Here is a 56908-nt window from a genome sequence, read left to right as displayed (position 1 = left end):
CGCCAGCATCGCGGCGGCGACATCGCGCGGCGTGCCGGGGTCGGTCACGGCAAGGATGATACCGACACGCTCGCGGTAGAGGCCGAAATTCTTGGACCCGCTGGCGGCGACCAGCATCTCGGGCACGCGGGCGGCAAGCGACCGAAGGCCTTGCGCGTCTTCCTCCAACCCCTCACCGAAACCTTGGTAGGCGATATCGACGAAGGGGATGGCGCCGGTCGCCTCGAAAACGCCCGCCAGATCGCCCCAGTCCTGTGCGCTCAGGTCAGCGCCCGTGGGGTTATGGCAGCAGCCGTGGAGAAGGACGATGTCGCCCTTCTGCGCCTGGGCCAGATCGGCGAGCATCCCGTCGCGGTCAATCCCGCCCGCGTCGGCATCGTAGTAGCGGTAATCGACCTGGGTCAGCCCGAGATGCCCGATGATCGCGGCATGGTTGGGCCAGCTGGGGCTGGGGACCCAGATGCGCGCCTCGGGCGTCAGGCGCTGCACCATCTCGAGGATCTGGCGCACGGCACCGGTGCCCCCTGGCGTTGCACAGGCGGCAACCCGTTCCGGCGCGACCGCATCGCCAAGGATCAGGCCGCGCATGACGGCATGGAACCCGGCATCGCCAGCGAGCGCGACATAGCCTTTGCTTTCCTGCGCCTGAAGGATCCGCGCCTCGGCGGCTTTCACGGCCGCCATCACGGGCGTGCGCCCATCCTCGGTGCGATAGACGCCGACGCCGAGATCGACCTTTTCGGGCCGGGTGTCGGCCGCGTAGAGACCCATGATCTGGATGATCTTGTCTTGCGGCGGCGGGGTCAGTGTTTCGAACATGAGGGGCCTCAGGCGGGATGGCGGGACGTGTCCCGCGCGCGGTGAAGGACGCGGGTGCAGTCCTCGGTCCGGATGGGGCGGAAGCCCATCCTCTTGTACAGGTCCAGGGCGCGCGGGTGGTCCAGCGTGCAGGTGTTCACGGTCATCCGCTCAACATCCGGCAAGGACCATCCCATCGCGATCGCGGTCTTCAGCAGCACACCGCCAAGGCCCTTGCCCACAGCCTCGGGCACCATCCCGAAATAGGCGAGGTCGCAGGTGCCGTTCTGCCGCGCATCCAGTTGGAAAAACCCCTGCGGCCAGCCATCGGCCAGCGCGGTCCAGAGCATCACGTTTGGGTCTGCGACGAACGACGCCAGCGCGGCCGGGTTCTGCTCGGCCTGATCGAACCGGTCGCGCCATTCGTAATCGCGGCCCACGGCGTCGTAGAGCGACAGGAAATACCAGACCGGCGGATTGATCGCGCGCTCAAGCCGCACGCCATCGGGCAATGCGGGAACCGCCCAATCGGGCCGGTCGGTCATTTCCAGATAAGTGATCGTATAGGCAACCTCGGTTCCCGCCGGGATGATGCTCATCCAGTTTCGACCTTGAGTTGCTCGAACTGGCCCCATTCCGACCAGGACCCGTCGTAAAGCGCGGTGTCCTCGTTCCCGAGGCGCGCAAGGCCCAGCATCAGGATCGCGGCGGTCACGCCGGAGCCGCAGGTTGTGATGGTTCGCTTCTCGATATCGACGCCGCCAGCCTCGAAGGCGGCGCGCAGGGCGTCGCCCTCTTTCATCGTGCCATCTTCGTTCAGCAAGCTGGCGTAATGCACATTCAGCGAGTTGGGGATCCGACCCGAGCGCAGCCCCGCACGCACCTCTGGCTCGGTCCCGCGAAAGCGGCCTTCGGAGCGGGCATCGACGATCTGCCAGTCGCCCAGCTTGGACGCGGCAGCGACCTGCGTCACGTCCTTCACCATATGCGCCTGGCGCTGCACGGTGATGTGGCGGTCACGGATGATCGGGGCCATGTCCTCGACCGGGCGCCCCTCGGCCTGCCACTTGGGAAACCCGCCATCCAGAACCGCGATATCGGTTTTGCCCATCAGGCGGAAATTCCACCACACCCGCGCGGCCGAGAAGAGGCCAGCCCCGTCATAGACCACCACCTGGTGCCCGTCGCCGACGCCAAGCGCGCGCATCCGGCTCATGAATTTCTCGACGGGCGCGGCCATGTGGGGCAAATCGCTGCGCGCATCGCACACGTCATCGATATCGAAGAACCGCGCGCCGGGGATGTGCGCGGCGTCATACTCCGCCTTCCCGTCGCGGCCCATGTCGGCCAGGTAATAGGAGGCATCGAGGATGCGCAGATCCGGGTCGTTCAGATGCGCGGACAGCCAGTCGGTCGAAACCAGGGTCTTGGGGTCGTCCCCCGTGATCGGCTTGCCCATGTCGGCCCTCGTCTGTGTTGTCTCTCACCGTGGAATAGGCCTACGCGGCACGGCGCGACTCCGCAAGGGGACGCCGCGCCTCAGCCATTCTGCTTGAGCAGGCGCTGTTTCTGCCGCTGCCAGTCACGCTTGGCGCTGGTTTCGCGCTTGTCCGCGGTTTTCTTGCCCTTGGCGATGCCGATCTTCATCTTCGCGATGCCCTTGTGATTGAAATAGAGCACCAGCGGAACCAGCGTCATGCCCTGCCGCTGCGTGGCATTCCAGAGCTTCGACAGTTCCTTTTTCGACGCCAAGAGCTTGCGACGGCGCTTCTCGTCATGGGTGAAGGTCTTGGCCTGGGCATAGGGCGCGACGTAGCTGTTGATCAGCCACAACTCGCCTTCTTCGACGTTTGCGTAGCTTTCGGCGATGTTCGCCCCACCTTCCCGCAGGCTTTTGACCTCGGACCCTTCCAGAACGATCCCGACCTCGAGATCATCCTCGATGGCATAATCGTAGCGCGCGCGCCGGTTCTCGGCGACGACCTTGTAATTCGGGTTGTCAGGTTTCTTGGCCATGGGAGGCGGATATAGGCGCTCAGCCCTCGGGCTGCCAGCCCGGCGGCACGTCGACCGTCGGAATCCACGGTTTGATGTCCAGAACGGGCGTGCCGTCGAAGGCATCGGTCGCGTCGATGCCGATCACCCCGGCCTCCCGATCCATCGACGTGATGACCACGGTGCCAAGCGCGATGGGGTTGGGGCGCACGGGGCTGCGGATCGCGAAAACGCCGCGCGGCCCATCGGTATGGCGCGGGGACTGCACGATCAGGCTGCGTTCACCCCGATCGACCCAGTACATCACTTGGATGGCGCGCCCGACCTCAAGGCCCGTCAGCCCCTCGACATAGTCGGGCAGCAGTTCGATGCGCGCGACCTCGCCCGTTTCGCGGGCCGCGCGAAGGTTTCGGGGCGCGTTGCCCTTGGACCAGTTCGACCGGATATGTCCGATGAAGGTGACGCCCGCCTCGACCCGGTCTGCCGGGTCGAAGGGCAACGCAACCTCGCCCTCGCGGCGCTCGCCCATCCTAGCTGATGATCCCGGCATGGCGCATGGCCGCCTGGATCTTCTGCTTGGTGGTATCGTCGAGGCCGGTGAGCGGCAGGCGCACCTCGTCGGAACACTTGCCAAGAACCGACAGCCCGTATTTCGCGCCGCAGACGCCCGGTTCGGCAAAGATCGCCTCGTGAAGCGGCATCAACTTGTCCTGATACTCCAGCGCAGCGGCGAAATCGCCAGCCAGCGTCGCTTCCTGCATCTCGGCGCAGAGCTTGGGCGCGACATTGGCCGTGACGCTGATGCAGCCACGCCCGCCTTGTGCGTTGTAACCCACCGCTGTCGCGTCCTCACCCGAAAGCTGGATGAAATCGGTGCCGCAGGTGATGCGCTGCTTGGGCACGCGGGCCAGGTCGCCGGTGGCGTCCTTGACGCCCACGATATTGGGCAGCTTGGACAGCTCCCCCATCGTCGCAGGCAGCATGTCGACCACCGAGCGCGGCGGGATGTTGTAGATGATGATCGGGATGCCGATCTCGTTCAGCGCGCTGAAATGGGCGATCAGGCCCTTCTGCGTCGGCTTGTTGTAATAGGGCGTCACGACCAGCGCCGCGTCCGCGCCGACCGCCTTGGCATGTTCGACGAAACGGATGGCCTCGACCGTGTTGTTCGACCCGGCCCCGGCGATCACGGGCACCCGGCCCGCCGAGGCCTGCACGACCGCCTCGATCACCTGCTCGTGCTCGTCATGGCTGAGCGTGGGCGACTCGCCCGTCGTGCCCACCGGAACCAACCCGTGAGAGCCTTCGGCGATCTGCCATTCCACCAGCGATTTGAGCGCCTCGAAATCCACCTTGCCGTCCGTGAACGGGGTGACGAGGGCGGGCATCGAGCCTTTGAACATCGCGCTGGTCCTTTTCCTGATCCGGGGGTGCGGAAGTGCGCCCCGTCGGCGAATTGCCGCGGAACCTACCCGCGCCGCCCGGAATTGCCAAGTTCGTGAGTTGCATGGCAACCATTTGCCTTTATCCTTTTGTCAGCGCTCAAAATTTGCGGAGGGAGACCATGCGCCGCCTGATCCGTGCCACCTGCCTTGCGCTTGGCGCTGCCGTTTCGGCGGCCCCTGCCCTCGCCGATGCCGAGGCGCTTGGCCTCGCTCTCGATGCGCTTGCCCAAGGCGATCTCGCGCTGGTGGATGAAGCAGTGGAGGCCATTGACGACCCCGTCGCGCTGGACGTGGTGGAATGGACGCGGCTGCGCCGTGGCGGGGCGGATTTTGCCGATTACGTCGCTTTCCTGGAGCGTAATCCCGATTGGCCGGGGCTCGAATACCTGCGTGCGCGGGGCGAACCCTCCATCCCGATCGATGGCGATCCGGAGCCAGTGCTGGACTATTTCGAAGATCAGGCGCCCCAGACCGGCGCAGGCGCATTGGCGCTTGCCCGTGCATTGGAAGCGGCGGGCGATACCGAGGCGGCCCATGCCGAGGCGATCCGCGCCTGGACCACGATGACGATGACCGGCACCCAAGCCGGCAACCTGCGCGACGCCTACGGATCGGTCCTGAACGACGAAAGCTTGCATCTGCGCCGCCTCGATCACCTGCTTTGGGAAGGGGCCGAGGACCGCGCCCGCGCGATGTTCCCCCTGGTTCCCGAGGGATGGCGGGCCCTGGCGGAGGCACGGCTTGCCCTGCGCGAACGCCGCCCCGGGGTAGATGACCTGATCGAAGCCGTGCCCTCGGATCTGCGCACGCATCCGGGGCTGGCCTTCGAGCGATTCCTCTGGCGGGTCCGGTCGGGCTTCTGGGACACCGCCGGGGACCTGATGGCCGAACGCTCGACCTCGGCCGAGGCTTTGGGGCGACCGTCCGCATGGGCCGACAGGCGCGCCGACCTGGCCCGCGATGTTGCCCGCGAAGGGGAGTTCGACCTCTGCTACGACTACGCCGCCAACCATTTCCTGAGCCGCGACGTCGATTACCTCGCCTTTGCCGATCTCGAATGGATCGCGGGATACTGCGCCTTGCGGGCCGGCAATCCCGAAACCGCCATCGGCCATTTCCAAGCCTTCCGCGACACCGTCTTTTCGCCCATCTCGGTCGGTCGGGCCGGCTACTGGCTGGGCCGCGCGCATGAGGCGCTTGGCAACGAGTCCGAGGCCGCCGAAGCCTATGCGCTGGGTGCCGACTACCAGTCGAGTTTCTACGGCCAGCTTTCCGCCGAGCGCGGCGGGTTGCCCGTCGATCCCGCCTTTCTTGCCGACGAGGATTACGGCGATTGGCGCAGCGCGGATTTCACCGCCTCCACCGTGTTCCATGCCGCGCTAATCCTTTACGAGGCCGGCCAGCGCGACCTGAGCGAGCGGTTCCTGACGCATCTGACCGAAAGCCTGACGCGGGACGAGGCCGGGATGCTTGGGGATTTCGCCCTTGATCTTGGCGAACCGCATCTCGCGCTCAAGATCGCCAAGCGCGCCGCGCAAGAAGGCTACGAGATCATGCGCGCCTACTACCCCATTGCCGATCTGGCCGAGGTGGATCTGCCGGTGCCCGCCGCCTTCGCCCTGTCCATCGCGCGGCGCGAATCGGAGTTCGACCCGAACGTGGTCAGCTACGCGGGCGCCATCGGGTTGATGCAGGTGATGCCCGGCACCGGATCGGACACGGCGGACTTGCTGGGGATTCCGTTTTCCGAAGCGCGGCTACGGACCGACCCGGATTACAACCTGCTGCTCGGATCGACCTATATCGCCGGCCTGATCGAGCGCTATGGCGGCAACCCCGTTCTGGTCTCGGCGGGGTACAATGCCGGGCCGGGGCGGGCGAACCAGTGGATCGAACGCTTCGGCGATCCGCGCGGGCTGGACGAGGACGCGATCATCGACTGGATCGAGGCGATCCCGTTTTCCGAGACCCGCAACTACATCATGCGCGTGACCGAAAGCCTGCCGATCTACGAGGCGCAACTGACCGGTGCCCTTCCGACTCTCGGCCTGGCCGAGCGTCTGGCGCAGTAAGCGGCGACTGGAAGCTAGCGCCCAAGGCGCGGGCGATCGCCCCAAGGGGGCGTGAGGCCGCGCCTCCCTCCGGCGACGTCGAAGACGGCGCAATCCCTAGTCGCCGAGTTCTTTCTGACGTTGCCGCCACAGCGTGAAGAGGCCTGCTGCAACCACTAGCGTCGCCCCGATCACCACGTTCGCCTCCAGCGTTTCGCCGAAGACCAACAGCCCCAGGGACGCTGCAAATACCAGTTGCAGATAAGCGAAAGGCTGCACGGCGCTGGCCTCGGCCAGTTCATAGGTTTTGATCAGCAGGAAATGCCCACCCGCCCCCGTGACGCATAGCAACGCCATCCACGCCCAGTCGGGCGCACTCATCGGCTCCCAGAACCACAGCCCGATCGCGGTCGTCATCACCGCCCCGGTCGTGCCGGTCCAGAAAAAGCTGGTGGCCGCGGAATCCTTGCGCGCGACATAGCGCGTCAGCAATCCATACAAAGCGAACATGAAGGCCGCGGCCAAGGGCACCAGCGCCTCGATCTCGAACACGCGCATGCCCGGTTGCAGGATGATCAACACCCCGACAAAGCCCACCGCGATTGCCGCCCAACGCCGCCATCCCACCTTTTCCCCCAGCACCGGGCCGGACAGTGCCGCGATCAGCAACGGGTACGAGGTAAAGACCGCGTGGCTTTCGATCAGCCCCAGAAGCACGAAAGCCACGATCATCACGCAGATCTCGGTCGCCAGCAAAAGGCCACGAAACGCCTGCACCAAGGGCTGTTCGGTGGCGGCCGCCGCACGCAACCCTCCAGCCTTGCGCGTGGCCACCGCGATGACGAAGGCCGCGAAGAACCAGTAGCGGATCATCACGACCATCAGCACGTTATATTCCCCGGCAAGGTGGCGGCTGATCCCGTCCTGCATTGCGAAGACGAAGGTCGTCGCCACCATCAGCCAGATGCCCAGACGCGTGTTGTCCGCGCTCATGGCTTTACCCCGATGCTCATGTGCCGTTTGCGCCCGTAGCCCGTCCGACGCTCGACGGTGAACCCGGCGTCGCCCAAGGCGCGCCGCACCGCCCCGGCGGCGGAGTAGGTGGCGAAACTGCCCCCCGCTGCCGTGTGATCGAAGACCGCCTGCATCAGGCCCGGTTCCCACAACTCCGGGTTCTTGGCGGGCGAGAACCCGTCGAGGAACCAGGCATCGGCAACCCCACCCCAGGCTGGCACGGTGTCTCGTGCGTCGCCAACGACCAGCGTGAAATTCAGTGTTGGGGTTTCTATGCGCCCCGAGCCGGACAGCGCCTTTGCGATCAGCGGGGCCAACCCCTCGGCTTCGGGGAAATGAGCCAAGGCACGCAGCGCCTCTGCGGGTGAAACCGGAAATGCCTCGAAACTGGTGACGGTTAGCGGTCCGGGCGTGCCAGAGGCCACCCAGGCCTCGTGCACGGCGACCAGGTTCAACCCCGTTCCGAACCCAAGCTCGGCCACGCGGAACCCCGGCGCGAACCGCGCGGGCAGGTCGTTGCCGGACAGGAACACGTGCCGCGTCTCGGCCAGGCCGTTCTCAAGCGAATAGAACGGATCGTCGAACAGGGTCGAGACCGGCACGCCCTCGCGCCAGTCCAGACTGTGCTCTTCCGTTCTCTGGTTCTCCGCCATCGGCTCGCCTACAACCCGGCCCAACGCGCGGAGACTTAACCGAACGGGGGCCATGCGCAATGAGAGACGTCACCATATTCGGAGCGGGGGCCTTCGGGCTTGCCATCGCCTGGGCCTGCACGGCGCGCGGTGCGTCGGTGCGGGTGATCGACCCGAACGGCGTGGGCAAAGCTGCGTCGAACGGCCTGGTCGGCGCGCTTGCGCCCCATGTGCCCGAAAACTGGAACGACAAGAAAGAGATCCAGTTTCAAAGCCTCGACATGGCCGAGGCGTTCTGGACCGAAGTGGCCGAGATCGCGGGACAGGACCCGGGCTATGCCCGCCTTGGTCGCGTCCAGCCCCTGTTGGACGATCGCGCGGTGGAGCTTGCCCGCGCCCGCGCAGAAACGGCGAAAGAGCTGTGGAAAGGCCGCTACGCGTGGCGCGTGGTCCCGGAGAACGAGGCTGGCATTCCTGTTGTCTCGCCGACCGGGCTTGTGATCCATGACACGTTGACCGCACGGATGCATCCGCGCCGCGCCACCGCCACGCTGGCCGAGGCCCTGCGCCGCAAAGGGGCAGAGATCGCGCCGGAGGGGGACGCCGAAGGCATCGTGATCCACGCCACGGGCGTTGCAGGGCTGGCGGAGCTGAACGGATTGGCCGGGCAGAAGATCATCGGCTCCGCGGTCAAGGGGCAGGCTGCGCTGCTTGATGCCGACCTGCGCGATTGCCCGCAGCTTTTCGCGGATGCCGTCCATATCGTGCCCCACGCGGATGGGACGACGGCCATCGGCTCGACCTCGGAGCGGGAGTTCGACGCGCCCGACACCACCGATGACCAACTGGAGGCCGTGATCGCCAAGGCCCGTGCCGCCTGCCCGGCGCTGGCCGACGCCCCGGTTATCGAACGCTGGGCGGGCCTGCGCCCGCGTGCCCGGTCCCGCGCGCCGATGCTCGGGGCGCACCCGCTGCATGAGGGCCAGTTCATTGCCAATGGCGGGTTCAAGATCGGCTTCGGCATGGCCCCCATCGTGGCCGGGATGATGGCCGATCTTGTCCTCGAAGGCAGGGACACCATCCCCGATCTCTTCAAACCCGAGGCGAGTTTCCGGTGACGGCGCTTCTGCCGGACCTGTCGGCATTTGGCTGGGCGTTTGCCGCGCTGTCCGTCGCCCTCGCCGCCGCCTTGCAGCGGATCACGGGGCAGGGTTTCGGGATGGTCGCCGCCCCGCTTCTGGCGCTGATCGTGCCAAAGCTTTTGCCAACCCTCCTCCTCATCCTCGGGGCTTTTGTCGGGTGGCGCGCCATGCGGGCCGACCGAAGCGCCATTACACTTGCCGAACTGCCGCCAGGCTTCGCGGGCCGGGCGCTTGGCGCGGTTCTGGCGGCATGGCTGGCGGCGGCCCTGATCGGGTCGGAGGGCATAGGGCTTGTCATCGCGGGGATTGTCTATCTCGCCATCGCGCTGTCGCTGATCGGCATACGGATCGCCATATCGCCCCTATCGCTTTTCGGCGCGGGGCTGGCCGCCGGGCTGATGGGGACCCTGACAGCCATCGGCGCACCGCCCATGGCGCTGCTTTACCAGCACGAAGAGCGAACCAGATCGGCGGCGATGCAGAACAGCTTTTTCATGTTCGGCATGATCGTCAGCCTCGCAGCCCTGGCGTGGCAGGGGCTGGTGCGCGCCGAACACGCGATGGCCGCGCTGGCTCTGAGCCCTGCCACCCTTTTCGGGCTTTGGGTGGCCACGCCGCTTTCGCGCCTTCTTCGAAAAACACCCGCACGACCGATTGCCCTTGGCCTTGCCGGAACATCCGCCACGATCCTGCTGATCCGGTCACTGGCAGCAGGTTAGAGCCGCCTTGTTCACGCCCGCGTCGCCTCGGCCTTGAGGCGCATCATCAGTCCCTCAAGCGCCTTGAGGTTGATCTCGTTGATCAGGCGGCCCTCGTCGTCGAACTGGGCATCGGTATTGCCCACCAGCACCTCAGGCCCTTGCAGGATCAGCGGTTGAAACGGAACCAGGGCAAGGCGCAGCGAGAACTGTGTGCGCTCCCCACCCGCACGCCCACCCGCCGCGGACATGATGGCGACCGGCTTGTCCTTCCACGGGTTGCCCTTGGTCCGGCTGACCCAGTCGAGCGCGTTCTTCAGAACACCGGAGAGCGCCTTGTTGTATTCGGGGCCAGCAATCACCACCGCATCGGCCTGCGCGATCTGATCGGCCAGCGCCTGCACCTCGGGCGGGATGCCCTCGGCGTCTTCGAGATCGCCGTCATAGAGCGGCAGGCGAAGGTTGCCGACCACGAACTGCGCCGGGTCGAACAGACGCGCGGCCTCGAGCATCAGCTTTCGATTGTAGGATCCCGCCCGAAGCGAGCCGCAAATTCCCAATAGCCTGCCACTGGACAAGGTCCCATCCTCCGATCACAAACCACCCCGTGAGAGCTATGGCGGGAGAGGGACATGTCCAAGCACCACGGCGGAAAAATCCTGGCGGACCGTTTGGCAAGCCACGGCGTGAAGCGGGTCTTCTCGGTTCCGGGGGAAAGCTTTCTGGCCGCGCTGGATGGCCTTTATGACCATGACATCCAGAATGTCGTCTGCCGACAAGAGGGTGGCGCGGCGATGATGGCCGATGCCTACGGCAAGATGACGGGTGAGCCGGGGGTCCTGTTCGTGACCCGCGGGCCGGGGGCCACCAATGCCAGCGCGGGGCTGCACATCGCCATGCATGACGCCACGCCACTGGTCTGTTTCGTGGGCCAGGTGCCGCTGAAGCACCGCGACCGCGACGTGTTCCAAGAGGTGAACTACCGCGATGTGTTCGGCTCTCTGGTGAAATGGGTGGCAGAAGTCGAGCGCACCGACCGTCTGGCCGAATACGTGGACCGTGCCTTTGCCATCGCACGCTCGGGCCGGCCCGGCCCCGTCGTCATCGCGCTCCCCGAAGATGTGCTGTCGGCCGACGCATCGGCACCCGCCGCGCCCGTCATCGGGGCCAAGCCTGAAAGCAGCCTGTCCGACGCCCATCTTGATCGGATTGCGGAAACGCTGCGCAAGGCCGACCGCCCGATGATCATCGCGGGCGGCTCGCTTTGGAGCGCCGAGGCCGCCGAACAGGCCGCCGCGCTTGCGAAACGGACAGGCGCGCCCATTGCCGTTACCTTCCGCCGACAGGACTATGTCGACAACAATCATCCGAACTACGCGGGCGATCTGGGGGTGGGCATGAACCCCAAGCTCGGCGCGCGTCTGTCGCAGGCCGACGTGATCCTGCTGTTGGGCGCGGAGTTGAACGACATCACCACGAAGGATTTCACCCTGCTCGATCCGGCGACCGCGCCCGAGATCATCCAGATCGCGCCGGACCCGGGAATGCCCAACAAGGTTTATCCGACCGCGCTGTCGCTTGTCTGCGACCCGCGCGACGCCGTGCCCCTGCTGCTGGAGCGTTTGCCCGAGGAACCGGACTCCGACCGTGGCGCCATCGCGGCGCGGGCCGACTACGAGGCGTGGCAGACCCCGCAGGAAACACCGGGCGCGGTGAAGCTGGAGGCGGTGATCTGCTGGCTCCGCGACAACGCCGGGCCGAATACGATCATCACGAACGGGGCCGGGAACTACGCCGCCTTCCTGCACCGCTACCACCGGTTCCGGCAGCACGGCACGCAACTCGCCCCCACCTCGGGGTCGATGGGCTACGGCCTGCCCGCCGCCGTCTCGGCCAAGTTGCAACACCCGGACCGTACGGTCGTCTGCCTCGCCGGGGATGGCTGCCTGCAAATGACGATGCAGGAGCTGTCCACCGCGCGCCAGTACGGGGCAGATATCATCTTGATCGTCGCCAATAACGGGCGCTACGGCACGATCCGCATGCACCAGGAGCGGGAATACCCCGGTCGCGTCTCCGGCACGGAGCTGTTCAACCCCGACTGGGCCGCGCTGGCCGGGGCTTATGGCGGCACAGGGCACACGGTTACCGAAACAGGGCAATTCGCCGAGGCGTTCGAGGCCGCCCGGACAGGCGGGCTCCACATCATCGAATTGCGGCTGGACCCGCAAATGCTGAGCACGACGGCGTCCCTCTGACCTGATCTTTATCCGGGGAAATATGCTGGGGGTTTGGGGGCAAAGCCCCCATCCTCCTTCCAAAGGAAATGCGGCGACAGCCGCGCCGCTGGCTCAGACCCCTGGCGTGGGCTTGTCGCCGAGCATCCGAACCTCGCGCTGCGGGAAGGGGATCGAGATCCCGTTTTCCTGGAACGCATCCCAAAGCGCGAGAAAGACGTTGCCACGAATATTGGTCAGACCCCCGGTCGGGTCGCGGATCCAGAACCGCAGGATGTAATCCACGCTGGAGTCACCAAAGCCGGTGATGTGGCAGACCGGTTTGCGGTCGACCGTCAGCACGCGATCGACCTTCATCGCCGCCTCGATGGCGATCCGGCGCACGAGATGCGGGTCGTCGCCGTAGGACGTGCCGAAATGGATATCGAGGCGGACGAATTCGTCGGTATGGGACCAGTTCACCACCTGGTTGGTGATCAGATCCTCGTTCGGGATCAGGTATTCCTTGCCGTCCCGGGTCACGACACTGGCATAACGGGCGCCAAGCGTCTGGATCCAGCCGAAGGTATCGCCAAGGCTGATCACGTCACCCGGCTTGATCGATTTGTCGAGCAGGATGATGACGCCCGAGACAAGGTTCGACACCACCTTTTGCAGGCCGAAGCCAAGGCCCACGCCGATGGCGCCCGACAGGACAGCCAGACCGGTCAGATCCACGCCCGAGGCCCGCAGGCCGATATAGATCGCCGCGCCGTAAAGCAGGACCTGCATGAACTTGACGACCAGCACCCGCATTGAGGGCGACAGGTCCTCGTTCCGTTCGATCCGCGCGGTGGTGGTCCGGGTCAGGAACCGCGCCGCCATGATCAGCAGCGCGACGATCAGCACGGCCTGCAGCACCCCAAGCAGCGACAGACGTATCCCGCCGAGGTTGAACCCCACCGAATCGAGGATCGCCCCGACCTCTTCCCGAAGGTTCAGGATGGCGATGGTGACGTAGATCCACGCGCCGTATCGCACGAGGCTGCGCAGGACGGGCGAGCGGATCAGCCGCGCGACGACCGCCACGAACAGCCATGCGGTGGCAAGCTCGGCCACGACGGACAGAAGGTAACTGCGCGATGGCCATGTCACTTCGCGCATCACCAGGACCATCGTCCAGACGAGCACAACGAAGAAGATCAGGAACAGCCGCCGATGCACGATCACGAGAATGCGCATCCGCCATGTCGGCCACCCCTCGCGCGAGGCCATCCATGCGCGGATGCGCGGGCCGAAGACACGCGTCAGAAACCACGCGACAAGCACCAGGCCCAGGACGATGGCGACTTGATAGGCATTCCAGGGCCGCAACAGGCCTTCGAGAAACACGCGCCCCTGTGCAAACAAGCCCTCGACCGACGTCGTCAGCTCCTCCATCGGGGTTGCATCGGGCAGGGCGTCCGTCGGCGTCTCTGTCTCGGGCTCCATCGCGGTCCTTTCGGATGTATGCGTTTACCCTAGGGCGCGCTCGGGCCTTCGCCAAGCGTGACCCTTGGCAAGGGGCAAGTGCATGTGTATCTCGACGGCATGATACGGGTTTTCGACATGGACGATCGGGCGCGCCTGCCGTGGCGCTTTTTCGGCGCGCGCCGCAGCGTCCTCGGGCACCTAGGCACGGCCTGACAGCTCAGCCGAACCGACGACCATTTCCCGCCCATCCGGAGACTGACCGATGGCCCCCAAAACACTCTATGACAAGATCTGGGACGCTCACCTCGTGCATGAGGCCGAGGATGGCACCAGCCTGCTTTATATCGACCGCCACCTCGTCCACGAAGTGACCAGCCCGCAGGCCTTTGAAGGGCTGCGCATGACGGGCCGCACGGTGCGCGCACCCGACAAGACGATCGCGGTGCCCGACCATAACGTGCCGACGACCATGGGGCGCGAGGACCCCGAGAAGATGCCCGAGGACAGCCGCATCCAGGTGGCCGCGCTGGACCAGAACGCAAAGGATTTCGGCATCCACTACTACCCGGTGACGGATGTGCGCCAGGGCATCGTGCATATCGTTGGCCCCGAACAGGGCTGGACCCTGCCGGGCATGACCGTGGTCTGCGGTGACAGCCACACCGCGACGCATGGCGCCTTCGGGGCGCTGGCGCACGGCATCGGCACCTCCGAGGTGGAACACGTGCTGGCCACGCAGACGCTGATCCAGAAGAAGTCGAAGAACATGAAGGTCGAGATCACCGGGCAACTGGCGCCGGGCGTCACGGCCAAGGATATCGTCCTGACCATCATCGGCGAGACCGGCACCGCCGGCGGCACCGGCTATGTCATCGAGTATTGCGGCGAGGCGATCCGCTCGCTGTCGATGGAAGGCCGGATGACGATCTGCAACATGGCGATCGAGGGCGGCGCTCGCGCTGGCCTGATCGCACCGGACGAGACGACCTTCGAGTACGTCAAGGGCCGCCCCCATGCGCCGAAGGGCGCCCAGTGGGAAGCCGCGCTGGCGTGGTGGAAGACGCTCTATTCAGACGACAACGCCCATTGGGACAAGGTCGTGACCATCCGTGGCGAGGATATCGCCCCCAGCGTGACCTGGGGCACCTCGCCCGAGGATGTTCTGCCGATCACCGATGTCGTGCCCGCGCCCGAGGACTTCAAAGGCGGCAAGGTCGAGGCGGCCAAGCGCTCGCTCGATTACATGGGGCTGAAGCCCGGCACCCCGCTCAAGGACATCGCCATCGACACGGTGTTCATCGGGTCCTGCACCAATGGCCGGATCGAGGATTTGCGTGCCGCTGCCGCCGTGCTGAAAGGCAAGAAGATCAAGGACGGCATCCGCGCCATGGTCGTGCCCGGCTCGGGCCTTGTCCGTGCCCAGGCCGAGGAAGAGGGTCTGGCCGACATCTTCAAGGAGGCCGGGTTCGAATGGCGGCTTGCGGGCTGTTCCATGTGCCTTGCCATGAACCCCGACCAGCTGGCTCCCGGTGAACGCTGCGCGGCCACCTCGAACCGCAATTTCGAGGGGCGTCAGGGCCGCGGCGGGCGCACCCACCTGATGAGCCCGGCGATGGCGGCGGCCGCCGCCGTGACGGGCCACCTGACGGATGTGCGCGAGTTGATGTGAGACGCGCACGGTCGTGGGATATGCGACCAGCACCCTCTTTCACCGAGTCCAAGAAACGGGGCCGCCCTTGTGCGGCCCCGTTGACGTTTATGGGCGGTGCACATGGCTGATCTTCCCGGCATTGCCAGTTTCTGGATCGGCCCGCGCCTTCGCTGGATCGACAAGCTGTCGCTCGCCAGTTTCGTGGCGCTCGGGCATCCGGTGACGCTGTTTCACACCGGGGAAGCGCCTGCGCCTGGGGTGCCCACCGGCGTCGATCTGGTCCGTGCGGAGGAAATCTGGCCGGAGATCGGCGCATCTATCGCTGGTTTGCCGCCTGCCCCCTTGTCGGATGTCTTCCGTCTGCACCTCATGCAGCGCAGCGAGATGATCTGGGTGGATACCGATGTGATCGCTCTGCGCCCGCTGCGCCCATCCGGGGGCTACTTGATCGGGCGACAGGAAGGGGACTGGGTGAACGGCGCGGTCATGCGGCTTCCGCCCACCTCGCCGGCGCTCAGGATGTTGCTCGCCGCGTTTGACGATCCTGCGGCGGTCTTTCCCTGGCTGGAGCCCGCGCAGCAGGAGGAGATCCGCCGGATTTCACCAGAGCGACGGCAAGCCGAAACCGCGCGCCTTGTCGGGAACGCCTTCGGCCCCATCGCGCAGACATATGCGCTGCAAGCGACCGGAGAGATTGACCACGCCCTTCCGCAAGAGTCGCTGAACCCGATCCCGTGGTGGCTGGGCGATCTGTATTTCGACCCGCGCGGTACACTCGACCATTGGGTGACCAAGAACACGCTTTGCCTGCATCTTTATTCATCTCGCCTCCGCCCGTTCTTCAAACGGCGGCGGCCGCCGAAAGGCTCCCCTCTCGCGCGGATGGCCCGGCGCATCGGCTTCGACGATTTTCGTTAGCCGGGCCGCCCCTCGCGGCGATAGCGCAAAAGCACCGGAACCATCGCCACGGACAGCCCGAGGCACCACAGGCCCATCGCGACGCCCTGCTCCGGAAAGGTCACACCGCGGTCGATCAGCACGCCGGTGATCCCGGGGCCGATGGCGGTCGAGAGGACCATCACCGCCGTGACCGTCGCCCGCACCGCTCCCAGATTGTCGGTGCCGTAGGCGGCGGGCAGAAAAGCGCCCCACAGCGCGCCGGACATGCCTTGGGTGATGCCGAGGATGCCAAGGGCCACAACCCAAAAAGCCGGGGTGGTGGCCGGTCCGATCAGGAACATCGCCAACCCCATCGGGATCAAGAGGATCGGCAGTAACCGCTCCGGTCCGAACCTGTCCGCCGTCCAACCCGCGACCAGTGACATCACCACCGTCGCGCCGGCATAGGCCGGGTAGGCCGGGGCCATGGAAATCAGGCTCCAACCCTTCACCTCGGCGACGTGGGCCTGGTGGAAGAAAACGACCGTGCCAATAAACCCCGGCGTCAGGATCATCGGGATCAGCGCCCAGAACAGCCAGTGGCGCAGCACCTCGGCACGCCGCCAGTGACGCGCGCCCAAGCCGGGGCTGCCGGTGAAGCTGACCTGACCGGTCGGCGCGCGATCCCGCGCGAGCAACCACAGAAGCAGCGGCAGCATGATCGCCATGATGACAAGGGCCGTAACGCCCCAGGTCGCGCGCCAGCCGATCCATCCGATGCACAGGACGACGCCAAGCGGCAGCGCGACCTCCCCCAGCGGATGGCCCAGATTGGCGATGGACACGGCCTTGCCCCGTGTACTGACGAACCATCGGCCCATGGCCGTGATGCCCATATGGGTGAACATCCCCTGCCCACAGAACCGCAGCAAGAAGACGGACACGCCCAACACCCAGACAGACTGGCCCAGGGCCATACCAAGGCAGGCAAGGGCGAAAAGGCCAGAAATCAGCGTGACGAGGCGCGAGAGCGGCATGGTATCGGCAAGCCCGCCCCGGCTGAGCAGCAGGGCCGCCGAGGAAAGGGTCGCGAGGGTGTAGATCCCGCCCCAGTCCCCGTCACTCAGGCCGTAGGCGTCGCGGATGCCACCTGCGAAAAGCGAGATGAACCAGGTCTGTCCGAAAGAGGATCCAAAGGTCAGCAACACGCCGGTGGCAAGCCAGCGTCGGTTTTCAAACAGGAACGCGCGCATGTGTTTCGCCATACGCCTGTCGCGTGGCGGGCGAAACCCCCGTCAGAAGAAGCTCAGAGGATCGTGCGCTCGACCACCCAATAGGCCCCGATGGAGGCGATTATCAGCGAGACCGGGATCGCGATGGCCTTGCGATACCATGCGCGCGACATGAACCAACCCACCAACGAGAACGCGATGAGGATCACCATCAACTGCCCGATCTCGACCCCGATGTTGAAACCGACCAGCGCATAAAGGAACCGGCCCGAGGCGATACCGTAATCCCCCAGCACCGATGCAAACCCCAGCCCGTGCAGCAGGCCGAACACGAAGACCAGCGCCGTGCGCCCCTTGATCGTGCCAAAGCCAAGCGTGTTCTCGATACCGACGAAAACGATGGTCGCCGCGATCAGGGGCTCGACGATACTGGCCGGGACCGTCACCACACCCGTGGCCGCCAGGGCCAGCGTGATGGTATGGGCCACGGTGAAGGCCGTCACCTGCCACAGAAGCGGGCCAAGCTGCGTCGCGAAAAAGAACAAGCCCAACACGAACAGGATATGGTCCAGCCCCAGCGGGACGATGTGTTCGACGCCCGCACCGATATAGCGGAGGAAAACGGCCCCCGCGGTTTCTGTCAGGACGGCGGCGCGGGGCAGTTCGGGCGTCATTTCGCCCACCCCGAGGAACCCCTCGTAGGCGTCCTCGCCTCCGCCGACCTGCCGGGGGATGAACGTCCCGAATTGCGGGGCAAGGCCAACCCGCACGCCCGCCTCACCCGGTGGCAATTCCGCCCCGACCGTCAGGATCGAGTCGCGTGGCAGGTCGAGGTTGCCGACCGCAGGGATCTCGACCGAAACGATGTCGGGCCTGACAAGCTCTCCCTCGACCTCGATCAGAAAGCCGCGCTGGATCCGGGGCCACGCGTCCCGCAGGGCGGCTTCCAGCCGCTCCGGGCCAAGGGTTCGCAAGCGGTCGTAGATCGCGGCCTCGGGCGCATTGTTCGTGTTGTCGATCTCGGCCAGGTCGATCCCTGCGATCAGGCTTTCCAGGGTCACGATCAGGCGCAGCGTGACACGCTCGGCCCCCACTTCGACATCAGCTATGGTGGGGCGGATCTCGTGTGCTGCGGCTGGCAAAACCGTGAGAAGCAATGCCATTGACACAAGCGCGTGGCGAACGACCTTCATAGCCGACATGAAAAAGGATTTCCCGATGATGCGATCTGTTTTCGCCCTGACACTTGCCGCGATTTCCCTCGGCGGCAAGGTCGCGGCGCATGAATTGTGGATCGACCCGGCCGCCTATCGTGTCGATCCCGGCAGCACGGTCGAGGCGCAATTGCGCGTCGGGACGGAGTTTCAGGGCGTGCCGCAGGCCTATATTCCCCGCCGCGCGGTCCGGCTGGATGTTGTCACAGGCGATGAGGTCCGGCCCGTCGATGCGCGGATCGGCGACATGCCGGCCTTCTCGATGGCGGAGATGCCCGAGGGGTTGGCGGTTCTCGTCTATGAGACCACCGCTTTCGATCTGACTTGGGAAACGTGGGAGCAGTTCGTCAGCTTCGTCGAACACAAGGACCTTGGCGATGCCGTGACGATGCAGGCCGAGCGTGGGCTCGACCAGCTCGATGTCCAGGAACACTACTTCCGATTTGCGAAATCCCTGGTCGCCGTGGGCGACGGCGCAGGTGAAGACCGGGTGATGGGATTGCGCACCGAGCTTGTCGCCTTGGCCAACCCCTACACCGACGATCTGTCGAACGGGATGCCCGTGCAACTTTGGCTCGACGGCGCGATCAGGGCCAATACCCAGATCGAATTGTTCAGCGAAGGCCCGGATGGCGAGGTCGAGATCACGCTGCATCGGACCGACGCCGAGGGCATTGCCGTTCTGCCGGTCGAACCCGGGCACGAATACCTGGTCGATGCCGTTGCGATCGAAGCGATGGACCCGGCCGAAGGCGCGGAATGGCGCACCCTATGGGCCAGCCTGACCTTCGAGGTGCCCTAAGACGCTGCCGATCCCTTGCCGATCCCCCGCGCGCACGCTATCGAAGCGCCGGACCGAGAGGAGTGCCAGATGGAAAAGTTCACCAAGCTGACCGGAATCGCCGCGCCGCTGCCGCTGATCAATGTCGACACCGACATGATCATCCCCAAGCAGTTCCTGAAGACGATCAAGCGCTCGGGCCTTGGTGTAAACCTCTTCGACGAAATGCGTTATGACGACAACGGCGAGGAAATCCCCGATTTCGTGCTGAACAAGCCGGCTTATCGCAACGCCCAGATCCTGGTCGCCGGTGACAATTTCGGCTGCGGGTCCTCGCGGGAACACGCGCCCTGGGCGCTTCTGGATTTCGGCATCCGCTGCGTGATCGCGCCCAGCTTTGCGGACATCTTCTTCAACAACTGCTTCAAGAACGGCATTCTGCCGATCGTTCTGCCGCAGGAAGAGGTCGACAAACTGATGGACGATGCCGAACGCGGCGCGAACGCGATCATCAGTGTCGATCTCGAGAACCAGACGATCACCGGCCCTGATGGCGGCTCGATCAGTTTCGACGTAGATCCCTTCCGCAAGCATTGCCTGTTGAACGGCCTCGACGATATCGGGCTGACCCTTGAAAAAGCGCCGTCCATCGACGCGTTCGAAGCGAAATCAGCGCAGGAACGCCCCTGGGTGTAACGCCCCCTGCACATCTAACCTGATGCAATTCGGTGACACTCGCCCCGCCAAAGCGCGGGGCGTTTGCGTCTGAATCCAAGGGTTTGCTTGCCAAAAAAAGGCAGATCTGGGCAACTTTGTGGCAAAAATCGGGCAGGGTGAGCTGCTTTGTGGCCAATTTTCGCAAAATTGGACCCTGCAGGACATTTGCTTGACCAAATTGTTAGCGAGAAGTCGGGGTAACCGGCTCTTGATGTTGAGGTAGAGGTAGTGATTTCTCAGCTTGCAGGTGCTGTGCTGAGGGCGTTCATCACGTTGATCGTGATCGCGACCCCCGCGCTTATGATCCCCGGGACAACGCCCGAGGGTGCCCAGATGGTCATGCTGGTCGGCCTGACCTTGGCGGTTTTCATCGGTGTCGAATACGCCGCGGTTTTTCCGGGCCTCGTCGAATTTCGCGATGCCCCGCCCTTCAACCGGGTGCGCATCCTGTCGCTGTTTCTGTCCCTTTTCCTGCTCAGCATCGTGGTCACGGCGGAACAGGGGCAATCCAGCCTCGCGCTGATCGTCAACGCGTTTGGCCTGATGATTTCGCGCGCCCTCGACTTTCCGTTCAGTCCGATGAACCTCATCCTTGAACAGTTGCCGGAGGGGATCGACCCGTTCCTGCTGGACAAGATCCGCGGAATGGCCGGCATCTCTTTGCTGGTGGCCGTGGTCTCCATGATCGTGTTCGCGCTGCTGGTGCGGTTGCATCAATGGCCGGCACGGGGGTTCGCCTTCAACGTCTGGGTAAATTTACCAACCTTCGATCCGACGACTGGCGGCGACATCATCAAGCGCCTGCGCCGGGACAGCCGCGTTAACCTTATCTTAGGCTTTTGCACCCCTTTCCTTCTGCCGGTGGTGGCGGTCCTTGCGGCCAACCATATCGACGCGGCCGTGCTCTCGTCGCCGCACACCTTGGTCTGGGGTCTGACGCTGTGGACATTCATACCGCTCAGCATGTTGATGCGCGGCCTCGCCATGGGTCGGATCGCGGACATGATCGCGCAGCGCCGCGCCCGGCTGACGGCAGCCATCGGCGCCGACGCGCCCAAATCGGTCGCTATGCCTGGCTAACGGTTGCACTCCTGCTGACCGCGGGCCCGACGACAGCCGAAGATCTGAGACTCGCGCAATACCATACGGACCTGTCGCGCCGCGGCCCAGGCCTGCTGCTGCGCGATATCCTGTCCGGCGATGACCCTCAGGTTCTGGCAACGCTCTCGGTGATCGCCGCTGCCCAAGCCGATATACTCCTGCTCCAGGGCATCGACAGCGACGCTGGCGGCGCAACTGCAGGCGCGCTGGCCGGGGTGCTGGCCGAGCGTGGCCTCGCCTATCCGCATCACCTGTCCTTGCCGGTGAATTCAGGCGTGCCGACGGGCCACGACATTGACGGGGATGGGATATCGACCGGGCCACGCGATGCCCATGGATATGGCTGGTTCACCGGGCAGGGCGGCATGATGCTCTTGTCCCGGTTCCCGGTCGAAGCCGTCCGCGACTTCAGCAGCTTTCTTTGGGCGGACCTTCCGGACAGTTCAGCCGCATTGGTCACACCAGACGAGGCACTGGATGTCTTACGACTGCATTCTGTCGCGGCTTGGGATGTGGCCGTTCTGGTCAACGGCAGGCCATTCCACATTCTCGCAAGCCACGCCTCGACGCCTGTCTTTGACGGGCCGGAGGATCGCAACGGCCTGCGCAACGCGGATGAACTGCGATTCTGGTCGCTTTATTTGGATGGATGGACCCCCAATGGCGCCGCCTTTGACGCGCCGGACTTCGCCTTGATGGGAACGCTCAATGTCGACCCCGAGCGCGGAGAGGGGCAGCGTGAGGCCTTGCGCAATCTGCTGGCGCATCGCGCGCTGCAAGACCCACGGCCGACGCGGGCCGATGGCGGCACCGCAACCGCTGATTGGACCGACCCGGTACCCGGCGACTTGCGTGTCGATTACATCCTGCCGTCTGCAATTCTTGCAGTTGGCGCCGCGCGTGTCCTCTGGCCGGATGGCACGGAACCGGACGATCTGGGCGAGGCCGTTGAAACGGCGTCTGACCACCGGCTTGTCTTCGTCGATATCGATTTCTGACCTCTCGTTTCGGCACGCCCTTGGCCCGTGCGTTTCTTGACCCTTCCGACGCGGCAGGCTAGGCGACAGCAACGCTTCTTGAACAAGGAACATCGCGCCATGACGAACCGCTCTCTCCTGATCCTTCCCGGCGATGGGATCGGCCCCGAAGTGATGGCCGAGGTGCGCAAGATCATCGACTGGTTCGGGACGCAGGGCATTGCGTTCGACGTCAGCGAGGACCTCGTCGGAGGCGCGGCCTATGACGCGCATGGCACACCGCTGCATGACGACACGATGGCAAAGGCGCAGGAGGTCGACGCCGTCCTGCTAGGCGCCGTGGGTGGACCGAAATACGATGTGCTGGATTTCAGCGTGAAGCCCGAGCGCGGCCTGCTGCGCCTGCGCAAGGAGATGGACCTTTACGCAAACCTGCGCCCGGCCCAGTGTTTCGATGCGCTGGCGGATTTCTCGTCGCTGAAGAAGGACGTCGTGGCCGGGCTCGACATCATGATCGTGCGCGAGCTGACCTCGGGCGTCTATTTCGGCGAGCCGCGTGGCATCCACAAGGAAGGCAACGAGCGCGTCGGCATCAACACGCAGCGCTACACCGAAAGCGAGATCGCGCGCGTGGCCCGCTCGGCCTTCGAACTGGCGCGCAAGCGCGGCAACAAGGTCTGCTCGATGGAGAAGGCCAACGTGATGGAATCGGGCATCCTGTGGCGCGACGTGGTGCAGGAGGTGCACGATGCCGAATACCCCGATGTCGAGCTGTCGCACATGTACGCCGACGCCGGCGCCATGCAGCTGACCCGCTGGCCCAAGCAGTTCGACGTGATTGTGACCGACAACCTGTTCGGCGACCTCCTCTCGGACCTTGCCGCGATGCTGACCGGCAGCCTTGGCATGCTGCCTTCGGCCAGCCTTGGCGCGCCGATGGCCAATGGCCGGCCCAAGGCGCTGTACGAGCCGGTGCACGGCTCGGCCCCCGACATCGCCGGTCAGGGCAAGGCGAACCCGATTGCCTGCATCCTGAGCTTTGCGATGGCGCTGCGCTACTCTTTCGACCTCGGCGACGAGGCCGACAAGGTGGAGAAGGCCGTCGAGGCCGTTCTGGCCGATGGTCTGCGCACTGCCGATCTTTTGGGCGAAGAGGGCACCACCCCGGTCAGCACTGCCGAAATGGGCGACGCCATCGTCGCGAAACTGGCCGCAAGCTGATGTTTCCGGCGGGCGGGGGTTTACGCGCCTGCCCACCTGCGAAAGGCTCGGGCCACGATGTCCGACAACAGTCATCTCAAAGGCGTTCTGCTGGCGCTGGTCGCCTTCGGGGTTTTCTCGACCCATGACGTGGTCGTCAAATATCTTGGCGGGTCGTACTCGCCCTTTCAGATCGTGTTCTTCAGCGTGCTGTTCGGGTTCCCGCTGGTCACGATCATGCTTCTCAGGGACCGGGCCGAGGCGAACCTGATCCCCAGGCATCCCGTCTGGGCCGCAGCGCGCACCTTGGCAGCAGTCGTCACCGGTGCCTGCGCCTTCTACGCCTTTTCGGTGCTGCCGCTTGCGCAGGTCTACGCCATTCTCTTCGCCTCGCCCCTGCTGATCACGGTGATGGCGATTCCGCTGCTGGGGGAACGCGTCGGCATTCGCCGTGGTCTAGCCGTGGCCGTTGGGCTTGCCGGGGTCATCGTGGTTCTGCAACCGGGTCAAACCGAATTGACCGCCGGGCATGGCGCGGCCCTGCTGGCGGCATGCACGGGTGCCTTCGCCTCGATCGTCGTGAGGAAGATCGGGCGCGATGAACGGCCCGTCGTTCTGATCCTCTACCCGATGATGGCGAACTTCATCCTGATGGGGGCGGCCCTGCCCTTCGTCTATCAGCCCATGGCAGGGCAGGACGTGGCCGGGCTTGCCGTGATCGCGGCCTTTGCCCTGATCGGGTCCAGTTGCCTGATTTTCGCCTACCGCCACGCACCGGCGATCATGGTCGCGCCGATGCAATATTCGCAGATTCTCTGGGCCACGCTGTACGGGGTGCTCTTGTTCGACGAGGCGCTAGATCGGGCCACGCTGATCGGGGTTTTGATCATCATCGCATCCGGACTCTACATCGTCTTGCGCGAGGAACGGCGCGGCGCGTCTTCCTCCACGCCGGTTCTGCGCACACGCCAGCGGCCGGGCATCCCCGGCGCGCCCCGAATTTCACCGTTTCTGCGGGATAAGCGGCGCGACGACGACCGCGACGCCTAGTCGTGCGAACCCCCTTGCAAAGGCCTGCGCACGGCGCTATCCCGCGCGGCACGGTCGGAGTGTAGCTCAGCCTGGTAGAGCACTGTCTTCGGGAGGCAGGGGTCGGAGGTTCGAATCCTCTCACTCCGACCAGATTTCAAAAGAAATGACGACGCTGCACATTGGGGGTCTTCGGTTCCCTGATCCTCAGGCCATTTCGTCATGGCTGCGTCACCTCTTTCAGTACTCCAATGCACCAGCTGCTTTTCCAAGATGGTGACGGCCGGAGACCTCTGCGATTCCAGCCAAGCGTCCGGGCCGCGTCGAATGACGGCTCGCACCCTCACCCCATGGCATCGACCACGGGCGTTGCCTCGGGCCCCAGCCCGTTCAGATGCGCCACGTTGCAAAACGCCTGCCGCAGGCGCGCAAGAACCTCCGAACGGGACGATACCTGGCGCTGGACCAGTCCGACGCGCCGCGTGATGGCGCCATCGCAGAAGGGGCGCGTGTGCAGCGTATCGGCGCCTGCGGTCAGAAGTGCGATCTTCGGGACGATCGCCACCCCCAACCCCGCCTGAACGAAGCCGATCACGGACGGCATCGTGTTGGTTGCCACGATTTCCCTGGGCGACACCGGTAGCGCCGCAAGTTCCGTATCAATCTGGCGCGACAACGGCACCTCGGTCACGTAGCGCACGAATGGGAGGTCGGTGAGCAACGACAGGTCGCTCCGCCACGCCTCGTCCGGTGGCGCGATCAGGACAAGCGGCTCGGTCAGGACCGGGCTCCAGGACAGGCTGGCAGGAACACCGACATTCTCAGCCACCAGCGCCGCGTCCAAGCGTCCGGCCGCGACGTCCGACATGAGCCGCTCGGACATGCCGACCGTGAGTTCGAAGGACAAATCGCGATAGACGTCCCGCATCTCGGCGAAGGCCTGGGGCACAAGATGCATCGAAACCGTGCGGATCGCCCCAAAATTAAGCATGCCCGCGGTGCGACCACCGGAAATCGCCAGGCGGGCCTCGGTGATTGTCTGCACCACCTGGCGGGCTGCACGCACCAGTTCCTCGCCTTTGGCGTTCAGTTGTCGGGGACGCTTCTTCCGGTCGAAAATCTGAACACCGAACTCCCCCTCAAGTGCTTGAATTTGCTGACCTACAGCCGATGGAGTCAGATTGACCACAGCGGCGGCAGCCGAGAAGCTCCCGGTGTCTGCGACGGCGACAAGGGTTTGAAGTTGGCGAACATCCATACCCAATACTGAAGATATGCTTCATAAAAATGCAAAAAGAAATCGTTTCCTGAAGAACTTCTTGTGCAGTTACCGATGGTGCGAGCCCGAGTCTTGGGCACCTGCCCAGGAAATGACGCCAAGCCAAAGGAGACCAACATGACCATTTTTTCGCGCAGTGTCGCAGCCGCGGGACTTGCCGTTGCAAGTCTGACGGCCCCTGTCATGGCACAGGAATATCCGAGCCAGCCGGTGGAATTCATCGTGCCATGGTCGCCTGGCGGCGGCAGCGACACGCTGATGCGGATCGTCGCCAACAACGTGACACCGTATCTCGGCGTTGAAATGCCGGTGATCAACATGCCCGGCGTCGGCGGCACTGTCGGCCTGACCGAGGCATCGCGCCGCGATGCGGACGGCTACACGATCAGCCAGGTGCACGAAGGACTTCTGGCCGCGACCGCGACCGGCCTGACCGATCTTGCCTGGGACGATTTCGACCACATCGCCCTGCTGACGGCGTCGCCCCAGTACCTCGTTGCGGCTGCGGATCAGCCCTTCGACACGATGGAAGGGCTGGTGGAATACGCTCAGGCCAACCCGGGTGAGTTGACCATCGGGGTAACGCTGGGCGGCGTTCCGCACCTGCACGCGGCCATGATCGCCGAGGCCTTTGACATCGAATGGCGCTACGTCGGTTACGAGGGCACAGGCGAGCGTATCCGCGCACTTGTCGGCGGCAACCTTGATCTCGCCATCGGCGATGTCGCGTCTTCGCTCCAGTTTGCCGAGAACGGCGACCTGGTGTTCCTCGCCACCGGCGCGACCGAGCGGATGGAACAGACGCCGGACGTTCCGACATTCATGGAACTGGGCACCGATCTCGACCTGTCGATCACCCGCGGCATTGTGATGCCGGCCGGTTCCCCCGAAGAGGCGCAGGCCACGCTTGAGGCCGCGCTGATGGAACTGTCGCAGGACGAGGCATTCATCGAGCAGATCAACAACGCCGGGGCCGACGTGGCCTTCCGCGGTCGCGAAGCCTACTCGGCCTATCTCGCCAACCTGGCGGCCACGGTCGATCGCCTTGCAGAAGTGATCGCGCCTTGAGCCAGGACGTCCCCAGGACACCGTCGCAGGAGGCGGGCGAGATCGCCCGGCTCCTGTCCTACGTCGCCTTGCTGGCCGTTTCGGCGGGTCTGTTCCTCGAGGCACGCGCGATGCCGACCTCGCGCTTTGAAGTCCTTGGCGCGGGTGCCTTCCCAATGCTGGTTCACGGCTGCCTCAGCCTTTTGCTCGTTGCATCCATCATCGCGTCACTGCGCAAAATACCGGTCGGGGCCTACGCTGCTTTCGCCTCTGCCACCGCGCAATGGGTTCGTGAAAAGCGGCTTGTCGTGTTCCTTTTCGTTTGCCTCGCGGTCTACGTCACATCCATGCCGGTCATCGGCTACCCGGTTGCGACCCTGCTGTTCCTGCTTGTTCTTCAGATCACGCTTGCGCCCAAGACCCGCATGGCAATCGCTACAGCACTCATCTTGTCGCTGGTGTTTTCCTTCGGCCTGAACTGGCTCTTTGCCGAGGTTTTCAACGTTTTCCTGCCGAGGGGGCGCTAAGGCATGGACGCGTTTTTGCTTGGGGCCTCCGAGGTTCTGTCGCTGACGACGCTGGCCATGATGCTGGCGGGTGCAATTGCGGGGATCATCGCCGCCGCAATCCCCGGTTTCACCGTGACCATGGCGATCGTGCTGACGCTTCCGTTGACCTTCACCATGGACCCTTTGCAGGGCATCTCGGTGATGCTGTCGGTCTATGTTGGCGGATACACCGGCGGTCTGATTTCCGCGGCGCTGCTTGGCATTCCGGGCACACCGTCCTCCGTCGCCACGACGTTCGACGCCTTCCCGATGGCGCGCAAGGGCGAGCCTGGCCGCGCCTTGTCGCTGGGGGTCTGGGCCTCGTTCTTCGGCACGATCATCTCGACCATCGTGCTGATCATCGCGGCGCCACCGCTTGCAATATTCGCCGTGCGACTGGGCCCGTGGGAGTATTTCTCTCTGATCGTTTTTGCCCTGACCATCGTGGCGAGCCTTGTTGGAAACTCTCTGCAACGCGGGCTGATCGCGGCCCTCATTGGCCTTGCGATTTCGACAGTGGGCGCCGATCCGATCATGGGGCGGCCGCGCTTCGACATGGGGTGGGAACTTCTGGCCGCCGGGCTGCCCTTCCTCGTCGTTCTGATCGGGATTTTCGCGATCTCCCAATTGGCTTCCGAGGTCGAGGACGCCGAGGCCATCAAACGCGGCGAACGCCTCGTCGATGGCGAGATCGAGTTCAAGACATGGGCCGTGATGCGCGAGGTTCTGATGCGCCCGGTCAACCTGGTGCGGTCGTCTATCGTGGGGGTGGCCATCGGTGCGCTGCCGGGCGCGGGTGGGTCGATCGCCAATCTCGTCGCCTATGACCAGGCCAAGCGGGCCTCCAAGACGCCGGAGGAGTTCGGCAAGGGAACACCGGACGGTGTTGTCGCCTCCGAGGCCGGCAACTCGGCCACGGCAGGTGGCGGCCTCATTCCCCTGATTTCGCTTGGCATTCCAGGGTCTGCCGTTGACGCGATCCTCATGGCTTCGCTCATGGTGCATGGCATTTCGGTTGGGCCGCGGCTGATCATGGACAATGCCGACCTTGTCTATGGCATGTTCCTCGCCATGGCCGTGTCCAGCCTGATGATGCTGGTGGTCTGTGTGCTGTCGATGCGCGCCTTTCTTCGGGTGGCGGAGGTGCCAAAATGGGTCGTGGTACCGGTGGTGCTCGTGTGCTGCGTCGTGGGCTCTTTCGCGCTCAACAACCGCGTGACGGATCTCTACCTGCTGGCTGCGGTGGGCCTCTTGGGGTATGCACTCAAGGCGCTTGAGTATCCGCTGGCCCCGCTGGTCCTGGGCGTCATCCTCGGGCCGATCGCCGAGACCAACCTGCGCCGCGCGCTCATGACAGAACCCGACTGGACCCTGTTTGTGACGCGCCCCGTCAGCCTGGTCTTCCTGATCGCGGCGGTCCTTTCGGTGGCTTGGGCCATTCGGGGCATCCTGAAATCCAGAAACGAAGCAAGAACCGGGAAGGATCCCATCTGATGCCATTTCGTCACGATGCTCTTTATGCGTCTCGGCGCTCGCCTGTCCTTGCGGACAACCTCGTGTCCACCTCGCATCCGCTGGCCGCACAGGCAGGCCTGTCGATGCTGGCCCGTGGGGGCAACGCGGTGGACGCAGCTCTTGCCGCTGCCGCGACCCTTACGGTGGTCGAGCCGACCGGCAACGGGCTGGGCTCGGATGCCTTTTGCATCCTTTGGGACGGCAAGGAGTTGCACGGCCTGAACGCCTCGGGCGGAGCGCCTGCAGGCTGGACGCCCGAGCGCTTCAAAGGACAGGACTCCATGCCTTTCCGCGGTTGGGAAAGCGTCACCGTTCCCGGTGCCGTCGCCGCCTGGGCCGCGCTGAGTGATCGTTTCGGCAAGCTTGATCTTGCAACTGTATTGGCCCCCGCAATCAGTTACGCCGAGGACGGGTTTCTTGTCTCGCCGGTGATCGGCGCGCTTTGGGCGCGAGGCGCCGAAATCCTTTCGGACCAACCGGGCTTCGCGCAGTCCTTCATGCCGGGTGGACGGGCGCCGGTCGCGGGCGAGCGCTTTCGCCATCCGGATCAAGCCCAAAGCCTGAGGATGATCGCCGACACAAAGGGCCGGTCTTTCTATGAAGGCCCGCTCGCGGAAAAGATCGCGGGCTTCGCACGCGAACACGGTGCAGCGCTGTCCGAGGCCGATCTCGCAGCCTACCAGCCCGAGTGGTGTGGCACGATCTCGACCGATTTCGATGCGAATACGCTCCACGAGATCCCGCCAAATGGCCAAGGGATCGCCGCATTGATGGCGCTGGGCATGTTGCGGCACACCGGCCTGCGCGATCTCGACGTCGATGACCCGCGCGCGCTGCATCTGCAGATCGAAGCGATCAAGCTGGCATTTGCGGACCTCCACGCCTACGTCGCCGACCGCCGTTACATGACCACCTGCACGCCCGAAGACCTGATCGACACCGGCTACCTCGCGGAGCGCGCCAAACTGATCGACATTGACCGGGCGCAGGATTACGGGCCCGGGGCGCCTCGTCATGGCGGAACGGTCTACCTGACGACGGCAGACGCGTCGGGAATGATGGTGTCCTTCATCCAGTCGAACTATTCCGGTTTCGGCTCGGGCGTCGTTGTTCCGGACACGGGGATAAGCCTTCAGAACCGGGGCGCCGGCTTCTCCCTTATCCCGGGACATCCCAACGAGGTCGCGCCGGGCAAGCGGCCGTTCCATACCATCATACCCGGCTTCCTGATGCAGAACGGCGCCCCCAAGATGAGCTTCGGCGTGATGGGTGGCCCGATGCAGGCGCAGGGTCATGTGCAGATGGTGCTTCGCACCCAGCTTTGGGATCAAGACGTGCAAACCGCCGTCGATGCACCGCGCTGGCGCTTTGTCAGTGGACGCGAGGTGGCCTGCGAAGAGGCGCTGCCGCGTGCGACCCGTGAGGAACTTGAACAGCTCGGCCACGAGATCTCGGTCGAAGCGCCCGACAGCGCCTTCGGCTTTGGCGGAGCCCAGTTGATCGAGCGGCTGGAGGGCGGAGGCTACGCCGCCGGGTCGGACCCGAGAAAGGACGGCGCCGCGCAGGGTTTCTGACGTTTCGTCTCTGCCGTTCGCGGGAACCGGATTTCTTCCGGGTGATCGTGCTCTTGCGGTCCAAAGCGGCGCGTGCCATCCGCCAGCTTCTCCTTGCGCGACGGGAACCGGAGTGGGTTACAGAACCGATATGTCCACGGATGTCGTCATCATAGGCGGCGGCCTTGCAGGCCTGGCGCTCGCTTCCCGCATGGTGAAGGCCGGGCTCTCATTCCAGCTGTTCGAGGCACGGCCGCACTTCGGTGGTCGTATCGCGGCTCTTGAAGGGCCAAGCGGTCGTGTCGACCTCGGACCATCCTGGTTCTGGCCCGGTCAACCTCGCATCGCCCAACTGATCGCCGAACTGGGCCTTCAGGCCTTTCCTCAGCATGCCGCCGGCGAGATCCTGTTCGAGGACACCACGGGCAAGGTGCATCGCGGTGTCGGGTTCGCGTCGATGGAGGGCTCGTTTCGTGTCGATGGCGGGATGATCGGCCTTATCGAGGGGTTGGTCGCAACCCTGCCAAAAGACCGACTGCACCTGTCCTGCGCCGCCGAGATGATTGGGAATGGCATGGTCCAGCTGTCAGAAGGGCGCCACTGTTCGGCTCGCCACGTGGCGCTGGCTATCCCACCTCGCCTCGCCGCCGGGCTGCGATATGACCCGCCGCTTCCCGAGGCAGCCCAAGTGGCGCTGGCCACGATCCCGACCTGGATGGCCGGCCATGCCAAGTTTGTCGCGACCTACGATCACCCGTTCTGGCGCGACAAGGGCCTTTCAGGCGACGCGATGAGCCGAAACGGGCCACTTGCCGAGATCCACGATGCCAGCGGCGTCGAGGGCAGCCCTGCCGCGCTGTTCGGGTTCGTCGGTGTGCCCGCCACCGCTCGCAAGGAACATGCCGCCAAGATCAAGGAAATGGCCCTGCAACAACTCGCGCGGTTCTTCGGGCCCGACGCCGCGCAGCCGAAGCAAGTGAGATTGCAGGACTGGGCCTGTGAGCCGTGGACCGCGACACCCGCGGATCATACGCCCCCTCAAGGGCACCCGGACTACGGACTGCTACCATCGCTTGTCGGGGTTGCAGATGGTCGCCTCCACTTCGCCGCGACCGAAACCGCCCCGGAAATGGGAGGTCTGATGGAAGGGGCGCTGGCCTCTGCAGAGCGCGTGGCGCGAATAATCATCGAAGACATGGGTGCAGCAGCAACGCCAGGCTGAACCGCCCGAGCGGATGACGCCAGTCTTGCTTACTAATGACATCCATCATCCGTGACCGCCCGCGTCCGGTGCGCGGATCACGCGAAGAAACCTTGGGCCTCGGCTGGGCTACCATCTTTCTTCCTTTTTCGGCTGCCCACCACCACCCAAGGCCGGCGCGATCCCCTGCTCCGACGCGGCAAAGGTGGCGCCGAACCCGGTTGCAGGGTTGACCCCGGCGCGGATACGGGGACGATCAGCACCGGGAAGAGCAACACGACAACAGGGACGGATCAGATGACCATGAAAGCTACTCTACTCCTGGCCTCGATGATTGCGCTTGGAAGCGCGGCGTCCGCCGAGACACGCATCGGGATGATCACGACGCTTTCGGGAGGGGGCGCATCGCTCGGCATCGACGTGCGCGACGGTTTCCTGCTCGCGCTGGAGCAATCGGGCCGCGACGATATCGAAATGATCATCGAAGACGACGAGCGAGCGCCTGACGTCGCCGTTCAACTCGCCGATCGGATGATCCAGGCCGAGGACGTGGATATCATGACCGGCATCATCTGGTCGAACCTGGCCATGGCCGTCGTGCCCTCCGTGACGGCGCAGGATGTGTTCTACCTGTCACCCAACGCAGGCCCCTCGCAACTGGCGGGGCGCGGCTGCCATCCGAACTATTTCAACGTGGCCTGGCAGAACGACAATCTGCACGAGGCCGCGGGCGCCTATGCCAATACGGCGGGCTACACGAACAGCTTCATCCTGGCACCGAACTACCCCGCCGGTCAGGACGCCCTGTCGGGGTATCAGCGGTTCTACGAAGGTGAGCTGGCCGGGGAGCTATACACGCAGTTGGGCCAGACGGACTACGCCGCCGAGATCGCCCAGATCCGGGCCTCGGGTGCGGACAGCGTGTTCTTCTTCCTGCCGGGTGGCATGGGCATCTCGTTCCTGCGGCAGTATGCGGATAGTGGGCTTGATATCCCCGTAATCGGACCGGCCTTCTCGTTCGATCAGGGCATTTTGCAGGCAGTCGGCGCGGATGCCCTTGGCGTCGTCAACACCTCGCAATGGTCGCCCGATCTTGAGAACGAAGCGAACGTGGCCTTCGTTTCCGCCTTCGAAGAGGCCTATGGCCGTATCCCGTCGCTTTATGCCAGCCAGGGCTTCGACACCGCGAACCTGATCCTCTCGGCCCTTGAGGTCGCGGACCCCAACGACGATCCGGACGCCTTCCGCGAGGCGCTGCGCGCGGCCGATTTCGCCTCGACCCGTGGTGAATTCACCTTTGGACCGAACCACCACCCCATCCAGGATATCTACGTCCGCGAGGTGGTGCAGGACGGTGAGATCTTCACCAACCGTCTCATCGGCGTGGCCCTGGAAGATCGCGGCGACGCCTATGCAGACGACTGTTCGATGTGATCCACGGTTAGAGTGAAACACTGGGGCCGGTCCGCAGGGGCCGGCCCCAACGCTTGAGGTAAGGTCAATATGTCCGCGATCCTGATCGTCGAACAGGTGCTGAACGGGCTTCAGTTCGGGGTCATGCTGTTCCTGATGGCTGCGGGCCTGACGCTGATCTTCGGCGTGATGGGGCTGATCAACCTCGCCCATGGGTCGCTCTACATGATTGGCGCATTCATTGCTGCGACGGTTGCGGGGCTGACGGGCTCGTTTCTGCTGGCCGTCGTCGCGGCGATGGCAGCCGGGGCCATGGCGGGCGCACTCATTGAGATGACCGTGATCAGGCGGCTCTACCATACCGACCACCTCGACCAGGTGCTTGCGACCTTCGCCTTGATCCTCATCTTCTCCGAGGGGACGCGGGCGCTGTTTGGGTCTTTCCCCCTCTACCTCGACACGCCTGCTTTGCTGTCAGGGCCGGTAACCCTGCCGGGCGGCATCGAATACCCGCGCTACCGGCTGGCGCTGATCGCGGCGGGGCTGGCCGTGGCGCTTGGCCTCTGGCTGCTGATTGCGAAGACCCGCATCGGCATCCAGATCCGCGCGGGTGAGAACGACCGCGAGATGATCGCCGCGCTCGGCGTGGATATCCGCACGCTTTACACCTTCGTATTCGCCTTGGGGGCCGCCCTCGCGGGTTTGGCCGGGGCGTTGGTCGGTGCAATTCAGTCGGTGCAGGTCGGCATGGGGGAACCCGTGCTGATCCTTGCCTTCGTGGTTATCGTGATTGGCGGCATCGGCTCGATCAAGGGGGCCTTCGTCGGGGCCCTGATCGTGGGCCTGACGGACACGTTGGGCGGTGTCTTCCTGCCAGAGCTCTTCAAGCTGTTCATGGAGCCGGCGTCGGCCACGCAGATCGGCGCCTCGCTGTCGTCGATGGCCATTTACCTGCTGATGGCGGCCGTGCTGATCTGGCGTCCGACCGGCCTGTTCGGGGTGCGCACATGACCCGCGAAGGTTACGTCAACTCTGCCCTTGTCGCGGCGCTGATCGGTGTGCCGCTCTGGGCGCATGTCGCGGGCGAGCCCTTCACGATCACGCTGGCCACACGTGCGGTGATCTTTGCGCTTGCAGCCGTCGGCTTGAACCTTGCCCTCGGGCTGGGCGGGCTGGTCTCGCTGGGTCATGCGGTATTTTTCGGGATCGGCGGCTATGCCATGGGCATCCTCGCCTATCACGCCCAGATCTATTCACCGATGTTCCCCGACACGCTGGCGATCGAGGGGACGAAATCCATGCCGGTGATCTGGCTGGTGGCCATCCTCTGCTCGGCGCTCGCGGCGTTCGTGATCGGGCTTTTGTCCCTGCGCACCACGGGGGTCTATTTCATCATGATCACCTTGGCCTTCGGTCAGATGTTCTACTACTTCACCATCTCCTGGAGCGCGTATGGCGGCGAGGACGGGCTGTCGATCTACATTCGCAACAGCTTTCCCGGTCTGAACACGCTCGTCCCGATCCAGTTCTACGCCCTCTGTTTCGCGCTGCTCGGTGGGGCGCTCTGGCTCTCGGCCCGCATCGCGCGATCGCCCTTCGGGTTGATGCTGAACGCGTCGCGCCAGGTGCCGCACCGGGTCGAAACCGTGGGCCTGAACGGGCAAAGGGCGAAACTGCTGGCTTTCGTCATCTCGGGCGCGATCACCGGCCTGGCCGGCGCGCTCTTTGCCGATCTCAACCGCTTCGTCAGCCCCACCATGTTCAGCTGGCACATGTCGGGCGAGATCATGATCTTCGTGATCCTGGGTGGTGTCGCCCGCCTGTTCGGGCCGGTGGCGGGTGCCGTTCTGTTCGTCGCGATGGAGCATGTCCTGGGCGACCTGAGCGACTACTGGCACATCTACCTCGGGGCCGTGCTGCTCGGCATCGTGCTGTTTGCCCGCGGGGGTGTGATCGGGCTTCTGGCAGGGCAGGCAAAAGGCCATGACTGAACCGGTTCTCGATATTCGCGGCCTGACGAAGCATTTCGGCGCACTCGTGGTGTCGGACGAGATCGACCTCAGCCTGAGGCCCGGCGAGATTCATGCCGTGATCGGCCCGAACGGCGCTGGCAAAAGCACGCTGATCGCGCAGATTTGCGGCACGCTTGCGCCCGACGCCGGAGTGATCCGCCTGAACGGGCAAGACGTGACACGCCTGCCGACGCGGGCCCGCGCCCGGATGGGCCTTGCGCGGACCTTCCAGATCTCGGCGCTGGCGATGGAGGATACCGTCCTGCAAAACGCGATGCTGGGGGCCTTGGGGGCGGCGGGCAACCCGTGGCGTCTGTTCAGCCGGGCGATCTCGGACAAGGCCTTGCGCGCATCGGCAGAGGCGGCGCTCGACCGGGTCGGTTTGCTGGACAAGGCCGCGATGCGCACGTCCGACCTCAGCCACGGGGAACGGCGGCAGCTGGAAGTTGCAGTCGCGCTGACATTGAAACCGGCGGCATTCGTGATGGACGAACCCATGGCCGGCCTTGGCGCCGAAGGCGGGCAGCGGATGACCGCCCTGCTTGACCAACTCCGGCACGAAGCGCCGATCCTGCTGGTCGAACATGACATGGACGCCGTCTTTGCCTTGGCCGACCGGATCAGTGTGCTGGTCTACGGCCGCATCATCGCCAGCGGTCCGCCGGACGCGATCCGCACCGATGCCGCCGTGCGCGACGCCTACCTGGGAGAAGACGCGTGACGCTCCTGACCCTTGAAAACGTCACGGCCAGTTACGGCACCAGCCAGGCCCTGTTTGGCATGACCCTCAGCATCGATCAGGGCGAGGCGGTCGCCATGATGGGGCGAAACGGCATGGGCAAGACCACGACGGTGAAAACGGTCTGCCGGATGCTGCCAGCCGAGGGGCAAATCGGTTTCGACGGGCGCGACCTTACCCGGCTGTCCAGCCATCAGGCCGCACGGCTGGGGATCGGGCTGGTGCCAGAAGGACGGCGCTGTTTCCGCGACCTCACCGTGGAGGAAAACCTGCTTGTCGCCGCACGGCCCGGACACTGGGACCTTGCGCGCGTCTTCGCGCTTTTCCCGCGCTTGGGTGAGCGGAAGAAGCAACGCGCCTCGACGCTGTCGGGCGGCGAACAGCAGATGCTCGCAATCGGTCGCGCGCTGATGACGAACCCACGTCTGCTGATCCTCGATGAAGCGACCGAGGGGCTCGCCCCGCTCATCCGCGCCGAAATTTGGGAAGCTGTCGCGCGGCTCAAGGCCGAGACAGGTCTCGCGCTGCTAGTCATCGACAAAACGCTGAAGGAGCTACGGCAAGTTGCCGACCGGGCTATCCTGATCACCCGCGGCAAGGTGGCCTGGGAGGGCGCCATGGCTGATTTGGATGCCGAAACGAGTGAGCGTTACATCGGTGTGTGAGGGGTTACAGCTTGCCGTGCGGCACAGCTGAGATCGCCCATTTGCTTGACATTGCCAATCTTATATCCCACGTGACTTTGACAGCGATCAATGCGTCGTTGGGTCAGGATCCGGCCTGATTGCCTGAAACGGTGCAATTCGGCTTGATCGTCGTATGCTGGTTCGGACTGGCCGCGCGCGCGACGTCGAATGGCCGCTGTTTCGGTGCAAGGAAACATGACATGACATTTGAAAAGATCCGGTCGAGGTCTCTCCGCTCCCTGATCGTTGCCCTGTTCACGGCTGCCTTGCCTTGGACCGGCATGGCAAGCGCGCAGTCGCAATTGGAACTGCAGCCGCAGGACGTCACCGAATGGAAATCGGTCTACGGCCAGATCCAGCCGCGGCGGATGCTGCCAGCCCGGGCGCGGCTTGGCGGGACACTGGAAACGCTCGACGTGATTGAAGGCGATCGAGTCGAGGCGGGTCAGGTCATCGGCCGGGTTGTCGACGTGGCGTTGCAATTCCGCCTGGCGGCCAACGATGCCCAACTCGAAGCGCTCCGCTCGCAGCTTGCGAATGCCGAGACCGAACTCGCGCGTGGCGAGGAACTGCTCGCCCGCGGCGTCACCACCGTGCAACGGCTGGACGGGTTGCGCACGCAGGTCGAGGTCTTGCGCAACCAGATCGCGGCGGCTGAGGCCGAGGGACGTGTGATCGGGCAGCAGTTGTCCGAAGGGGATATCCTTGCCCCTATCGCGGGACGTGTCCTCACCGTGCCGGTGGCGGCCGGCGCCATCGTGATGCCGGGCGAATCCGTGGCGACAATCGGCGGGGGCGGCGTGTTTCTGCGGCTTGCGGTGCCCGAACGCCATGCCACCCTGATGAGCGAGGGCGACACCATCCAGATCAGCCCGGGCGCAGAGGACGACGCAATCGAGGGCAGGTTGGCGCGCGTCTATCCGCAGATCGAGAATGGCCGCGTGCTGGCCGATGTCGAGGTCGAAGGCGTTGACGACCGCCTGGTCGATGCGCGCGTTCTGGTGCGTCTGCCGATCGGGTCGCGAGAGGCCTTCCTGGTGCCCGAAGCGGCGCTCGATCACCGTTTCGGTCTCGACTATCTGAGCCTCGGGGGCGACGATCCGCGCGAGCATGTCGTGCAGGTCGGCGACACCCATGTGGTCGATGGCGAGACGATGGTGGAAATCCTCGCCGGCGTGTCGGCGGGTGACATCGTGGTGCTGCCATGAGTACGCCCGAGGCCGAGGACGGATACGAACCCGCAAAGCTGGGTATCGCCGGCGCGCTGACCCGTGCGTTCATCCAGTCGCCCCTGACGCCACTTCTGATGCTGGCGTCGCTTGCAATGGGTCTGATCGCGCTCCTGTCCGTTCCGCGCGAGGAGGAGCCGCAGATCTCGGTCCCCATGGTCAACGTGATCGTACAGGCGCCGGGGCTGGTGGCCGATGATGTCGTGAACCTCGTCACCGAACCGCTGGAAGGCATTCTGCGGGCAATCCCGGATGTCGAGCATGTCTACTCGCAGACGCATGACTACCAGACGATGCTGACGGCGCGTTTCGTTGTCGGGACCTCGTCCGATGCGGCGATCTTGCGGGTTCATGAACGCGTGCGCGCCAACATGGATCGCATCCCGGTGGGCATTCCGGAACCCCTGATCATCGGGCGCGGCATCGACGATGTGGCCATCGTGACCCTGACGCTCAGCGCCGCGGACGGCAGCGAGGTCGGCGCGAACGCCCTGTCGGATATCGCGCGAGAATTGCGCGGGGAAATCCAGCGTATCGAGAATGTCGGCCTCAGCTATATCGTCGGCGAAGCGTCCGAGGCGATCCGCGTGACACCCGACCCGGAGCGGCTGGCGCTGTTCGGCGTGACCCTGCAACAACTGGCGCAGAAGGTCGCCGGTGCGAACAGCATGATGAATGCCGGCACCCTCTATAGCGAGGGGGACGAGATCACCCTTCTGGCCGGCCAAAGCCTTGTCTCGCCGACCGAGATCGCGGGGCTGTTGCTGACCACGCGGGACGAGCGGCCTGTCTATGTCGGGGACGTGGCCGATATCTCCTTCGTCGAGGATATGTCGGACCATCGCGTGACCCAGATCAACCGGGGCGAAGACGGCGAGCTTGAACGTCGCCCCGCCGTCACGCTGGCCTTCGCCAAGCGGGCGGGGGCGAATGCCGTGACCGTGGCCGAGGAAATCCTGCACCGGGTCGAGGCGCTGGAGGGCTCATTGATCCCCGATAGCGTGCAGGTCGAGGTGACCCGCGATTACGGTGAGACCGCCGCGCACAAGGCCGACAAGCTGCTGCTGAAGCTGTTCCTCGCCACGCTCTCCATCGTTGTTCTGACGCTGCTGACCATCGGCTGGCGGGAAAGCATCGTGGTGGCCATCGTCATCCCGGTGACAATCCTTCTGGCGCTCTTCGCAGCCTGGGCGATGGGCTACACACTGAACCGAGTGTCGCTGTTTGCGCTGATTTTCTCCATCGGGATCCTGGTCGATGACGCCATCGTGGTGATCGAGAACATCGCGCGGCACTGGGCGATGGGGGATGGGCGCAGCCGCATCCGCGCCGCCATCGACGGCGTGGCCGAGGTGGGTAATCCGACCATCGTCGCGACCCTGACGGTCGTGGCCGCCCTTCTGCCGATGCTGTTCGTGTCTGGCCTGATGGGCCCCTACATGAGCCCGATCCCCGCCGTCGCCTCCGCCGCGATGATCCTGTCCTTCTTCATCGCGGTCATGGTCACGCCATGGCTGATGATCAAGATTTCGGGCAAGGCGCCGGTGCATGGCCATGACGGGGCCCATGGCGGCACGCTAGGGCGCATCTTCCGCGCCGTCGCGCGCCCGGTCCTCAAGTCACGGCCCGGCGCGGCGCTGTTTCTCTTGCTGACGATCGTGCTGTCCTTCGGATCGCTCGGCCTGCTCTACACCCAGCATGTGACGGTCAAGCTTCTACCCTATGACAACAAGGATGAGCTGGCCGTCGTCTTCGACCTGCCCGAGGGCAGCGCGCTGGAAGACACCGATACCGTCGCGCTGGCCGCCGCCGAGATCGCGATGGGCCTGCCCGAGGTGCGTTCGGTCGAGACCTATGCCGGCACCGCCGCGCCCTTCAACTTCAACGGCCTCGTGCGCCACTACTTCATGCGGCAATCGCCCCATATGGGCGATATCCAGATCAACCTTGGTGAACGCGAACGGTCCAGCCACGACATTGCGCTGGACCTGCGGGAACGGCTGGCCGCACTGAACTTGCCCGAGGGCACGCGCATCCGCACCGTCGAGCCGCCCCCCGGTCCACCGGTGATGGCGACGCTTCTGGCCGAGGTCTACGGCCCCGACACGGAGACACGCCGCGCCGTTGCGCGCGAGGTGCGCGGCGCCTTCGAAAGCGTCGATTTCATCGTCGATATCGACGACACCTTCGCCACGCCCGCCCGGCGCATGCGCCTGCTGCTGTCCCCGGACGACCTGGAATTCTACGGCGTGACCGAAGCGGATGTGCTGAACACCATCGCGACGCTGAACGGCGCGCAGGTGGTGGGGTATTCTCATCGTGGCCTCGACCGTGACCCGCTCCCCATCGTGATCGGCCCGGACCGGGGCGACCGGGTGCTTGACGAGTCCTTCCTGTCAACGCCCGTGCCCGCCAACCTTCTGCCGGGGGCGCGCGGCGTGGTCGAACTGGGCGACGTGGTCGAGGTGATCGAGGAAAGCGCCTCGCCGATGATCTACCGCCGCAACGGCCGCCCGGCCGAGATGGTGATGGGCGAGTTGGCAGGCCGGTTCGAAGCGCCGCTTTACGGCATCATCGCTGTTGGCGAGGCGCTGGACAGCCGCGACTGGGGCGACCTGCCCCAACCCGAGATCCTGCTGAACGGCCAGCCCGAGGATGAAAGCCATCCGTCCGTCCTTTGGGACGGCGAGTGGGAGGTCACCTGGGTGACCTTCCGCGACATGGGCGCCGCGTTCGGCGTGGCACTTTTGGCCATCTACGTGCTGGTGGTGGCCCAGTTCGGATCGTTCCGCCTGCCGCTTGTCGTGTTGACGCCAGTGCCCCTGACCTTCCTGGGGATCATGGGGGGGCACTGGTTGTGGGGCGCACCGTTCAGCGCGACCTCGATGATCGGGTTCATCGCGCTGGCCGGGATCATCGTGCGCAACTCGATCCTGTTGGTGGATTTCATCCGGAACGCCGATACCGAGGGCAAGACGCAGCTCGATATCCTGCTGGAGGCCGGGGCGATCCGGTTCAAGCCGATCCTGTTGACGGCCCTGGCCGCGATGTTCGGGGCCATCGTGATCCTGAGCGACCCGATCTTCCAGGGGCTCGCGCTGTCGCTGCTGTTCGGTTTGTTGACCTCGACGCTGCTGACCGTGCTAGTGATCCCGGCGATCTACCGCGTGCTCAAGACCTGAAGGGGGCAGCGCTAGCGCAGCGCTGCCATGACGCCCCGAAGCTCGGCCAACCCGCGCAAGCGCCCGATCAACGGGTAGCCGGGTTGGCCCTGTCGGCCGAGGTCATCCAGCAGGTCATGCCCATGGTCGGGGCGCATGGGGATCTCATGGTCGTCCCGCCCCGCCTCGCGCCGCCGCTCTTCCTCGGCCATCAAGGCGCGGATCGTGGCAACCATGTCGGTGTCCCCATCAAGATGCGCCGCTTCGGAAAAACTTACCCGCATTGCGCCACTGTCCCGCTCGCGGCGGGTGTTGCGCAGGTGGACGAAGTGGATGCGGTCCCCCAGGGCCTCGACAAAGGCGACCGGGTCGAAATCGGCCCTGACACCGAGCGACCCGGTGCAGAGAGTGGCCCCATTCGCGGGGCTGTCCACGGCCTGAAGAACCGCTTGGTAGTCGGCAAGATCCGACATGACGCGCGGCAACCCCAGCAGGGGAAATGGCGGATCGTCGGGGTGGCAGCAAAGCCGCAGGCCGAGGCCCTCGGCAACCGGCGCGACCTCTTCGAGAAAAGCGATCAGGTTGGCCCGCAGGGTTTCGGCATCAATGCCGTCATAGGTCGCAAGAAGCGCGCGCACCTCGTCCAGCGTCCAACTGTCATTCGCCCCGGGTAGTCCCGCGGTGATATTCGCCGCCAGCGCCTCGCGCCCGGTCTGATCCATCCCCTTGGCGCGGGCCTTGGCGTGGGTGCGCGTGGTGACGTCATAATCTGCGGCCGCCCCCTCTCGCCCAAGAATATGGATGTCGAACACCGCGAAATCGATCAGGTCGAACCGCATCGCCGTGCCGCCCCCCGGAACCGGGGCGCGCAGATCGGTCCGGGTCCAGTCGAGGATGGGCATGAAATTGTAACAGATCACCCTTGGGCCACCCGCCTGCGCAAGGTTGGCAAGGCTGTCTTTCCACGCGGCGATATGCTCGGCCGACCCAGCCCCGCGCGTCTTGATGGCTTCGGAAACGGGCAGGCTTTCGACCACGTCCCATGTCAGCCCCTCGGCCTCGACCATCGCCTTGCGCGCGGCGATCTCATCCACGGGCCAAACCATGCCGGGCGGCAAGTGGTGCAGGGCGCTGACGATTCCCACGGCGCCGGTTTGGCGCACCTGCGGCAGGGTGATCGGATCGGGCGGGCCGAACCAACGCCAGGTCTGTCTCATGCCACCACCTCCGGCTGCCACCCGGCGCGGATCGGGTCTTGCGCATGCAGGGGAAGGGAAACCGTGTTGCCGGACCGGGCCGCTGCGTAGATCGCGCTGACCAACTCTATGGAGCGGCGCCCATCCTCGAAGCTGACACAGCGCGACGGATCGCCTGCAATCGCGGCGGCCAGGGCCTCGAAATACCCGGCGAAACCGACATGACCCTTGGCATTGGCCACGATGGCATCAACCTCGCCCTGCCGGGACGGATCGCGCGCCTTGAAACGCCATGTGTCCGCCGCAGGCGCATAGGGGCTGGTTCCGCTGGTGGCGGTAAGGTCGCGAAAGACGAAGCGCAGGCGGGTTTCATCACCCGCCGCCCCCAATGTGATGGACGAGGTCGCAAGCGCCCCGTTCTCGAACCCGAAGGCCAGCGCCGCGCAGTCTTCGGTCTCGATCTCGTTCACGCGGGTTGCGCAATGCGCCTGCACGCGGGCCACCGGGCCGAAGTATCGACAAAGCAGGTCATGCGCGTGGATCGCATGCCCCAGAACCGCACCGCCGGACTCTCCCGCCCATGTGCCGCGCCACGGCACAGCGTAATAGGCGGCGTCGCGATCCCAATGAGTCTCGACGCTCGCCATGACCGGCGGGCCTGCAAGCCCCGCCGCGACCAGGGCATCCAGTGCGGCGGTCGCCGGGCCAAAGCGGTATTGGAAGACGGGCGAAAACACCTTGCCCGACGCCTCGATCGCGCGGGCGAGGCCATCGGCCTCGGCAAGGTTGCGAGTCATCGGTTTTTCGCACACCACGTGCTTGCCTGCGGCCAGCGCGGCGATGGACACCTCGGCATGGAGATGCGGCGGCAGGCAGACATCGACGAGGTCGATCTCGGGGTCGGCAAGAACGGCGTCGAGGTCTGGCGTTGTGTTGATACCCGGATCGTTCCCTGCGACTGCATCGGCCCGGCCAAGATCACGGTCGCACAGCGTGGCAACGCGAAACAGGTCAGGCAGGGCGCGATAACCCTGCAAATGCTCGGCCCCAATCCCCGCCCCGATGATCGCAACGCGGATCATGCCCGCCCCTCGGCCATGGCCTGTGCCTGCAAGGCAAGCTCCATCACCGTGAAGCAATGGGTCTGCGCCATCGCGGTTTCAGTCCTGTCCTGCACATCCGCGATCAGCCGCGGGAAGTAGGGCAAACCGGCCTCGCGCGCGTCGATCACTTCGCAGCGGTCGCCGTTGGCGAGAATGAGGGAGTCCGTGCCCTCGCGCCCGCCAACATCGACGTATTTTCGCAGCTCGATATAGCCGTCGGCGCCAAGGATCGTCAGCCGCCCGTCCCCCCAGTTCGGAAGGGCATCGGGGGTATACCAATCCACCCGGATATACCCACGCCCCTGGTTCGAGCGCAAAACGATCTCGCCGAAATCCTGAAGCCCGGGGTCCGAGGTGTTCGCGTAATTCTCGACCGCGGCATGCGTGATCTCGGCGCTATCGGAGCCGGTGAAGAACAGGAACTGGTCGATCTGGTGACTGGCGATGTCGGTCAGGATGCCGCCATAGGCGTCGCGGTCGAAGAACCAATCGGGCCGTGTCGCGCGGTTGAGCCTGTGCGGACCCAGCCCCACGGTTTGCACAACCCGACCAATTGCGCCCTCGGCCACCAGATCGGCGGCAGCGGTGACGGACGGCACCTCGAACCGTTCCGAGAAATCGACCGACCAGATGCGGCCCGTGCGCGCTTGCACCTCGCGGATGCGGGCAAGTTGGTCGAGTGTCGTACAGCCGGGCTTGTCGACCATCACGTCCTTGCCCGCCTCCATCGCCGCGATGGCGTACTCGGCACGGTCACGCGGGATGCAGGAGATCAGGATCAGGTCGATGGCCGGATCGTCGAGCAGCCGACGCCAATCTTCGACCCGGGGCACATCGGGAAACCGCTTCACGAACCCGTCCAAGGTACCCGGATGCCCCTCGGTCCACCACCCCGCGAACTCCGCTCCCTCAGCCATGAGGTTCGCGGCCATGCCAAAGATGTGGCGGTGATCGATGCCGATACCGGCGAAACGAATACTCATGATCCCTCGATGGAAATGACCCGCCCCTCGGCGGACGACCGGGTGATGGCGTCGATCAGGCGATGTGCGGCGAGCGCGTCCCGCCCTGTGATGGCAGGGGGCCGTCCTTCGCGTAGCGCTGCTGCGAAATCTTCGAGGACCGATTGATGCCAGTCATGGGTGAAGGCCATCGGGTCGGCCCCGCCGCCTGTCCCTGCCACAGCGCCATGCGTCTCGGACCTGCCGTCGCGCCAATTGACCGACAGGGTACCATCGGCAAGGCGAAGGCTTGCATCTTCGAAGTGAAGCGTGATCGACTCGGACCCGCCGGGGAAGGACGCGGTGGATGCGGTCAGCCAGCCGACCCCGCCCCCGGCGAAGCGCAACCCGGCCATGGCCACGTCTTCGGCATCCATCGCGTGGAACCGCGAGGTCGCGCACATGGCCGTGACATCGGTCACCGGACCGGTCAGCGACAGCGCCAGGTCGATGGTATGGATCGCCTGGCTGATCAGGACACCGCCGCCGTCGCGGGCATAGGTGCCGCGCCCGGGCTCGTCATAGTAGGACTGATCCCGCCACCACGGCACAGAGATTTCGGCAAGGCCAAGCGCCCCGAGTTCACCGGTGGCAATCAGGGCTGCGGCTTTGCGTGAGGCGGCGCGCATGCGGTGCTGAAAGACAATCCCGAGCGGCACATCCGCTGCCTCGCACAGTTCAACGACCTCAATGGCCTCGGCCAGGGTGCGCGCGACCGGCTTCTCAAGAAGAATTGGCTTTCGCGCGGCAACCAACGGTTCAATCAACTCGATCCGGGCGTTGGGCGGTGTCAGGATCAGGGCGAAATCGGTATCCGGGTCAGTGGCAAGCTCGGCAATATCGGCATAAACCTTTGGCCGCTGACCGAGTTCGGTTTCGGCCATATCCGCAAAGCGCTCTGCGCTTTTGGAATGACGGGCCAGCAGGCCGGACAGGGAGAGTGCAGGGGTGGCATCACGGATCGCAAGAAGGTGGGTACGCGCCACCATCCCGGTTCCGATCATCCCCACGCCAAGCGGGGCATCCTTGCTGGCCATCGCGGCGCGTCCTCCTGCCTTGCCTGCGGGACACTGACTGTGCGTCAGAGCGTTGTCAACGATCCCGCACACCAGTATACCGGATTTGAATCTACAATGTGTAAAGGGCCTGCCCATGACCGCCACCTCCGAGCCCGTGCCCCTGTCGCAGATCGACCTCCCGCCGCTCGATCTGACCCAGCCCACGGCTGAACAGATCCATTCTGCCCTGCGCAAAGCGATCCTGTCCCTGTCGCTGCCCCCGGGAACCCGCATATCCGAGGCCGAGGCCGGTCAACGCTTTGGCGCCAGTCGAACCCCCGTCCGCGAAGCCATGACTTGGCTCAGGGATGAAGGGCTGATCGTGACCTTTCCCTCGCGCGGAAATTTCGTCACGCGCTTTTCCGAGCCGGCCATTCGAAGCGCCCAGTTCATTCGCGAAGCGCTTGAAATGGCAGCCGTGACCCTGATCTGCGAAAGCGGCCTTTCGCCCGAACACGATCAGCGCCTGACAGAGGCCTTGGCGGCGCAGGCCAAGGCAATCGAAAACAGCGATGCCGAGGCGTTCCACGCCGCCGATGACGCCTTTCATGCGACCATCGCCTCCGCCACGAACATGCCAAGGATCGAAACACTGGTCTCGCGCGAGAAAACCGCGCTCGACCGTCTGCGCGCCCTGCGCCTGAACGACACCGAACATTTGCGCCAGCTGGCCGACGAACATGGCCGCATCGCCAACGCGCTGCGAAAGGCCAACCTGGGACGCGCGCAAAGGATCCTGACGCCCCATCTGCGCGGCGTTCTTGGTGTTCTGGAGTCCCTGAAATCCGAGCATCGGGACTATTTCGAATGAACGCCCCGCAGCCGCGCCTGCCTGTGCTGCCATCCCGGGCGGCTGCGATTTTCGAGGCCATTGCCGACCTGCCGATCATCTCGCCCCATGGGCATTGCGACCCGTCCTGGTGGGCGAAAGCCAGCGCCTTTCCCGATCCTGCCGCACTGCTTGTCACCCCGGATCATTACCTGTTCCGGATGCTCTATTCTCTCGGGGAGCGTTTGGAAGACCTGGGCATCGGTACACCACCGGGGAGTGTCGACAGCCGTGCCGTGTTTCGGCGCTTTGCCCGGCATTGGGATGCATTCCTTGGCACGCCGACGCGCGGATGGCTGGAACATACCCTCTACACGGTCATCGGGGTGCCTGTGGATCTGTCGCCCGAAACGGCGGATGCCGTGCACGATCACATCGCGGGATGGCTTGAGGATCCGGCCAATCGGCCTCGGGCCCTGTTCGACAGCTTCGGGATCGAATGCCTGGCGACGACCGACTCGGCCCTGTCCGACCTTGGCGATCACGATGCGATTGCCGCCTCCGGGTGGACCGGTCGGATCATACCGACCTTCCGCCCGGACGATTTGCTGAACCCGGCGAGGCCCGGGCACGCCGCCAACCTGATTAAACTGGGCGAGATGACCGGGATCGACACCACCAGTTTCACCGGCTTCCTGAACGCACTCGCAGCCCGGCGCGAGGCGTTTCGTGCGCGTGGAGCGACCGCCACGGATCATGACGTGCCGGTCCTGATGACCCGGTGGCTGTCGGAGGAGGACGTCGAGGGGCTTTACGCGAAGGCGCCGCGTGGCACCCTTACCCCGACCGAGGCCGCGCGGTTCTACGGCCACATGCTGACCGAGATGGCGCAAATGTCGGCCGAAGACGGCATGGTGATGCAGCTTCATGTCGGCTCCACCCGTTCAACCAATACCCTGCTTCTGAAGCGCTTCGGCCCGGACATGGGGGCGGACATCCCCTCGCCCGTCGATTGGGTCACGGGCCTCGATGCGCTGTTGACCCGTGTCGGAAACGATCCGCGCCTCCGCCTGATCCTTTTCACGTTGGACGAGGCCAGCTATGCGCGCCAACTCGCGCCAATGGTGGGGCATTGGCCGTCCTTGCGCCTTGGTCCGCCGTGGTGGTTCCACGACAGCCTGAACGGCATCCGCCGCTATTTCGACCAGGTGGTGGAAACGGCAGGTTATCTGAACCTTGCCGGGTTCAACGATGACACCCGCGCTTTCCTGTCGATCCCGGCGCGTCACGACCTGTGGCGGCGGGGCGTTGCCCTGCACCTTGCCGACCAAGAGGAGCGCGGCCTTCTGCGCCCCGCCGATTCCGCGCACATCGCGCGTCTTCTGGCCCGCGACCTTGCCATCGACGCCTACCGGTTGGAGGGCTGATGCCGCGCATCCTTCACCTGGGATTCGGGAATTTCCACCGGGCCCACCAAGCCTGGTATACTGCGCACGCCCCGGGCGACTGGAAAATCACCGGCGTGTCCATGCGCACCTCCGCCCTTCGAGATGCCCTGTCGCCAGCCGGTTTTGCCTATGACCTTGGCATCCTGTCACCCGAGGGCCTGCAGGTCGAACGGATCGCCGTGCATGATCGCCTGCTGGTCGCCGCCGAAGACCCGGCCGCCGTGATCGAAGAGATAGCAGACCCTGATGTTCAGGTCGTGACCCTGACCGTGACAGAGAAAGGCTATCACCTTGGCCCCGATGGAAGGCTTGCTCTGGACGATACCGCCATTCAGCGGGATCTCGGGTCAGAGGCGCCTGTCACGGCCATTGGATTGCTGGCGGGCGGCCTCCGGCAGCGCGCCTCGAACCGATCCGGGCCACTGACCATTCTGTCCTGCGACAACCTCTCGGGCAATGGGCGCAAGCTACAGGCGGCTGTTGGGTCCTACCTCGCGGCGGCCGGACAGGACCCCAAGATCCTGTCCTTGTACAGCTTCCCCGACTCGATGGTCGATCGCATCACCCCTGCCACCACGGAGGACACCCGAAACCGCATTGCAGCGGTAACCGGGCGCAAGGACGCCGCCCCGGTCCTGACAGAGGCCTTCACCGATTGGATCATCGCCGACCGTTTCGCAGCAGACCGACCGGCTTGGGACACATGCGGGGCACGCTTCGTGCCAGATGTCGCGCCATACGAGGCGCGCAAACTTCTGATGTTGAACGGCGCGCATTCGACCTTGGCCTATGCGGGCCTGCTTGCCGGGCACACCTACGTGCATGAGGCGATCGCCGACGTCGGCTTGGCGGCCCTGATCCGCGCCTTTTGGCGAGAGGCCGCACCGCTCTTGCCTCAGTTCGACCAAGGCGCCCTCGACCAGCATGGTCGCGATCTGGTCGATCGCTTCTCGGTTCCCGGGGTGCGCCATCGCCTCGACCAGATCGCGATGGATGGTTCGCTCAAACTGCCCTTGCGGGTTTTGCCCGTCCTGCGTCACCACGGGTTCGCGGCACCCGCCGCGACACGCGCGATTGCGGCTTGGATTGCTCTGGTGTCCAGGCGCGTCGAGACCCGCATCAGCCTGGATGACCCGGCCGAGGATGCGCTGCGCGACGCCTTCGCGCCCTCTCGTCCCCCCGTGGAGCGGGTCAATCGCGCCTTGGCCTGCCTCGGGATCGCCGAGGGCGACGCCCCTCGGGCGTGGACTGAGAACCTGGCGGCCACTGTCTTCGGAACGTGATCTGCGCCGACCCGTCACCTCATTGCAATTTGGCGCAATCCCCGACAAAAACGCTCGACAAGGTTTACCCCCAACGGCAGGACAGCCGGAATGATCCGAAAGACGGCATTCACCTCGCCCGGCTTGCTGGGCACGCTGGCATGGATTGCCGCGGGCATCTGCCTGTTGCCGATGGCGGCGGTCGTTCTGGCGGCGGTCACAGGCGGGTTCGACACGGTCTCGCGCCTCGCCGACACGGTGCTGTGGCGCTACACGGGCACGACGGCCTTGCTGATCCTGCTGGTCGGGGTTGGCACAGGCGTGATCGGGACCGCAACGGCATGGCTGGTCACCGCGACCCGATTTCCCGGCCATAGGGTGATCGAAGTCGCGCTTGCGCTGCCGCTGGCCTTTCCGGCCTATGTTCTGGCCTATGCCTATACGGATTTCCTCGACCACCCGGGCCTTGTGCAGACCACATTGCGGGACCTGACCGGCTGGGGACCGCGCGATTACTGGTTCCCGGAGATCCGCTCGCTCGGCGGGGCGGCGGCGATGCTGACCCTCGTGCTGTACCCGTATGTCTACCTGCTGGTTCGCGCCGCTTTCATGCAGCAATCGGCGACCGCCTACATCGCGGCACGCACCCTTGGCCAAGGGCCGTGGGGGGCGTTCCTACGCGTTTCCTTGCCGATCGCGCGCCCGTCCATCGCAGGTGGCGTCCTGCTCGCCCTGATGGAGACCCTCGCCGATTATGGCACCGTGTCCTATTTCGGCGTGCAGACCTTCGCGACGGGGATTTACCAAAGCTGGTTCTCTTTCTTCGACCGGGGTGCTGCGGCGCAGCTGGCGCTTTGCCTGCTTGTTGTCGCGCTAACGCTCGCCGTGCTGGAACGGGCGCAGCGCAAGAACCAGCGCCACCACGGCGCGGGCCGGCGGTTCGAGGCGATGCAGCCGGTGCACCTGTCGGGCGGACGGGCATGGGCCGCATGGGCGGTCTGCATGGTCCCGGTGTTTTTCGGATTCCTTCTGCCGGTCGTCCTGTTGGTGAGCATGGCGTGGGATTCGGGCCAATTGCTCTTCACCGAGCGCTACCTTGGTTTCCTGCGCAATTCGCTCACGCTGGCTACTATCGCCGCGCTGCTGACGGTCGGCGCCGCGATCGTCCTGGGGTTCAACGCCCGGCTGCGCCCGACGCCCGCTTCTCGGCTGGCCGTGCGCCTGGGCGGGCTGGGATATGCCGTTCCGGGTGGCGTGATCGCGGTCGGCCTGCTTGTGCCCTTCGCTGCCTTCGACAATGCGCTCGATGCCTTCATGGAGGCACGCTTCGGCATCGACACCGGGCTTTTGATCACCGGGTCGATCTGGCTTTTGGTAGCGGCCTACATGGTGCGCTTCATGGCAGCGGCGCTGTCGGCCTATGACGCGGGACTGGCCACCATCAATCCCAATATCGACGCCGTGGCCCGTACATTGGGGCGCACGCCCCGATCCATGCTGCGTGGCGTTCACCTGCCGATCCTGCGCCCGTCCATCCTGACCGCGCTGCTGATCGTCTTCGTCGACGTGATGAAGGAACTGCCCGCGACGCTGATCATGCGGCCGTTCAACTTCGACACGCTGGCAGTACAGGCGCACCGGCTGGCCGCCGATGAACGGCTGGCCCAAGCCGCAGTGCCCAGCCTTGTGATCGCTGCTGTCGGCCTCTTGCCGGTCGCCGTGCTGTGCTGGGGCCTGGGGCGGGAATCCAGAACCGGCCGGCGGTTCATCCCGGCCCCGGACGCGCAAGCCGCCGAATGATCCCCTGCAAACCGAAACGGGCGCCCCGGATGGGACGCCCGTTGAAAGCCGGAAGCGGGGAAGAGGTCACTCCCAGCCGACCTCGTTGAAGATCTGCTGCGCGAGGCCAAGGTTCTGGGCTACGGCAGAGAGGTTCACGTCATCTGCTTCGAATTCACCGAGCGCTGCGACCGACTCGGCCAGCTCGACACCTTCGACGGCCGGGAATTCGTCATTGCCGGCGCTGAAATACTGCTGTGCCTGGTCGCTGGCGAGGTATTCGAGGAAGGCCACCGCCGCCTCGGGGTGCGGCGCGTGGGCCGCGACACCGCCACCGGACAGGTTCATGTGGGCGCCGTTCCCGCCTTGATCAGGCCAGACCCAGTCGATCATCTCGATGCTGCCGGAGACACCTTCGACCTCGGTGCGAATCGCGCGCGCGAAATAGTAGCTGTTGGACACGGCGATCTCGCATTCACCGGACACGATCCCGCGCAGCTGGTCGGTGTCGCCGCCCTGCGGGTCGCGCGCCATGTTCGCCACGATACCTGCGGCCCATTCGCGTGCGGCGTCTTCGCCGTGGTTCTCGATGATCGAGGCCAGGAGAGTCTGGTTGTAGGTGTTGGTCGAAGACCGGATGCAAATCATGCCTTCGTAGGCGGGATCGGCGAGTTCCAGATACGTCTGCGGCGGATTCTCGAGACCGGCCGCATGGAAGATGATCCGCGCGCGCTGCGAGAAGCCGAACCACGTGTTGTCCTCGGCCTGGATGTTGGCGGGGATACGCTCTTCGAGGATCTCGGACTCGACCGGTTGAAGCAGGCCCATTTCCTGCGCGCGGGCAAGGCGCGATGTGTCGACCGTCAGGAACACGTCGGCGGGGCTGTTCTCCCCCTCGGCCGCAAGGCGCGCGATCAGCTCATCGGCATTGCCCTCGATCCGGTTGATCGTGATGCCGGTCAGTTCCTCGAAATCGGAGTACAGGCGTTCGTCGGTGTCGTAGTGGCGCGACGAATACAGGTTGAGTTCCTGCGCCTGTGCAGCAGTCAGGGTAGAGGCAGCGATGGTCGTCCCCAGAAGGGCGGCAATCGTTCTGGTCATGATATTTCCTCGCGGGTCCTGTTCAATTTCCCGACCATTTTTGTCGGATGTGGCGCCTTCAAAACCGAGAATCGGCGCGCCGTCAATAAAGACTGATAAATTTTGTCAGAGATAGGGCTTTCCTATCGGCACCATGCCTTTCGCGTTGTGATCGATGCACTGGGCAGGCACAACCGGACGAGAAGAGGGAGGGAGAGGCAGACATGCGCGCCGGGATCGCGTTCTTGATCGTCGCCTACATGCTGAGCCAGTTTTACCGCGCGTTCCTTGCGGTTCTGGCCCCGGTCCTGGCACAGGATATCGGGACGACCACGGGCGACTTGGCGCGCGCTTCGGGTCTGTGGTTCGCTGCGTTCGCGTTGATGCAATTGCCGGTCGGGTGGGCCCTCGACCATATCGGGCCGCGCCGCACGGCCTCGATCCTGTTTGCCCTTGGGGGCGCCGGGGGTGCCACCCTTTTCGCCATGGCACAGGGGCCCGGCGCGATCACGCTTGCCATGATCCTGATCGGGATCGGCTGCGCCCCGGTGCTCATGTCAACCTATTACATCTTCGCGCGCGAGTTTTCTGCCGCGATCTTCGGCACTTTGGCCGGCGTGACCGTGGGGGTCAGTTCACTGGGCAACATCTTGTCCACGGCGCCCCTGGCTTGGGCTATCGAGAGTTTCGGGTGGCGCGAGACGGTGGGCGGTTTCGCCGTTTTCACCCTGCTGATCGCGTTGGCCATTGCCCTGCTCGTCCGCGATCCGAAAAAGCCCGAGGGCGAGGCGAAAGGATCGCTGCTCGACCTGCTGCGCATGCCGGCGATGTGGCCCATCCTGATCATGATGTTCGTCTGCTACGCCCCGGCGGCAGGCCTGCGCGGTCTGTGGATCAGCCCCTATATCGCGGATATCCATGGGGCGGCGCTCGACCAGATCGGCACCGCGACCCTTGTCATGGGTCTGGCCATGGTTCTGGGAAATTTCCTCTATGGACCTGCCGACAGGATCTTTCACAGTCGAAAATGGCCGATCCTGATCGGCAATCTCGGCGTGGCGTTACTATGCCTGTCGTTCTGGATTCTGCCGCCATCGGGGCTGTGGGGCGCCGTCGCCGTGTTTGCCGTGATCGGCCTGCTGGGCGCATCCTACCCCATCGTCATCAGCCATGGCCGGAGCTTTTGCCCGCCGCATCTGACAGGGCGCGGCGTGACGCTGTTGAACCTGTTCGGCATGGGAGGGGCCGGAGTGATGCAGTTCGCATCGGGGCCGGTCTATGCGGGGCTTGTCAGCCATAGCGGGGCCAACGCGGCCTATGGGCACCTCTTTGCCCTGTTCGGCCTCGTCATCCTGCTGGGTCTGAGCGTCTACCTCTTTTCCCGCGACAGCACTGGATAAGAAAAGGGGCGCTGACAGCGCCCCTTTGGGTTCGGTTCAGGCGGCCCGGCGACGCCGTTGACGGCGGGGTTTGCCGGTTCCCTGTGCGGGCTTGTCAAAGCGCTGCCCGTTGCCTTTTCCCTGGCCTGGGCCCTTGCGATTGCGGCCACCACCGCCACCGCCACCGCGACGACGCGGCTTGTCGGACTTGACCGGTTCGGGGCGGTCGCCCGAGGCCACCGGGATCTCGATCTTCATCAGCTTTTCGATCTGGTGCAGGAGATCCACCTCTTCCGCCGCGCAGAAGGCGATCGCCTCCCCTTCGCGACCGGCACGGGCCGTGCGGCCGATCCGGTGCACGTAGTTGTCCGGCACCTCGGGCAGGTCATAGTTCACGACATAGGCGACGCCGGGAATGTCGATGCCGCGCGCGGCGACGTCGGTGGCGACCAGGGTCGTGATCTCACCTGCGCGGAATGCCTTGATGGCGCGGTCGCGCTGCCCCTGGCTCTTGTTGCCGTGGATCGAGGCGGCGTTGAACCCGTCGGCCACCAACCCCTTCATCAGCTTTTCCGCGCCATGCTTGGTGCGGGCGAAGACCAGCGTCAGGGCATCCTCGTCGCGCGACAGGATCTCACGCAGCTTGCCCGGTTTGCCCGGCTTATCCACGAAATGGATCGACTGCGTGATCTTGTCGGCGGCCTTGCCCGGCGGGGCGACCTGCACCCGGCGCGGATTGTCGAGATAGGCTCCCGACAGCTCTTCCATCTGCTTGGGCATGGTGGCCGAGAACAGCATGGTCTGGCGCGGCGTGCCCAGTTGCGGCGCGATCTTGCGCAGCGCGTGGATGAAGCCAAGGTCCAGCATCTGGTCCGCCTCGTCCAGCACGAGGTGCTGCACGGTGCGCAGGCTGACCGCGCCCCGATCCATCAGGTCGATGAGGCGGCCGGGCGTGGCGACAAGAATGTCGGTGCCGCGCGACAGGACGCTGATCTGGCGGCCGATGGACTGGCCGCCGACCACGGTCGTGACCTTGAGCGGTGTATCATGGGTCAACAGGCGCAGGCTGTCGGCGATCTGGTTCACCAGTTCCCGCGTCGGCGCAAGGATCAGCGCCTTGGCGGTCTTGGGGGCGGGTTTTCCCGGCTGATCCAGCAGGTGTTCCACCAGCGGCAGGCCAAAGGCCATCGTCTTGCCGGTGCCCGTCTGGGCAAGGCCAAGAATGTCGTGCCCTTCCATCGCCAGCGGGATCGCCTGGTTCTGGATCGGGGTGGGGGTGTCGAAGCCCTGTTTCTTGAGGGCCGAGAGAAGCACGGGCTTCAGCCCGAGCATATCGAAATCGAACAAGTGTTTACCTTTCAGGCAGCCCGACAGGGGCGCCATGGGTCATGGGCCGCACGAAGACCGTGCAGCGGGGCGAGGGTGCGACCGGGCCGCTCATCGGCGCGATCGTCAGAACCCTGCGTGATGGGGACCTGTGAGAATATGCCTGTCGCTGTCAGGTCGGGGCTTGGCCCGGCGACCGACTGCTCACGCGGCAGTGCAGCGACATGCAGGTCACATGATCGTTCGCGACGCTCCTGTCAAGCATGGCACCCCTTTTCCTTGCGCGGCGCTTCCTCTATGTGCCGCCCATCCATCATCCGAAAGGGTCAAGGACCATGGGTTACAAAGTCGTCGTCGCCGGCGCCACGGGCAATGTGGGTCGCGAAATGCTGAACATCCTGGCCGAGCGCCAGTTCCCCGTTGACGAGATCGCGGCACTTGCCTCGCGTCGCTCGCTCGGCACTGAATGCAGCTTTGGCGACAAGACACTCACCACCCAGGATCTCGATACGTTCGATTTCAAGGGCTGGGATATCGCGCTTTTCGCGATCGGGTCCGAGGCGACCGAGAAATACGCGCCCAAGGCCGCCAAGGCCGGCTGCGTCGTGATCGATAACTCGTCGCTCTACCGCTACGATCCCGACGTGCCGCTGGTCGTGCCCGAGGTGAACCCCGAGGCGGTCGATGGCTACGCCAAGAAGAACATCATCGCGAACCCCAACTGCTCGACCGCGCAGATGGTCGTGGCGCTGAAGCCGCTGCATGACCGCGCGCGGATCAAGCGCGTCGTGGTGTCGACCTACCAATCGGTTTCGGGCAGCGGCAAGGAAGCCATGGACGAGCTGTGGGACCAGACCAAGGGCATGTATGTCCCCGGTCAGGAGAAAGAGCCGAACGTCTACCCCAAGCAGATCGCCTTCAACGTCATTCCCCATATCGACAAGTTCATGGAAGACGGGTCGACCAAGGAAGAATGGAAGATGGTCGCCGAGACGAAAAAGATCGTCGACCCGAAGATCAAGGTCACAGCCACCTGCGTCCGCGTGCCTGTCTTCGTTGGCCATTCCGAGGCGATCAACATCGAGTTCGAGGATTTCCTCGATGAGGACGAGGCGCGCGACATCCTGCGGGAAGCACCGGGTATCCTCGTCGTCGACAAGCGCGAAGATGGCGGATACGTCACGCCGGTCGAATGCGTTGGCGATTACGCCACCTTCATCAGCCGCATCCGTCAGGACTCGACCATCGAGAACGGCATCAACCTGTGGTGCGTCTCCGACAACCTGCGCAAGGGCGCGGCCCTGAATGCGGTGCAGATCGCCGAGACGCTGGGCAATCGCGTGCTGAAGAAGGCCTGAGCGCCTGATATCTCACCCTGAAGGGCCGCGTGTACGTCACGCGGCCTTTTGCATTTCCAGCCATCGGCAAGGCATCGCCCTTTCCTCTCGGTGGGGTTTCCCCATCTTGGCAGATCGCGCCGCAAGGCCGATGGTCTCCTCATCGAAGAGATGAGGACACTTCCCATGATCCGTTTGTTGCTGACCACCGCCCTCGTTGCCGGTGTGCCTTGCGCGGCCTTGGCCGACGATATCCTGCTGCGTGCCGATATCGCCCGCGCGACGGTCTACGCGTCCGGTGCCGCCGTCGAAAGGACCGCAACCGTCACCATCCCCGCCGGGCAGCACCGCCTTCTGATCGCGATGCCCGATCAGGCTTCGGCCGACCTGGTGCAGGTCACGGGGCCGGACGGGCTTGCCATCGGGCAACCGCAGATCGCGCAGGCCATGCCCCTGGCCGAGGGCGCGCTGGACAGTGACGCCGAGGCCGAGGCGCGCGCCGCCGTCGAGGCCGCACGCGATGCCCTAACGGAGGCGCAGGATGCGCTGGCCGCTGCAGACGGCGAGATGCGCGCGATCGAGGCGCAAATGGCCTATCTCAACGCGCTGACCCGTCCCGGCGACGGCGGCGCTGCCATGCCGGATGACCCCGCGCTGGTGCCACAGATCCTTGCCACGCTTGGCGCGGAGTCCGCCCGCGTCGCCGCCGAGTTGCAGTCGGCACAGATCGCACGCCGCGATCTGGCCGAGGCGGTGGCCGATGCACAAACGGACCTGCACACGGCAACGGACGCATTCCAACGTCTGCGCCCCTTTGGCACAAGCAGCGATATGCTCGAGGTCGCCGTCACCGCCGCCGAGGATACCGAGGCCGAGATCACGCTCAGCTACCTGACGCCCGAGGCGCAGTGGTCGCCCAGCTATGAAATCGACCTCGACACCGAAAGCGGCGAGATGGAGATCGAGCGTTTCGTGTCGCTGGCCACCTACGGGCAAGCCCGCTGGCGCGATGTAGCGGTGACGTTCTCCACCGCGACGCCGGACCGGGCGCAGACCCCCTCGGGCCTGTCGCCCGATCCGGTGCGGGTGATGGAACCCATCCAGATCGAGCCGCGCGGCAGTGGACGCTTCGAAGATGCCGAAGCAATGCCTGCGCCAGCCCCGGTGATTGCCGGCGTGATGGTGGACGAGATGCGCCCGAGGGCGCAAATGCAGGTCGACGGCCTGTCGATCAGCTATGCCTATGGTGAGCCGGTAACGGTCGGCGCGTCGGGCGAGGTCACCCTGCCCTTCGATGCACTGGTGATCGACATGGAAACCGAAAACCGCGCCGTGCCCCGCTACGACGACACCGCCTTTCTGATGGCCCTTGGAGAGAACGACACCGGAGAGCCGATCCTGCCGGGCGAAGCGCGCTTCTATCGCGATGGCGCCCTGGTCGGCGAAGACTGGCTGCCGATGGTCGCCATGGGCGCCGAGATGGAGATGGGCTTCGGTCCGCTCGATCACCTGCAACTGGTCTGGATCGACAGGTCGCTGGCC

Annotated in this window: 51 protein-coding genes, 1 tRNA gene and 1 pseudogene (2 of these 53 cut by a window edge); 33 read left to right on the top strand and 20 right to left on the bottom strand. The window is 64.9% G+C overall.

What is annotated here, in order from left to right; translation table 11 throughout:
* The 6 genes from KUV65_RS10340 to dapA form a co-directional block, all read right to left on the bottom strand.
* On the bottom strand, nucleotides 1-819 hold the 5' portion of the coding sequence (locus tag KUV65_RS10340; RefSeq protein ID WP_222190263.1) for an amino acid aminotransferase. The gene continues 366 nt to the left of window position 1, outside the view; the window shows 819 of its 1185 coding nt (coding positions 1-819); the start codon lies at nucleotides 817-819; its stop codon lies beyond the left edge, outside the window.
* A gap of 8 nt (nucleotides 820-827) precedes the next feature.
* Entirely contained in the window at nucleotides 828-1397 is a 570-nt protein-coding gene (locus KUV65_RS10335) for a GNAT family N-acetyltransferase (protein ID WP_222190260.1), read from the bottom strand.
* Nucleotides 1394-2257, bottom strand: a complete 864-nt coding sequence (gene sseA, locus KUV65_RS10330) for a 3-mercaptopyruvate sulfurtransferase (RefSeq protein ID WP_222190253.1) — start codon at nucleotides 2255-2257, stop codon at nucleotides 1394-1396. Before sseA ends, KUV65_RS10335 begins: the two co-directional genes overlap by 4 nt.
* An 80-nt stretch (nucleotides 2258-2337) precedes the next feature.
* Entirely contained in the window at nucleotides 2338-2814 is a 477-nt protein-coding gene (gene smpB, locus KUV65_RS10325) for an SsrA-binding protein SmpB (protein WP_222190251.1), read from the bottom strand.
* Nucleotides 2815-2833: 19 nt separating this feature from the next.
* Nucleotides 2834-3322: a tRNA (N6-threonylcarbamoyladenosine(37)-N6)-methyltransferase TrmO gene (tsaA, locus tag KUV65_RS10320; protein WP_222190249.1), complete on the bottom strand. Its 489-nt coding sequence runs from the start codon at nucleotides 3320-3322 to the stop codon at nucleotides 2834-2836.
* Nucleotide 3323: 1 nt separating this feature from the next.
* On the bottom strand, nucleotides 3324-4196 hold the full coding sequence (dapA, locus tag KUV65_RS10315) for a 4-hydroxy-tetrahydrodipicolinate synthase (protein ID WP_222190247.1): 873 nt from the start codon (nucleotides 4194-4196) through the stop codon (nucleotides 3324-3326).
* A gap of 161 nt (nucleotides 4197-4357) precedes the next feature.
* Here dapA and KUV65_RS10310 point away from each other — a divergent pair, with 161 nt between their 5' ends.
* Nucleotides 4358-6310 carry a lytic transglycosylase domain-containing protein gene (locus KUV65_RS10310; RefSeq protein ID WP_222190245.1) on the top strand — a complete coding sequence of 651 codons (1953 nt, stop codon included), beginning with the start codon at nucleotides 4358-4360 and terminating at the stop codon, nucleotides 6308-6310.
* 96 nt (nucleotides 6311-6406) lie between these two features.
* On the opposite strand, the gene KUV65_RS10305 is transcribed toward KUV65_RS10310, so the two are convergent.
* A complete protein-coding gene (locus tag KUV65_RS10305) occupies nucleotides 6407-7282 on the bottom strand; it encodes a DMT family transporter (RefSeq protein ID WP_222190244.1) in 876 nt (291 codons plus the stop codon).
* Nucleotides 7279-7956, bottom strand: coding sequence for a tRNA (5-methylaminomethyl-2-thiouridine)(34)-methyltransferase MnmD (mnmD, locus tag KUV65_RS10300; protein WP_222190242.1), 678 nt, complete (start codon nucleotides 7954-7956; stop codon nucleotides 7279-7281). Before mnmD ends, KUV65_RS10305 begins: the two co-directional genes overlap by 4 nt.
* Nucleotides 7957-8015: 59 nt before the next feature.
* Between mnmD and KUV65_RS10295 the strand changes: the two genes are divergently transcribed.
* Nucleotides 8016-9053: an NAD(P)/FAD-dependent oxidoreductase gene (locus tag KUV65_RS10295; RefSeq protein WP_222190240.1), complete on the top strand. Its 1038-nt coding sequence runs from the start codon at nucleotides 8016-8018 to the stop codon at nucleotides 9051-9053.
* Entirely contained in the window at nucleotides 9050-9796 is a 747-nt protein-coding gene (locus tag KUV65_RS10290) for a TSUP family transporter (RefSeq protein ID WP_222190238.1), read from the top strand. The genes KUV65_RS10295 and KUV65_RS10290 overlap by 4 nt, the downstream gene beginning before the upstream one ends.
* A gap of 11 nt (nucleotides 9797-9807) precedes the next feature.
* Here the strand turns inward: KUV65_RS10290 and KUV65_RS10285 are convergent, their stop codons facing one another.
* Entirely contained in the window at nucleotides 9808-10335 is a 528-nt protein-coding gene (locus KUV65_RS10285) for an NADPH-dependent FMN reductase (RefSeq protein ID WP_261331767.1), read from the bottom strand.
* A gap of 72 nt (nucleotides 10336-10407) precedes the next feature.
* On the opposite strand from KUV65_RS10285, the gene KUV65_RS10280 reads away from it, so the two are divergent.
* Complete coding sequence (locus KUV65_RS10280; protein WP_222190233.1) at nucleotides 10408-12033, top strand: thiamine pyrophosphate-binding protein; 1626 nt, start codon at nucleotides 10408-10410, stop codon at nucleotides 12031-12033.
* 93 nt (nucleotides 12034-12126) lie between these two features.
* Here KUV65_RS10280 and KUV65_RS10275 read toward each other — a convergent pair whose 3' ends face one another.
* Nucleotides 12127-13482, bottom strand: coding sequence for a mechanosensitive ion channel family protein (locus tag KUV65_RS10275; protein WP_222190231.1), 1356 nt, complete (start codon nucleotides 13480-13482; stop codon nucleotides 12127-12129).
* Nucleotides 13483-13539: 57 nt separating this feature from the next.
* Here KUV65_RS10275 and KUV65_RS10270 point away from each other — a divergent pair, with 57 nt between their 5' ends.
* The 3 genes from KUV65_RS10270 (at nucleotide 13540) to KUV65_RS10260 (ending at nucleotide 16033) form a co-directional block, all read left to right on the top strand.
* A complete protein-coding gene (locus KUV65_RS10270) occupies nucleotides 13540-13677 on the top strand; it encodes a hypothetical protein (RefSeq protein ID WP_222190229.1) in 138 nt (45 codons plus the stop codon).
* A 49-nt stretch (nucleotides 13678-13726) separates the two neighbouring features.
* Entirely contained in the window at nucleotides 13727-15133 is a 1407-nt protein-coding gene (leuC, locus tag KUV65_RS10265) for a 3-isopropylmalate dehydratase large subunit (protein WP_222190227.1), read from the top strand.
* Between the two features lie 102 nt (nucleotides 15134-15235).
* Nucleotides 15236-16033, top strand: coding sequence for a hypothetical protein (locus KUV65_RS10260; protein ID WP_222190225.1), 798 nt, complete (start codon nucleotides 15236-15238; stop codon nucleotides 16031-16033).
* On the opposite strand, the gene KUV65_RS10255 is transcribed toward KUV65_RS10260, so the two are convergent.
* On the bottom strand, nucleotides 16030-17247 hold the full coding sequence (locus KUV65_RS10255) for an MFS transporter (RefSeq protein WP_222190223.1): 1218 nt from the start codon (nucleotides 17245-17247) through the stop codon (nucleotides 16030-16032). The genes KUV65_RS10260 and KUV65_RS10255 overlap by 4 nt on opposite strands.
* A 53-nt stretch (nucleotides 17248-17300) precedes the next feature.
* Nucleotides 17301-18389, bottom strand: a complete 1089-nt coding sequence (locus tag KUV65_RS10250; protein WP_222190221.1) for a HupE/UreJ family protein — start codon at nucleotides 18387-18389, stop codon at nucleotides 17301-17303.
* A gap of 37 nt (nucleotides 18390-18426) precedes the next feature.
* Between KUV65_RS10250 and KUV65_RS10245 the strand changes: the two genes are divergently transcribed.
* The 7 genes from KUV65_RS10245 to KUV65_RS10215 all read left to right on the top strand — a co-directional run bounded on the left by KUV65_RS10245 (nucleotide 18427) and on the right by KUV65_RS10215 (nucleotide 24398).
* Complete coding sequence (locus KUV65_RS10245) at nucleotides 18427-19242, top strand: DUF4198 domain-containing protein (RefSeq protein ID WP_222190219.1); 816 nt, start codon at nucleotides 18427-18429, stop codon at nucleotides 19240-19242.
* Nucleotides 19243-19311: 69 nt separating this feature from the next.
* A complete protein-coding gene (gene leuD / locus KUV65_RS10240; RefSeq protein WP_222190217.1) occupies nucleotides 19312-19917 on the top strand; it encodes a 3-isopropylmalate dehydratase small subunit in 606 nt (201 codons plus the stop codon).
* Nucleotides 19918-20271: 354 nt separating this feature from the next.
* Entirely contained in the window at nucleotides 20272-21018 is a 747-nt protein-coding gene (locus KUV65_RS10235; RefSeq protein ID WP_222190215.1) for a hypothetical protein, read from the top strand.
* On the top strand, nucleotides 20997-22037 hold the full coding sequence (locus KUV65_RS10230) for an endonuclease/exonuclease/phosphatase family protein (protein WP_374107076.1): 1041 nt from the start codon (nucleotides 20997-20999) through the stop codon (nucleotides 22035-22037). The genes KUV65_RS10235 and KUV65_RS10230 overlap by 22 nt, the downstream gene beginning before the upstream one ends.
* Before the next feature lie 99 nt (nucleotides 22038-22136).
* Complete coding sequence (gene leuB, locus KUV65_RS10225; protein WP_222190211.1) at nucleotides 22137-23237, top strand: 3-isopropylmalate dehydrogenase; 1101 nt, start codon at nucleotides 22137-22139, stop codon at nucleotides 23235-23237.
* Nucleotides 23238-23294: 57 nt separating this feature from the next.
* Entirely contained in the window at nucleotides 23295-24266 is a 972-nt protein-coding gene (locus tag KUV65_RS10220; protein WP_222190210.1) for a DMT family transporter, read from the top strand.
* Nucleotides 24267-24321: 55 nt separating this feature from the next.
* A tRNA-Pro gene (locus tag KUV65_RS10215) sits at nucleotides 24322-24398 on the top strand.
* Nucleotides 24399-24588: 190 nt separating this feature from the next.
* Here the strand turns inward: KUV65_RS10215 and KUV65_RS10210 are convergent.
* Entirely contained in the window at nucleotides 24589-25503 is a 915-nt protein-coding gene (locus tag KUV65_RS10210) for a LysR family transcriptional regulator (protein ID WP_222190209.1), read from the bottom strand.
* Nucleotides 25504-25641: 138 nt separating this feature from the next.
* Between KUV65_RS10210 and KUV65_RS10205 the strand changes: the two genes are divergently transcribed.
* The 12 genes from KUV65_RS10205 to KUV65_RS10150 all read left to right on the top strand — a co-directional run bounded on the left by KUV65_RS10205 (nucleotide 25642) and on the right by KUV65_RS10150 (nucleotide 40649).
* Complete coding sequence (locus tag KUV65_RS10205) at nucleotides 25642-26592, top strand: Bug family tripartite tricarboxylate transporter substrate binding protein (RefSeq protein WP_222190208.1); 951 nt, start codon at nucleotides 25642-25644, stop codon at nucleotides 26590-26592.
* Nucleotides 26589-27098, top strand: a complete 510-nt coding sequence (locus KUV65_RS10200; protein ID WP_222190207.1) for a tripartite tricarboxylate transporter TctB family protein — start codon at nucleotides 26589-26591, stop codon at nucleotides 27096-27098. Before KUV65_RS10205 ends, KUV65_RS10200 begins: the two co-directional genes overlap by 4 nt.
* A gap of 3 nt (nucleotides 27099-27101) precedes the next feature.
* Nucleotides 27102-28613, top strand: a complete 1512-nt coding sequence (locus KUV65_RS10195) for a tripartite tricarboxylate transporter permease (protein WP_222190206.1) — start codon at nucleotides 27102-27104, stop codon at nucleotides 28611-28613.
* A complete protein-coding gene (locus tag KUV65_RS10190) occupies nucleotides 28613-30208 on the top strand; it encodes a gamma-glutamyltransferase family protein (RefSeq protein ID WP_222190205.1) in 1596 nt (531 codons plus the stop codon). Before KUV65_RS10195 ends, KUV65_RS10190 begins: the two co-directional genes overlap by 1 nt.
* 130 nt (nucleotides 30209-30338) lie before the next feature.
* A complete protein-coding gene (locus tag KUV65_RS10185; protein WP_222190204.1) occupies nucleotides 30339-31409 on the top strand; it encodes a flavin monoamine oxidase family protein in 1071 nt (356 codons plus the stop codon).
* 282 nt (nucleotides 31410-31691) lie between these two features.
* A complete protein-coding gene (locus KUV65_RS10180; protein WP_222191262.1) occupies nucleotides 31692-32822 on the top strand; it encodes an ABC transporter substrate-binding protein in 1131 nt (376 codons plus the stop codon).
* A 69-nt stretch (nucleotides 32823-32891) separates the two neighbouring features.
* Nucleotides 32892-33812 carry a branched-chain amino acid ABC transporter permease gene (locus tag KUV65_RS10175; RefSeq protein ID WP_222190203.1) on the top strand — a complete coding sequence of 307 codons (921 nt, stop codon included), beginning with the start codon at nucleotides 32892-32894 and terminating at the stop codon, nucleotides 33810-33812.
* Nucleotides 33809-34792, top strand: coding sequence for a branched-chain amino acid ABC transporter permease (locus KUV65_RS10170; protein ID WP_222190202.1), 984 nt, complete (start codon nucleotides 33809-33811; stop codon nucleotides 34790-34792). The genes KUV65_RS10175 and KUV65_RS10170 overlap by 4 nt, the downstream gene beginning before the upstream one ends.
* Complete coding sequence (locus KUV65_RS10165) at nucleotides 34785-35534, top strand: ABC transporter ATP-binding protein (RefSeq protein WP_222190201.1); 750 nt, start codon at nucleotides 34785-34787, stop codon at nucleotides 35532-35534. The genes KUV65_RS10170 and KUV65_RS10165 overlap by 8 nt, the downstream gene beginning before the upstream one ends.
* The gene (locus tag KUV65_RS10160) at nucleotides 35531-36217 is read left to right on the top strand and encodes an ABC transporter ATP-binding protein (RefSeq protein ID WP_308124608.1); all 687 of its coding nucleotides are present in this window, start codon (nucleotides 35531-35533) and stop codon (nucleotides 36215-36217) included. The genes KUV65_RS10165 and KUV65_RS10160 overlap by 4 nt, the downstream gene beginning before the upstream one ends.
* 221 nt (nucleotides 36218-36438) lie before the next feature.
* Nucleotides 36439-37446, top strand: a complete 1008-nt coding sequence (locus KUV65_RS10155) for an efflux RND transporter periplasmic adaptor subunit (protein WP_222190200.1) — start codon at nucleotides 36439-36441, stop codon at nucleotides 37444-37446.
* Nucleotides 37443-40649, top strand: a complete 3207-nt coding sequence (locus tag KUV65_RS10150; RefSeq protein WP_222190199.1) for an efflux RND transporter permease subunit — start codon at nucleotides 37443-37445, stop codon at nucleotides 40647-40649. Before KUV65_RS10155 ends, KUV65_RS10150 begins: the two co-directional genes overlap by 4 nt.
* Before the next feature lie 11 nt (nucleotides 40650-40660).
* On the opposite strand, the gene uxuA is transcribed toward KUV65_RS10150, so the two are convergent.
* Genes uxuA through KUV65_RS10130 form a run of 4 tightly spaced genes read right to left on the bottom strand, consistent with a single transcriptional unit; the run spans nucleotide 40661 to nucleotide 44965 of the window.
* On the bottom strand, nucleotides 40661-41845 hold the full coding sequence (uxuA, locus tag KUV65_RS10145) for a mannonate dehydratase (protein WP_222190198.1): 1185 nt from the start codon (nucleotides 41843-41845) through the stop codon (nucleotides 40661-40663).
* On the bottom strand, nucleotides 41842-42906 hold the full coding sequence (locus KUV65_RS10140) for a Gfo/Idh/MocA family protein (RefSeq protein ID WP_222190197.1): 1065 nt from the start codon (nucleotides 42904-42906) through the stop codon (nucleotides 41842-41844). Before KUV65_RS10140 ends, uxuA begins: the two co-directional genes overlap by 4 nt.
* The gene (locus KUV65_RS10135; RefSeq protein ID WP_222190196.1) at nucleotides 42903-43910 is read right to left on the bottom strand and encodes a Gfo/Idh/MocA family protein; all 1008 of its coding nucleotides are present in this window, start codon (nucleotides 43908-43910) and stop codon (nucleotides 42903-42905) included. The genes KUV65_RS10140 and KUV65_RS10135 overlap by 4 nt, the downstream gene beginning before the upstream one ends.
* Entirely contained in the window at nucleotides 43907-44965 is a 1059-nt protein-coding gene (locus KUV65_RS10130; RefSeq protein ID WP_222190195.1) for a Gfo/Idh/MocA family protein, read from the bottom strand. The genes KUV65_RS10135 and KUV65_RS10130 overlap by 4 nt, the downstream gene beginning before the upstream one ends.
* Nucleotides 44966-45080: 115 nt before the next feature.
* Here KUV65_RS10130 and KUV65_RS10125 point away from each other — a divergent pair, with 115 nt between their 5' ends.
* From KUV65_RS10125 to KUV65_RS10110, 4 genes are all read left to right on the top strand, one after another.
* Nucleotides 45081-45797 (top strand): GntR family transcriptional regulator, encoded by a 717-nt coding sequence (locus tag KUV65_RS10125; protein ID WP_222190194.1) that lies wholly within the window; start codon nucleotides 45081-45083, stop codon nucleotides 45795-45797.
* The gene (gene uxaC / locus KUV65_RS10120; RefSeq protein ID WP_222190193.1) at nucleotides 45794-47182 is read left to right on the top strand and encodes a glucuronate isomerase; all 1389 of its coding nucleotides are present in this window, start codon (nucleotides 45794-45796) and stop codon (nucleotides 47180-47182) included. Before KUV65_RS10125 ends, uxaC begins: the two co-directional genes overlap by 4 nt.
* Nucleotides 47182-48486: a mannitol dehydrogenase family protein gene (locus KUV65_RS10115; RefSeq protein ID WP_222190192.1), complete on the top strand. Its 1305-nt coding sequence runs from the start codon at nucleotides 47182-47184 to the stop codon at nucleotides 48484-48486. Before uxaC ends, KUV65_RS10115 begins: the two co-directional genes overlap by 1 nt.
* A 90-nt stretch (nucleotides 48487-48576) precedes the next feature.
* Nucleotides 48577-50265 (top strand): ABC transporter permease, encoded by a 1689-nt coding sequence (locus KUV65_RS10110; RefSeq protein ID WP_222190190.1) that lies wholly within the window; start codon nucleotides 48577-48579, stop codon nucleotides 50263-50265.
* 66 nt (nucleotides 50266-50331) lie between these two features.
* Here the strand turns inward: KUV65_RS10110 and KUV65_RS10105 are convergent, their stop codons facing one another.
* Complete coding sequence (locus tag KUV65_RS10105; RefSeq protein ID WP_222190188.1) at nucleotides 50332-51345, bottom strand: extracellular solute-binding protein; 1014 nt, start codon at nucleotides 51343-51345, stop codon at nucleotides 50332-50334.
* Nucleotides 51346-51548: 203 nt separating this feature from the next.
* Between KUV65_RS10105 and KUV65_RS10100 the strand changes: the two genes are divergently transcribed.
* A complete protein-coding gene (locus KUV65_RS10100; RefSeq protein ID WP_222190186.1) occupies nucleotides 51549-52724 on the top strand; it encodes an MFS transporter in 1176 nt (391 codons plus the stop codon).
* A gap of 36 nt (nucleotides 52725-52760) precedes the next feature.
* Here the strand turns inward: KUV65_RS10100 and KUV65_RS18265 are convergent, their stop codons facing one another.
* The gene (locus KUV65_RS18265; RefSeq protein WP_374107075.1) at nucleotides 52761-53471 is read right to left on the bottom strand and encodes a helicase-related protein; all 711 of its coding nucleotides are present in this window, start codon (nucleotides 53469-53471) and stop codon (nucleotides 52761-52763) included.
* Between the two features lie 51 nt (nucleotides 53472-53522).
* A pseudogene (locus KUV65_RS18260) lies at nucleotides 53523-53942 on the bottom strand (DEAD/DEAH box helicase); the annotation flags it as partial.
* 422 nt (nucleotides 53943-54364) lie between these two features.
* Here KUV65_RS18260 and KUV65_RS10090 point away from each other — a divergent pair.
* A complete protein-coding gene (locus KUV65_RS10090) occupies nucleotides 54365-55387 on the top strand; it encodes an aspartate-semialdehyde dehydrogenase (protein ID WP_222190181.1) in 1023 nt (340 codons plus the stop codon).
* 165 nt (nucleotides 55388-55552) lie between these two features.
* Nucleotides 55553-56908, top strand: partial view of a DUF4139 domain-containing protein gene (locus KUV65_RS10085; protein WP_222190179.1) — the 5' portion only. It continues 300 nt past the right edge of the window; only the first 1356 of its 1656 coding nucleotides appear in the window; the start codon lies at nucleotides 55553-55555; the stop codon falls past the right edge of the window.

Origin of the sequence: Maritalea mobilis (assembly GCF_019800885.1) — a bacterium.
GTDB classification, from domain to species: domain Bacteria; phylum Pseudomonadota; class Alphaproteobacteria; order Rhodobacterales; family Rhodobacteraceae; genus Roseibacterium; species Roseibacterium beibuensis.
This window is presented reverse-complemented; position numbering and strand designations above follow the sequence as displayed.

Excerpts from the sequence above, each read along its gene's own strand:
- KUV65_RS10335 (WP_222190260.1), bottom strand. The coding sequence starts at position 1,397 with ATGAGCATCATCCCGGCGGGAACCGAGGTTGCCTATACGATCACTTAT.
- sseA (WP_222190253.1), bottom strand. The coding sequence starts at position 2,257 with ATGGGCAAGCCGATCACGGGGGACGACCCCAAGACCCTGGTTTCGACC.
- smpB (WP_222190251.1), bottom strand. The coding sequence starts at position 2,814 with ATGGCCAAGAAACCTGACAACCCGAATTACAAGGTCGTCGCCGAGAAC.
- tsaA (WP_222190249.1), bottom strand. The coding sequence starts at position 3,322 with ATGGGCGAGCGCCGCGAGGGCGAGGTTGCGTTGCCCTTCGACCCGGCA.
- dapA (WP_222190247.1), bottom strand. The coding sequence starts at position 4,196 with ATGTTCAAAGGCTCGATGCCCGCCCTCGTCACCCCGTTCACGGACGGC.
- KUV65_RS10310 (WP_222190245.1), top strand. The coding sequence starts at position 4,358 with ATGCGCCGCCTGATCCGTGCCACCTGCCTTGCGCTTGGCGCTGCCGTT.
- KUV65_RS10305 (WP_222190244.1), bottom strand. The coding sequence starts at position 7,282 with ATGAGCGCGGACAACACGCGTCTGGGCATCTGGCTGATGGTGGCGACG.
- mnmD (WP_222190242.1), bottom strand. The coding sequence starts at position 7,956 with ATGGCGGAGAACCAGAGAACGGAAGAGCACAGTCTGGACTGGCGCGAG.
- KUV65_RS10295 (WP_222190240.1), top strand. The coding sequence starts at position 8,016 with ATGAGAGACGTCACCATATTCGGAGCGGGGGCCTTCGGGCTTGCCATC.
- KUV65_RS10280 (WP_222190233.1), top strand. The coding sequence starts at position 10,408 with ATGTCCAAGCACCACGGCGGAAAAATCCTGGCGGACCGTTTGGCAAGC.
- KUV65_RS10275 (WP_222190231.1), bottom strand. The coding sequence starts at position 13,482 with ATGGAGCCCGAGACAGAGACGCCGACGGACGCCCTGCCCGATGCAACC.
- leuC (WP_222190227.1), top strand. The coding sequence starts at position 13,727 with ATGGCCCCCAAAACACTCTATGACAAGATCTGGGACGCTCACCTCGTG.
- KUV65_RS10260 (WP_222190225.1), top strand. The coding sequence starts at position 15,236 with ATGGCTGATCTTCCCGGCATTGCCAGTTTCTGGATCGGCCCGCGCCTT.
- KUV65_RS10255 (WP_222190223.1), bottom strand. The coding sequence starts at position 17,247 with ATGCGCGCGTTCCTGTTTGAAAACCGACGCTGGCTTGCCACCGGCGTG.
- KUV65_RS10250 (WP_222190221.1), bottom strand. The coding sequence starts at position 18,389 with ATGGCATTGCTTCTCACGGTTTTGCCAGCCGCAGCACACGAGATCCGC.
- KUV65_RS10245 (WP_222190219.1), top strand. The coding sequence starts at position 18,427 with ATGAAAAAGGATTTCCCGATGATGCGATCTGTTTTCGCCCTGACACTT.
- leuD (WP_222190217.1), top strand. The coding sequence starts at position 19,312 with ATGGAAAAGTTCACCAAGCTGACCGGAATCGCCGCGCCGCTGCCGCTG.
- KUV65_RS10235 (WP_222190215.1), top strand. The coding sequence starts at position 20,272 with ATGGTCATGCTGGTCGGCCTGACCTTGGCGGTTTTCATCGGTGTCGAA.
- leuB (WP_222190211.1), top strand. The coding sequence starts at position 22,137 with ATGACGAACCGCTCTCTCCTGATCCTTCCCGGCGATGGGATCGGCCCC.
- KUV65_RS10220 (WP_222190210.1), top strand. The coding sequence starts at position 23,295 with ATGTCCGACAACAGTCATCTCAAAGGCGTTCTGCTGGCGCTGGTCGCC.
- KUV65_RS10210 (WP_222190209.1), bottom strand. The coding sequence starts at position 25,503 with ATGGATGTTCGCCAACTTCAAACCCTTGTCGCCGTCGCAGACACCGGG.
- KUV65_RS10205 (WP_222190208.1), top strand. The coding sequence starts at position 25,642 with ATGACCATTTTTTCGCGCAGTGTCGCAGCCGCGGGACTTGCCGTTGCA.
- KUV65_RS10195 (WP_222190206.1), top strand. The coding sequence starts at position 27,102 with ATGGACGCGTTTTTGCTTGGGGCCTCCGAGGTTCTGTCGCTGACGACG.
- KUV65_RS10190 (WP_222190205.1), top strand. The coding sequence starts at position 28,613 with ATGCCATTTCGTCACGATGCTCTTTATGCGTCTCGGCGCTCGCCTGTC.
- KUV65_RS10185 (WP_222190204.1), top strand. The coding sequence starts at position 30,339 with ATGTCCACGGATGTCGTCATCATAGGCGGCGGCCTTGCAGGCCTGGCG.
- KUV65_RS10180 (WP_222191262.1), top strand. The coding sequence starts at position 31,692 with ATGAAAGCTACTCTACTCCTGGCCTCGATGATTGCGCTTGGAAGCGCG.
- KUV65_RS10175 (WP_222190203.1), top strand. The coding sequence starts at position 32,892 with ATGTCCGCGATCCTGATCGTCGAACAGGTGCTGAACGGGCTTCAGTTC.
- KUV65_RS10170 (WP_222190202.1), top strand. The coding sequence starts at position 33,809 with ATGACCCGCGAAGGTTACGTCAACTCTGCCCTTGTCGCGGCGCTGATC.
- KUV65_RS10165 (WP_222190201.1), top strand. The coding sequence starts at position 34,785 with ATGACTGAACCGGTTCTCGATATTCGCGGCCTGACGAAGCATTTCGGC.
- KUV65_RS10155 (WP_222190200.1), top strand. The coding sequence starts at position 36,439 with ATGACATTTGAAAAGATCCGGTCGAGGTCTCTCCGCTCCCTGATCGTT.
- KUV65_RS10150 (WP_222190199.1), top strand. The coding sequence starts at position 37,443 with ATGAGTACGCCCGAGGCCGAGGACGGATACGAACCCGCAAAGCTGGGT.
- uxuA (WP_222190198.1), bottom strand. The coding sequence starts at position 41,845 with ATGAGACAGACCTGGCGTTGGTTCGGCCCGCCCGATCCGATCACCCTG.
- KUV65_RS10140 (WP_222190197.1), bottom strand. The coding sequence starts at position 42,906 with ATGATCCGCGTTGCGATCATCGGGGCGGGGATTGGGGCCGAGCATTTG.
- KUV65_RS10135 (WP_222190196.1), bottom strand. The coding sequence starts at position 43,910 with ATGAGTATTCGTTTCGCCGGTATCGGCATCGATCACCGCCACATCTTT.
- KUV65_RS10130 (WP_222190195.1), bottom strand. The coding sequence starts at position 44,965 with ATGGCCAGCAAGGATGCCCCGCTTGGCGTGGGGATGATCGGAACCGGG.
- KUV65_RS10125 (WP_222190194.1), top strand. The coding sequence starts at position 45,081 with ATGACCGCCACCTCCGAGCCCGTGCCCCTGTCGCAGATCGACCTCCCG.
- uxaC (WP_222190193.1), top strand. The coding sequence starts at position 45,794 with ATGAACGCCCCGCAGCCGCGCCTGCCTGTGCTGCCATCCCGGGCGGCT.
- KUV65_RS10115 (WP_222190192.1), top strand. The coding sequence starts at position 47,182 with ATGCCGCGCATCCTTCACCTGGGATTCGGGAATTTCCACCGGGCCCAC.
- KUV65_RS10110 (WP_222190190.1), top strand. The coding sequence starts at position 48,577 with ATGATCCGAAAGACGGCATTCACCTCGCCCGGCTTGCTGGGCACGCTG.
- KUV65_RS10105 (WP_222190188.1), bottom strand. The coding sequence starts at position 51,345 with ATGACCAGAACGATTGCCGCCCTTCTGGGGACGACCATCGCTGCCTCT.
- KUV65_RS10100 (WP_222190186.1), top strand. The coding sequence starts at position 51,549 with ATGCGCGCCGGGATCGCGTTCTTGATCGTCGCCTACATGCTGAGCCAG.
- KUV65_RS18265 (WP_374107075.1), bottom strand. The coding sequence starts at position 53,471 with ATGGAAGAGCTGTCGGGAGCCTATCTCGACAATCCGCGCCGGGTGCAG.
- KUV65_RS10090 (WP_222190181.1), top strand. The coding sequence starts at position 54,365 with ATGGGTTACAAAGTCGTCGTCGCCGGCGCCACGGGCAATGTGGGTCGC.